54 protein-coding genes and 7 tRNA genes (2 of these 61 running past the window's edge) are annotated in these 57,671 nt (G+C 51.2%); 28 read left to right on the top strand and 33 right to left on the bottom strand.

Annotated features, from left to right (window positions below; all coding sequences use genetic code 11):
* A protein-coding gene (locus EYB30_RS06040) for a YfcC family protein (protein WP_166838013.1) crosses the window boundary here: on the top strand, positions 1-273 show its 3' end. The gene continues 1,134 nt to the left of window position 1, outside the view; 273 of the gene's 1,407 nt are visible here — the last part of the coding sequence; its start codon lies beyond the left edge, outside the window; its stop codon occupies positions 271-273.
* A gap of 30 nt (positions 274-303) precedes the next feature.
* Here the strand turns inward: EYB30_RS06040 and EYB30_RS06045 are convergent, their stop codons facing one another.
* Positions 304-714: a type 2 periplasmic-binding domain-containing protein gene (locus EYB30_RS06045; RefSeq protein WP_166838014.1), complete on the bottom strand. Its 411-nt coding sequence runs from the start codon at positions 712-714 to the stop codon at positions 304-306.
* Between the two features lie 8 nt (positions 715-722).
* Positions 723-1,811 carry a porin gene (locus EYB30_RS06050; protein ID WP_206674576.1) on the bottom strand — a complete coding sequence of 363 codons (1,089 nt, stop codon included), beginning with the start codon at positions 1,809-1,811 and terminating at the stop codon, positions 723-725.
* Positions 1,812-2,005: 194 nt separating this feature from the next.
* Here EYB30_RS06050 and aceK point away from each other — a divergent pair, with 194 nt between their 5' ends.
* Together aceK and EYB30_RS06060 are read left to right on the top strand one after the other, a co-directional pair.
* Entirely contained in the window at positions 2,006-3,751 is a 1,746-nt protein-coding gene (gene aceK, locus EYB30_RS06055) for a bifunctional isocitrate dehydrogenase kinase/phosphatase (protein WP_166838015.1), read from the top strand.
* Positions 3,748-4,200, top strand: coding sequence for a YaiI/YqxD family protein (locus EYB30_RS06060; RefSeq protein ID WP_166838016.1), 453 nt, complete (start codon positions 3,748-3,750; stop codon positions 4,198-4,200). The genes aceK and EYB30_RS06060 overlap by 4 nt, the downstream gene beginning before the upstream one ends.
* On the opposite strand, the gene EYB30_RS06065 is transcribed toward EYB30_RS06060, so the two are convergent.
* Positions 4,190-5,830, bottom strand: a complete 1,641-nt coding sequence (locus EYB30_RS06065) for a methyl-accepting chemotaxis protein (RefSeq protein WP_166838017.1) — start codon at positions 5,828-5,830, stop codon at positions 4,190-4,192. The two genes, EYB30_RS06060 and EYB30_RS06065, sit on opposite strands and share 11 nt — an antisense overlap.
* Before the next feature lie 223 nt (positions 5,831-6,053).
* Complete coding sequence (locus EYB30_RS06070; protein WP_241697975.1) at positions 6,054-6,905, bottom strand: pseudouridine synthase; 852 nt, start codon at positions 6,903-6,905, stop codon at positions 6,054-6,056.
* A 155-nt stretch (positions 6,906-7,060) separates the two neighbouring features.
* On the opposite strand from EYB30_RS06070, the gene EYB30_RS06075 reads away from it, so the two are divergent.
* Together EYB30_RS06075 and EYB30_RS06080 are read left to right on the top strand one after the other, a co-directional pair.
* On the top strand, positions 7,061-7,768 hold the full coding sequence (locus tag EYB30_RS06075) for a tRNA-uridine aminocarboxypropyltransferase (protein ID WP_166838019.1): 708 nt from the start codon (positions 7,061-7,063) through the stop codon (positions 7,766-7,768).
* Between the two features lie 8 nt (positions 7,769-7,776).
* Positions 7,777-7,989, top strand: a complete 213-nt coding sequence (locus EYB30_RS06080) for an RNA-binding S4 domain-containing protein (RefSeq protein ID WP_166838020.1) — start codon at positions 7,777-7,779, stop codon at positions 7,987-7,989.
* On the opposite strand, the gene EYB30_RS06085 is transcribed toward EYB30_RS06080, so the two are convergent.
* Together EYB30_RS06085 and EYB30_RS06090 are read right to left on the bottom strand one after the other, a co-directional pair.
* On the bottom strand, positions 7,986-8,756 hold the full coding sequence (locus EYB30_RS06085; protein WP_166838021.1) for an alpha/beta fold hydrolase: 771 nt from the start codon (positions 8,754-8,756) through the stop codon (positions 7,986-7,988). The genes EYB30_RS06080 and EYB30_RS06085 overlap by 4 nt on opposite strands.
* On the bottom strand, positions 8,747-9,754 hold the full coding sequence (locus EYB30_RS06090; protein ID WP_241697976.1) for a M14 family zinc carboxypeptidase: 1,008 nt from the start codon (positions 9,752-9,754) through the stop codon (positions 8,747-8,749). The genes EYB30_RS06085 and EYB30_RS06090 overlap by 10 nt, the downstream gene beginning before the upstream one ends.
* Positions 9,755-9,929: 175 nt before the next feature.
* On the opposite strand from EYB30_RS06090, the gene EYB30_RS06095 reads away from it, so the two are divergent.
* The 4 genes from EYB30_RS06095 to EYB30_RS06110 all read left to right on the top strand — a co-directional run bounded on the left by EYB30_RS06095 (position 9,930) and on the right by EYB30_RS06110 (position 13,270).
* Positions 9,930-10,979 carry a sensor histidine kinase gene (locus EYB30_RS06095; RefSeq protein WP_166838022.1) on the top strand — a complete coding sequence of 350 codons (1,050 nt, stop codon included), beginning with the start codon at positions 9,930-9,932 and terminating at the stop codon, positions 10,977-10,979.
* The gene (locus EYB30_RS06100; protein WP_166838023.1) at positions 10,976-12,058 is read left to right on the top strand and encodes a sensor histidine kinase; all 1,083 of its coding nucleotides are present in this window, start codon (positions 10,976-10,978) and stop codon (positions 12,056-12,058) included. The genes EYB30_RS06095 and EYB30_RS06100 overlap by 4 nt, the downstream gene beginning before the upstream one ends.
* Positions 12,042-12,785: a LytR/AlgR family response regulator transcription factor gene (locus tag EYB30_RS06105; RefSeq protein ID WP_166838024.1), complete on the top strand. Its 744-nt coding sequence runs from the start codon at positions 12,042-12,044 to the stop codon at positions 12,783-12,785. The genes EYB30_RS06100 and EYB30_RS06105 overlap by 17 nt, the downstream gene beginning before the upstream one ends.
* Before the next feature lie 146 nt (positions 12,786-12,931).
* Complete coding sequence (locus EYB30_RS06110; RefSeq protein WP_166838025.1) at positions 12,932-13,270, top strand: DUF3718 domain-containing protein; 339 nt, start codon at positions 12,932-12,934, stop codon at positions 13,268-13,270.
* Between the two features lie 60 nt (positions 13,271-13,330).
* On the opposite strand, the gene kdsA is transcribed toward EYB30_RS06110, so the two are convergent.
* The 6 genes from kdsA to hemA all read right to left on the bottom strand — a co-directional run bounded on the left by kdsA (position 13,331) and on the right by hemA (position 19,470).
* Complete coding sequence (gene kdsA / locus EYB30_RS06115) at positions 13,331-14,179, bottom strand: 3-deoxy-8-phosphooctulonate synthase (RefSeq protein ID WP_166838026.1); 849 nt, start codon at positions 14,177-14,179, stop codon at positions 13,331-13,333.
* Between the two features lie 28 nt (positions 14,180-14,207).
* Positions 14,208-14,585, bottom strand: coding sequence for a SirB2 family protein (locus EYB30_RS06120; RefSeq protein WP_166838027.1), 378 nt, complete (start codon positions 14,583-14,585; stop codon positions 14,208-14,210).
* A gap of 48 nt (positions 14,586-14,633) precedes the next feature.
* Positions 14,634-16,193 (bottom strand): response regulator, encoded by a 1,560-nt coding sequence (locus EYB30_RS06125; RefSeq protein WP_166838028.1) that lies wholly within the window; start codon positions 16,191-16,193, stop codon positions 14,634-14,636.
* 88 nt (positions 16,194-16,281) lie between these two features.
* The gene (gene prmC / locus EYB30_RS06130) at positions 16,282-17,112 is read right to left on the bottom strand and encodes a peptide chain release factor N(5)-glutamine methyltransferase (RefSeq protein ID WP_166838029.1); all 831 of its coding nucleotides are present in this window, start codon (positions 17,110-17,112) and stop codon (positions 16,282-16,284) included.
* Positions 17,113-18,204 carry a peptide chain release factor 1 gene (prfA, locus tag EYB30_RS06135; RefSeq protein WP_166838030.1) on the bottom strand — a complete coding sequence of 364 codons (1,092 nt, stop codon included), beginning with the start codon at positions 18,202-18,204 and terminating at the stop codon, positions 17,113-17,115.
* Between the two features lie 18 nt (positions 18,205-18,222).
* Entirely contained in the window at positions 18,223-19,470 is a 1,248-nt protein-coding gene (hemA, locus tag EYB30_RS06140; RefSeq protein WP_174978730.1) for a glutamyl-tRNA reductase, read from the bottom strand.
* Between the two features lie 74 nt (positions 19,471-19,544).
* On the opposite strand from hemA, the gene lolB reads away from it, so the two are divergent.
* The 10 genes from lolB to EYB30_RS06190 all read left to right on the top strand — a co-directional run bounded on the left by lolB (position 19,545) and on the right by EYB30_RS06190 (position 25,130).
* The gene (gene lolB, locus EYB30_RS06145; RefSeq protein ID WP_241697977.1) at positions 19,545-20,168 is read left to right on the top strand and encodes a lipoprotein insertase outer membrane protein LolB; all 624 of its coding nucleotides are present in this window, start codon (positions 19,545-19,547) and stop codon (positions 20,166-20,168) included.
* Positions 20,165-21,010, top strand: a complete 846-nt coding sequence (gene ispE / locus EYB30_RS06150) for a 4-(cytidine 5'-diphospho)-2-C-methyl-D-erythritol kinase (protein WP_166838032.1) — start codon at positions 20,165-20,167, stop codon at positions 21,008-21,010. The genes lolB and ispE overlap by 4 nt, the downstream gene beginning before the upstream one ends.
* Before the next feature lie 78 nt (positions 21,011-21,088).
* Positions 21,089-22,024: a ribose-phosphate pyrophosphokinase gene (locus EYB30_RS06155; protein WP_241697978.1), complete on the top strand. Its 936-nt coding sequence runs from the start codon at positions 21,089-21,091 to the stop codon at positions 22,022-22,024.
* 167 nt (positions 22,025-22,191) lie between these two features.
* Complete coding sequence (locus EYB30_RS06160; RefSeq protein ID WP_166838034.1) at positions 22,192-22,797, top strand: 50S ribosomal protein L25/general stress protein Ctc; 606 nt, start codon at positions 22,192-22,194, stop codon at positions 22,795-22,797.
* A complete protein-coding gene (pth, locus tag EYB30_RS06165; protein ID WP_166838035.1) occupies positions 22,797-23,399 on the top strand; it encodes an aminoacyl-tRNA hydrolase in 603 nt (200 codons plus the stop codon). Before EYB30_RS06160 ends, pth begins: the two co-directional genes overlap by 1 nt.
* A gap of 42 nt (positions 23,400-23,441) precedes the next feature.
* Entirely contained in the window at positions 23,442-24,533 is a 1,092-nt protein-coding gene (gene ychF / locus EYB30_RS06170; protein WP_166838036.1) for a redox-regulated ATPase YchF, read from the top strand.
* 185 nt (positions 24,534-24,718) lie between these two features.
* A tRNA-Met gene (locus EYB30_RS06175) sits at positions 24,719-24,795 on the top strand.
* A gap of 20 nt (positions 24,796-24,815) precedes the next feature.
* A tRNA-Leu gene (locus EYB30_RS06180) sits at positions 24,816-24,900 on the top strand.
* 30 nt (positions 24,901-24,930) lie between these two features.
* Positions 24,931-25,005: transfer RNA gene (locus tag EYB30_RS06185), tRNA-Gln, on the top strand.
* A gap of 50 nt (positions 25,006-25,055) precedes the next feature.
* Positions 25,056-25,130 (top strand) — tRNA-Gln (locus tag EYB30_RS06190).
* Positions 25,131-25,333: 203 nt separating this feature from the next.
* Here EYB30_RS06190 and EYB30_RS06195 read toward each other — a convergent pair.
* On the bottom strand, positions 25,334-26,518 hold the full coding sequence (locus EYB30_RS06195; RefSeq protein WP_166838037.1) for an FAD-dependent oxidoreductase: 1,185 nt from the start codon (positions 26,516-26,518) through the stop codon (positions 25,334-25,336).
* Positions 26,519-26,683: 165 nt separating this feature from the next.
* On the opposite strand from EYB30_RS06195, the gene EYB30_RS06200 reads away from it, so the two are divergent.
* From EYB30_RS06200 to ppiC, 4 genes are all read left to right on the top strand, one after another.
* Complete coding sequence (locus tag EYB30_RS06200) at positions 26,684-27,316, top strand: peroxiredoxin-like family protein (RefSeq protein WP_166838038.1); 633 nt, start codon at positions 26,684-26,686, stop codon at positions 27,314-27,316.
* Positions 27,317-27,500: 184 nt separating this feature from the next.
* Positions 27,501-28,397: an N-carbamoylputrescine amidase gene (gene aguB, locus EYB30_RS06205; protein WP_166838039.1), complete on the top strand. Its 897-nt coding sequence runs from the start codon at positions 27,501-27,503 to the stop codon at positions 28,395-28,397.
* Positions 28,398-29,510, top strand: a complete 1,113-nt coding sequence (gene aguA, locus EYB30_RS06210) for an agmatine deiminase (RefSeq protein ID WP_166838040.1) — start codon at positions 28,398-28,400, stop codon at positions 29,508-29,510.
* A gap of 296 nt (positions 29,511-29,806) precedes the next feature.
* Positions 29,807-30,085: a peptidylprolyl isomerase PpiC gene (gene ppiC / locus EYB30_RS06215; RefSeq protein ID WP_166838041.1), complete on the top strand. Its 279-nt coding sequence runs from the start codon at positions 29,807-29,809 to the stop codon at positions 30,083-30,085.
* 9 nt (positions 30,086-30,094) lie between these two features.
* Here ppiC and EYB30_RS06220 read toward each other — a convergent pair whose 3' ends face one another.
* The 3 genes from EYB30_RS06220 to EYB30_RS06230 all read right to left on the bottom strand — a co-directional run bounded on the left by EYB30_RS06220 (position 30,095) and on the right by EYB30_RS06230 (position 32,571).
* The gene (locus EYB30_RS06220) at positions 30,095-30,811 is read right to left on the bottom strand and encodes an RES family NAD+ phosphorylase (RefSeq protein WP_166838042.1); all 717 of its coding nucleotides are present in this window, start codon (positions 30,809-30,811) and stop codon (positions 30,095-30,097) included.
* The gene (locus EYB30_RS06225) at positions 30,805-31,203 is read right to left on the bottom strand and encodes an antitoxin Xre-like helix-turn-helix domain-containing protein (protein ID WP_166838043.1); all 399 of its coding nucleotides are present in this window, start codon (positions 31,201-31,203) and stop codon (positions 30,805-30,807) included. Before EYB30_RS06225 ends, EYB30_RS06220 begins: the two co-directional genes overlap by 7 nt.
* A 117-nt stretch (positions 31,204-31,320) precedes the next feature.
* Entirely contained in the window at positions 31,321-32,571 is a 1,251-nt protein-coding gene (locus EYB30_RS06230; RefSeq protein ID WP_166838044.1) for a DEAD/DEAH box helicase, read from the bottom strand.
* A gap of 76 nt (positions 32,572-32,647) precedes the next feature.
* On the opposite strand from EYB30_RS06230, the gene EYB30_RS06235 reads away from it, so the two are divergent.
* Together EYB30_RS06235 and EYB30_RS06240 are read left to right on the top strand one after the other, a co-directional pair.
* Positions 32,648-32,923, top strand: a complete 276-nt coding sequence (locus tag EYB30_RS06235) for a GIY-YIG nuclease family protein (RefSeq protein ID WP_166838045.1) — start codon at positions 32,648-32,650, stop codon at positions 32,921-32,923.
* Positions 32,916-33,818, top strand: a complete 903-nt coding sequence (locus tag EYB30_RS06240) for an AEC family transporter (RefSeq protein WP_166838046.1) — start codon at positions 32,916-32,918, stop codon at positions 33,816-33,818. Before EYB30_RS06235 ends, EYB30_RS06240 begins: the two co-directional genes overlap by 8 nt.
* A gap of 16 nt (positions 33,819-33,834) precedes the next feature.
* Here EYB30_RS06240 and EYB30_RS06245 read toward each other — a convergent pair whose 3' ends face one another.
* The 3 genes from EYB30_RS06245 to EYB30_RS06255 all read right to left on the bottom strand — a co-directional run bounded on the left by EYB30_RS06245 (position 33,835) and on the right by EYB30_RS06255 (position 36,367).
* Positions 33,835-35,181 (bottom strand): SPFH domain-containing protein, encoded by a 1,347-nt coding sequence (locus tag EYB30_RS06245; RefSeq protein ID WP_241697979.1) that lies wholly within the window; start codon positions 35,179-35,181, stop codon positions 33,835-33,837.
* 104 nt (positions 35,182-35,285) lie between these two features.
* Complete coding sequence (locus EYB30_RS06250) at positions 35,286-35,486, bottom strand: type II toxin-antitoxin system antitoxin (RefSeq protein ID WP_241697980.1); 201 nt, start codon at positions 35,484-35,486, stop codon at positions 35,286-35,288.
* A 23-nt stretch (positions 35,487-35,509) separates the two neighbouring features.
* The gene (locus EYB30_RS06255) at positions 35,510-36,367 is read right to left on the bottom strand and encodes an SPFH domain-containing protein (RefSeq protein ID WP_206674578.1); all 858 of its coding nucleotides are present in this window, start codon (positions 36,365-36,367) and stop codon (positions 35,510-35,512) included.
* Between the two features lie 157 nt (positions 36,368-36,524).
* On the opposite strand from EYB30_RS06255, the gene EYB30_RS06260 reads away from it, so the two are divergent.
* Complete coding sequence (locus tag EYB30_RS06260; RefSeq protein WP_166838048.1) at positions 36,525-37,817, top strand: mechanosensitive ion channel family protein; 1,293 nt, start codon at positions 36,525-36,527, stop codon at positions 37,815-37,817.
* Between the two features lie 40 nt (positions 37,818-37,857).
* Here EYB30_RS06260 and acnA read toward each other — a convergent pair whose 3' ends face one another.
* Both acnA and tyrS read right to left on the bottom strand, forming a co-directional pair.
* On the bottom strand, positions 37,858-40,569 hold the full coding sequence (gene acnA / locus EYB30_RS06265) for an aconitate hydratase AcnA (protein WP_166838049.1): 2,712 nt from the start codon (positions 40,567-40,569) through the stop codon (positions 37,858-37,860).
* A gap of 130 nt (positions 40,570-40,699) precedes the next feature.
* Positions 40,700-41,902 (bottom strand): tyrosine--tRNA ligase, encoded by a 1,203-nt coding sequence (gene tyrS / locus EYB30_RS06270; RefSeq protein WP_166838050.1) that lies wholly within the window; start codon positions 41,900-41,902, stop codon positions 40,700-40,702.
* Positions 41,903-42,050: 148 nt separating this feature from the next.
* On the opposite strand from tyrS, the gene EYB30_RS06275 reads away from it, so the two are divergent.
* The gene (locus EYB30_RS06275; protein WP_166838051.1) at positions 42,051-43,397 is read left to right on the top strand and encodes a peptidoglycan DD-metalloendopeptidase family protein; all 1,347 of its coding nucleotides are present in this window, start codon (positions 42,051-42,053) and stop codon (positions 43,395-43,397) included.
* A gap of 75 nt (positions 43,398-43,472) precedes the next feature.
* Here the strand turns inward: EYB30_RS06275 and EYB30_RS06280 are convergent, their stop codons facing one another.
* The 7 genes from EYB30_RS06280 to EYB30_RS06310 all read right to left on the bottom strand — a co-directional run bounded on the left by EYB30_RS06280 (position 43,473) and on the right by EYB30_RS06310 (position 51,817).
* Positions 43,473-44,603 (bottom strand): sodium ion-translocating decarboxylase subunit beta, encoded by a 1,131-nt coding sequence (locus EYB30_RS06280; RefSeq protein WP_166838052.1) that lies wholly within the window; start codon positions 44,601-44,603, stop codon positions 43,473-43,475.
* A gap of 19 nt (positions 44,604-44,622) precedes the next feature.
* Positions 44,623-46,404: a sodium-extruding oxaloacetate decarboxylase subunit alpha gene (gene oadA / locus EYB30_RS06285; RefSeq protein ID WP_166838053.1), complete on the bottom strand. Its 1,782-nt coding sequence runs from the start codon at positions 46,402-46,404 to the stop codon at positions 44,623-44,625.
* A 12-nt stretch (positions 46,405-46,416) separates the two neighbouring features.
* Positions 46,417-46,653 carry an OadG family protein gene (locus tag EYB30_RS06290; RefSeq protein ID WP_166838054.1) on the bottom strand — a complete coding sequence of 79 codons (237 nt, stop codon included), beginning with the start codon at positions 46,651-46,653 and terminating at the stop codon, positions 46,417-46,419.
* 283 nt (positions 46,654-46,936) lie between these two features.
* On the bottom strand, positions 46,937-47,485 hold the full coding sequence (locus EYB30_RS06295; protein WP_166838055.1) for a PqiC family protein: 549 nt from the start codon (positions 47,483-47,485) through the stop codon (positions 46,937-46,939).
* Entirely contained in the window at positions 47,482-49,149 is a 1,668-nt protein-coding gene (pqiB, locus tag EYB30_RS06300) for an intermembrane transport protein PqiB (protein ID WP_241697981.1), read from the bottom strand. The genes EYB30_RS06295 and pqiB overlap by 4 nt, the downstream gene beginning before the upstream one ends.
* Positions 49,127-50,431, bottom strand: coding sequence for a PqiA/YebS family transporter subunit (locus EYB30_RS06305; RefSeq protein WP_174978731.1), 1,305 nt, complete (start codon positions 50,429-50,431; stop codon positions 49,127-49,129). Before EYB30_RS06305 ends, pqiB begins: the two co-directional genes overlap by 23 nt.
* Positions 50,432-50,575: 144 nt before the next feature.
* A complete protein-coding gene (locus EYB30_RS06310; RefSeq protein ID WP_166838057.1) occupies positions 50,576-51,817 on the bottom strand; it encodes a glycerophosphodiester phosphodiesterase family protein in 1,242 nt (413 codons plus the stop codon).
* 209 nt (positions 51,818-52,026) lie between these two features.
* Between EYB30_RS06310 and EYB30_RS06315 the strand changes: the two genes are divergently transcribed.
* Positions 52,027-54,315 carry a TonB-dependent receptor domain-containing protein gene (locus EYB30_RS06315; RefSeq protein WP_166838058.1) on the top strand — a complete coding sequence of 763 codons (2,289 nt, stop codon included), beginning with the start codon at positions 52,027-52,029 and terminating at the stop codon, positions 54,313-54,315.
* Between the two features lie 237 nt (positions 54,316-54,552).
* Here EYB30_RS06315 and EYB30_RS06320 read toward each other — a convergent pair.
* The 5 genes from EYB30_RS06320 to alaS all read right to left on the bottom strand — a co-directional run.
* A tRNA-Arg gene (locus EYB30_RS06320) sits at positions 54,553-54,629 on the bottom strand.
* A gap of 62 nt (positions 54,630-54,691) precedes the next feature.
* Positions 54,692-54,768, bottom strand: a tRNA-Arg gene (locus tag EYB30_RS06325).
* Between the two features lie 14 nt (positions 54,769-54,782).
* Positions 54,783-54,872 (bottom strand) — tRNA-Ser (locus EYB30_RS06330).
* A 165-nt stretch (positions 54,873-55,037) separates the two neighbouring features.
* A complete protein-coding gene (gene csrA / locus EYB30_RS06335; RefSeq protein WP_166838059.1) occupies positions 55,038-55,238 on the bottom strand; it encodes a carbon storage regulator CsrA in 201 nt (66 codons plus the stop codon).
* Between the two features lie 297 nt (positions 55,239-55,535).
* Positions 55,536-57,671, bottom strand: the 3' portion of a protein-coding gene (gene alaS, locus EYB30_RS06340; protein WP_174978733.1) for an alanine--tRNA ligase. The gene runs 483 nt beyond the window's last position; only the last 2,136 of its 2,619 coding nucleotides appear in the window; the start codon falls outside the window, past its right edge; its stop codon occupies positions 55,536-55,538.

Genomic DNA, 57,671 nt, shown 5'->3' on the forward strand with positions numbered 1-57,671 from the left:
ACTATGCCGCTAATGGTGCCGCTGAGCGATTTACTGCAGATCCCGCGTCAGGTTGCGGTGCTGGCCTATCAGTTTGGTGATGGTTTCTCTAATATGATAGTACCAACCAATGCCGTACTGATGGGCATTATTGGTATCGCCGGTATTCCTTACGGCCACTGGTTCCGCTTTTGTCTGCCGCTGATGGTTAAACTGATGCTGGCCTCATCCTTAGTACTGGTACTGGCGGTAATGTTTGGCTACGGCCTGGACATACAGCCGGTGGTATCCTGATAACAGGCCGGCTTAGCCGGCCTGTTACTGTTACTCCAACGTCAGCAACACCTTGACGTTATCGGATACGGCATTGGCACTGACATATCCGATAATATTCGGATTATTAGCAACCAGCGCCAACACCTCATTATCAGATGCCACCTCTTTGGGTGGCGTGCCTTTACCGGTAAACACCAGCTTGGACCAAAACGCCTTAACCTGGCTCGATGAGCGACCAAGCGCCTTCTGATCGAACTCTGAGCGCAGTGGCACAGTGTTCTCCAGGTTTACCGGCACCGCAGAGGAGCCATCTGAGAAAGCGCTCAGTTTGCCGGTATACAACCGCGCCAGATCTTCCTGCGTCAAACTGGTTTGATTCGACGGATGTACAACAATGGCAATCGCCGCTTCAGCAGTAAAAGACAGCAATAAACTGCCCGCAATAAGTAAGGTTTTCATCCTGCCTCCTAAAACACCAGATCTACGCCAAAGGTGATGGATTTACTATCACCTGCTACCATCAAACCGTCGTAACCATTGTCTTCCACATCATCATACTGCAGTTTAAACGCTGCAGAGCTGTGAAAGTCGTAGCGAAAACCGATGCTGGTGGTGTTGTGTACCTCACCGTCACTATCAAAATCGGCATAGGAGATATAAGGCGTGACATTGTTTAGGCGGTAGCCCAGCGACACCATATAGGTATCAAACTTACTGCCGTCCAGATCTAGCTGGTTTAACTCTGACAGTAGTACCAGATTGTTGTAGTCAATATTGACAGAGATACCGGCAAACTTGCCACGTCGTTCAAACTCACCATCCCATTCTACCCGCTCGGTGATACCATTTACCGTTTGATAGCGCTCATTAACGTAGGTCATGTATGTCAGGCGGATATCCAGCCAGTCCCGGTTAAAACTGACTACCCCGCCGACAATATCTTTCCAGATTTCACGTACCGGATTAGTGCCAAAGAACTGCGACAACAGTTTGTTTTCCTTGTCATCTTCACGTCCGGTATACAAATTACCACTGACATCCCAACTGCCTAGCTGGGTATTAAACAGTGCATTAATGCCGGTGTAATTAAAGATCTGCCAGGTGTAGTTGTCGGCCGGCGGCCGCAACCACAGGTAGGCATAGCCAACATCAAAAAAGTCTGAATAGTAGTAAAGTGGCAAACGCTTCTTACCGGCTTGCAAGGTCCAGGTGTCGTTCAGCTGATATGACACATACGCCCATTCAAAACGGGCATCAAAATCATCTGCGCCGCGTGCCACGATCTGGCCGGTTACCGACAAGCCTTCCGATAAGTCGGCTGACACCTGCAAACCTATACGGCTATCCGGCTTAAATGACCATTCTTCTTCATATACCCCTACCTGCGGGTAATTGGCCAAAAACGTCGGCGGTAAGCCAAACGCTTCGACACCGTCGCCGCTCATGACCCGGCCACCGGCAACGGTGGCAAAGCCTGAGATATTGACGTCGGCACTGACTGTCAGCGGTAGTAACAACATCATGCCCGGTAAATTGCTTAATATTATTCTTTTCATACAAGCTCCTTGTTCTGATGCCAAAAGGTCGCGACACCTTTTGCTAAACATAGTTCAGTAAAGCCGGCCTTGCCGGAAAACAGCAAGAAATCATCAAACTCTGCGCCATTTCGCAGTAAAGTCGGTAAAAGTGGCTTTTGTCACCAGGGTGCAGCTGCTAGCATAGACTTACAGCAAACACAGCTATAGTTCTTATGCCGCAAGCCCAACAAATCGCTGAAATTATTTTAAAAGGTTTTCGCCGTCACTTTGGTTTATTTCAGGCAATTACCGCCAAAGCCAAGCAACGTTTTGAACTGGCCGACTGGCGTGCTTTTCAGCAAGATAGTTCAGACCGTATTTCTTTTTACGATCAACGGGTTACCGAGGCCATTGCCCATCTGGCCAGAGAGCTGCCAACCCAGTGTTTAAACGAAGCGCTGTGGCAGCAGGTGAAGCAGCATTATATGGCGTTTCTGGCTTTCCACCCGCAAGCAGAGCTGGCAGAAACCTTTTACAACTCGGTATTTTGCCAGTTGTTTGAGCGTAAATACTTTCATAACCAGAATATTTTTGTTGAATCTACCCTGAGCAAACAACATTTACCGGCCCCTATTGCCTCGGTGTACGACAGCTACTTTCCTGCGCAGGACGGCTTAAAACAAACTATCCGTAACATTGTCTCCGGCTTTGGTTTTATTACGCCTTTTATTAACCTGGACCGCGATATCCGCTTAATCGTAAAAAGTTTTATGGCGCAGTCCAGCCATGGCCGCCATCCGGTGTACCAAATTCGTTTTGATATTTTAAAGTCGGTATTTTACCGCAATAAGGCCGCCTATATTGTTGGTCGCGCCGTCACACCAGATGGTCAGCAGCCATTTATTATTCCGTTGTTACACCGCGAAGGCGCCGGTTTGTATATCGATACTCTGGTTACCGATGCTAAACAAATGACGATAATTTTTGGCTTTTCCCGCGCCTATTTTATGGTGGCGACCCAGGTGCCGTCCTCGTTGGTGCACTTTTTACGCGAACTGCTACCGCATAAAACCCTGGCAGAACTTTACGCCAGTATTGGCTTGCATAAACAAGGTAAAACCGAGTTTTACCGCGAATTGCTCAGCCATCTGGATAAAAGCAATGATCTCTTTGTCGCCGCGCCCGGCACCCGCGGCATGGTGATGATGGTATTTACCCTGCCTTCTTTTCCTTATGTGTTTAAAGTTATCCGCGATAAGTTCGCTCCCAGTAAAGAATTTGGCCGCGACACCGTTAAAGCCCGCTACTTATTGGTGAAAAAACATGACCGGGTTGGCCGGATGGCCGACACCCTGGAATACTCTTATGTGGCATTGCCGAAAAACCGTTTTTCGGCCGAGTTGCTCGAAGAGCTGCAGCAGGCCATCGGTGGTTCGCTTAGCTTCGAAGATGATTTAGTCGTAATTAAGCACCTGTATATAGAGCGACGCATGATTCCGCTGAATTTGTATCTGGAGCATGCCTCAAATGAAGAAAAAGCCCATATTATGGACGATTATGGCCAGGCCATTAAACAAATGCTGGCAGCGAATATTTTTCCCGGCGATATGCTGCTGAAAAATTTTGGTGTAACCCGGCACAAGCGGGTGGTGTTTTACGACTACGACGAAGTGCAGTATATGCTGGATGTCAATTTCAGAAGCTTTCCAAAAACCGACAATTATGAAGACGCCATGTTTGCCGAAGGCACGGTTTGTGCTGCGCCCGGCGATGTGTTCCCTGAGCAAATGGCTACCTTTGTCACCCCCCAGCCAGACATTCGCCAGTTATTGTTTAGTAAGCACCCTGAATTGCTCGATGCCGCTTACTGGCGGCAAAAGCAGCAGAATATCCGCGATGGCGTGGTAGAAGATATCTTTCCGTACCCGGATGAAATCCGTTTTTATCATCATTATCAGGATGAAACTGTTAAACCATGAAAATATACGTTGACGCCGATGCCTGCCCGGTAGTGATTAAAGAGATTATTTTCCGCGCGGCCGAGCGCAAACAGATCAGCACCCTACTGGTAGCTAATCAACTGATAAGGGTGCCACCATCAAAGTTTATCTCGGCCATTACGGTCTCCAGCGGCTTTGATGAAGCTGACAACGAGATAGTACGCCGCTGCCAGGCCGGTGATTTAGTCATTACTGCCGATATCCCGCTGGCTGCTGAGGTATTGGCCAAGGGTGGCTTTGCACTAAACCCGCGTGGAGAGCTGTACAGTAACGATACCATTAAACAGAAACTGACGATGCGTGATTTTATGGACACCCTGCGCGGCAGCGGTGTGCATACCGGTGGCCCACCACCGCTGAACCAGAGTGATCGCCAGGCCTTTGCCAATCAGTTAGACACGCTGTTGCAACGATATACTACACCCTGAAGCGTCCAACCTGGCTGTTAACCATTTGCACCAGGCTACGAACACGGCTGCCGTCGTTACCGGTTTCCCGGGCAATATCAGACAATTCAGTCGCATTCTGACTAATGCCATTTACCGTCTGATTAACATGTTCAGCGACCGTCGACTGTTGCTCTGTCGCTGCTGCAATCTGCATCGCCATATCATTAATGTTGGCTATGCCTGCCACTATGTTATCCAGATAAGTGCTGGCTGACTCCGCATGTTGCTCGGTTTGCGCCACCTGACTCTTGGCATTGTTCATCGCAGAAACGGCCTGACTAACACCATTTTGCAATCTGCTAATCATGTCATGAATATCTTTGGTGGATTGCTGAGTCCTGGATGCCAGCGTACGCACCTCATCAGCAACAACGGCAAAGCCACGACCGGCATCACCTGCCCGTGCGGCTTCAATGGCCGCATTAAGCGCCAGCAGGTTAGTTTGTTCGGCAATACCACCGATAACTTCAAGCACTGAGACAATATTACGGCTTTCTACCTCTAAATTGCTGATAGCCTCTACAACCCGCTCGATATCCCGTGCTAACACACTGATTTGCTGCATAGATTGCCGGATAACCTTACCCGAGCTGTCCGCGGCGCTGTTGGCTTCTTCGGTTGCACCGCTGGTTAAAGACGCATTACCGGCTATTTCCTGTACCGCATGTTGCATTTGGTGTATCGCCGTCAGCACCTGCTCAATGTGGGTTGTTTGTTCGCCCGCTTTGTTGCTGGTCAGTTCGGTTTTTGCCGCAATATTGGCCGAAGCCTGTTCCAGCTCGGTCAGTTGCTGTTGGATCTCCCGTATCATCACTTGTAATGTGGAAATAAAGTCATTGGTTTTCTGTGCAACATCGCCAATTTCATTGCTGCCACTCACTGGTAACCGGCGGGTAAGATCGCCACCAACACTGGCCAGCTCACTGACCATGCTTTTTAATTGTGTGAGCGGTTTTACAATCAGATTTGGGCTAAACACTATAGTGACAATAGCAATGGCTACCGCAATTACCATTAATAAAATGGTCAGTGTTTTTTGCTGACTAACATAAGCGGATAATTCCTCGCCCAGCGCAATAGCACGCGCATCAATGCGCTCACCTAAGCCGTTATATTCATCACGCAAGGTTGAAAAAGCGGCGCTTTCGCTGCCCTCAATCAATACACGCGCTTGTTGGGTGTTGCCCTGCTGCGCATATTGCATGGCTTGTTTTGCCAAGTTCTGCCAATTATTAAACACTTTAGTAAATTCACTATCAGCCATGGTGCGGACATCATGTTGGCGCACCAGGGTGGCAGCTGTTTGCATCCGCTGCAGTGCCTGCTGCACATTGTCATCAAAGTCTTTTTTCATCTCAGCAACCGGCCGGCCTTCTGCGCTTAACAATACATATTCACGCATCGCCAATTCAGCCTGATACAAATCTCTATCTGCGTTTAATACTGCCGTAGTAGCGGGCGTCAGGCTGGTAATAGCAATATCAGTTTGTGCTATCACGCCATTGACGGTGATCAGGCTTTTTATTCCAACAATGGCAATCAAAACTGACAACAAAACAATGGGCAATGCGATTTGTAATTTAACAGACAAATTTTTCAGGCTGCTCATAACTGCTCTCGTCCATAGATAGGAATAATGTTGGTTGTACTTACATACTCAGTAGTTAGCATAGTTGAGATTTTTGCAGTTGCCGCCACAGTTTTCATTTTACGGTGTTGAATGAAAAGCACATTCGGTGCTAAACCTTAGCTAAACTTTAACGAAGGCAGAATTAGCAAAGCCTACACCGAGGCGGGCTTTTTTCATCCTGAGGTGGCCAACTGGACTTTGCTTAATCCTTTGTCAGAGCAGACCAGGCACTAAGCTGAAAACGGCTGGTAAAACGATGTACTTCGCCACTGACAGGATCGGTAAAGGCCAGGGTTTTGGCCAGTAATTGCAATGGCTTACTAAACTCTATTGCCTGTTTTGGCAGTAGCTGCGGATAATACTTGTCATGCAGAATTGGCATGCCCAATGACAGCATATGTAAGCGCAACTGATGGGTTTTGCCCGTATGTGGCGTCAGCTGAAATAAGCCAACACCATCACGCCGCTGTGATAATACGATATCAGAGACGGCATTTACCGCCCCTGGTACTATGGCATTAATAAAACGCGGCTGGCTCTTCTCTATGCGGTTAGCAATATGCCAGCTTAGCGGCAAACTGCCCGCCTGTGCCTCTGTTGTTAAACGGGCTACGGCCTGATACTGCTTTTGCACAGCGCCAGAGCTAAATAACTGATAATAATCTGCCCGGCTTTGTGCATTAAGCGAAAACAACACCAGCCCGGCCGTTTCGCGATCCAGCCGGTGCACCGCCACTATATCGTCAATACCGGTGTCGCGTTTTAGCCGCGCCAGTAAGCACTCATTAACGTATTCACCGCCTGGCGTCACCGGCAAAAAATGCGGTTTATCGGCCACGATAATATGCTGGTCCTGATACAGGATATGGTGTGCAAAAGGAATCACCGGCTCAGCAGCGACTTCACGGTAATAACACAGCCTCTTGCTGGGTAAAAAGGGCGTATGTTCGGTAATCGCCTCGCCATTAAACCAGTGCACTTTGCCTGTTGCAATGCGCGTCCGCCAGGTGTCTTCATCAATAAACGGAAAGTGGTTACAAAGAAACTGTAACACTGTATGCCAGCCGTTATTAACGGCAGGCAGAGTAATTTCAGAGGCTTGGCGGGCTATCGACACGGTACTTCCCGGCAGAAAAATCTGCGCGCAGTGTAGCATAAAAGCGGCTACAATAGCGGCCCAAAACTACAAAGTGGCTTTTACACAGCGACATGTCAGATACAAATTCGGTGCTGAATTTACGCATACAAGAACTGGCCAAAGCCACCCGGGTGTTTAACGCCCGTGGCAGTAAAGTTAAACGCTGTGAGCAGTGCTTATTGCCCGCCACTGACTGCATCTGCGCCAGCAAACCCCGTGTCAGCAGTCACAGCGCTTTTTGTTTTATTATGTACACCGGCGAGTGCTATAAGCCGAGTAACACCGGCCGCATTATTGCTGATGTAATTGCGGATAATCATGCCTTTGTCTGGGACAGAACCCGACCTGATGCCACCCTGTTGGCGTTGCTGGCCAACCCAGACTACGCGCCGATACTAGTGTTTCCGCAGCAATACGCCGAAGCTGAGCGCTGTATTAACAGCCCGCTTGAGCTGGTTGCTGTGCAAAATGGCAAAATGCCGCTGTTTATTATGCTGGACGGCACCTGGCGTGAGGCAAAAAAAATGTTTAAAAGCCCCTATCTGGCAACACTGCCGGTGCTGGGCATTCAACCCGAGCAAAGCTCACGTTATCAGCTACGCGAAGCCGCGCATTTACATCAGCTGTGCACCGCTGAAGTGGCGATTGAAGTACTGAAACTCGCTAACGACAATGCCGCGGCAGACGCCCTGGCCGAGTACTTTGCAGTATTTCGCCGCGCTTATATCGTTGGAAAACCCCACCTTAACTTTACTGAATCAGCAGAGTCATCTGCCTAGGATCTGATATGCGTAACGTAATACTAAGTAAACCGGCGGTTGAACTGTATAAAATTTTAAAGTTTGAGGGCTTATTCGGCAGTGGTGGCGAAGCTAAAGCAGCGATAGATGCCGGTTTGATAAAAGTAAATGGCGAAGTAGAAACCCGTAAACGCCGGCAAATTAACGCTGGTGATGTTATTGACTGTCATGGCGAGCAACTGCAGATACAATTGGCTTAATCCACGCCCGGCTGCTGGCTGAGAAACGCCGCCAGCTGCTGACACAACCATAGTGGATCATCCAGCGCCAAATCGTGCCCAGCCCAGGGGTGCTGAATATGCGGTACCTGCCAATGGTTGGCTAGATCGGTTGCACACTGCGGGCTAACCAGTTTGTCGCCCAAACTGCTTAAGATCAACACCGGACAGCGCGGTGCCGGCGTTACCCTAAACCGGCTGGCGGCCCATAGCTGGCGCAGCGCATTGCCTGTGCTGACCGGACATTGTTGTTGCCATAACTGCCACTTAGCCAGCATATCAGCGTGTGACGACGCTGCCGCACTGGTTAACCGCAAAATAAGCTGCTCACGCTGGGCAGCAGTTAGCAGCATACTGCCAAGTAACGGCAGATAATTCTGCCAGCGTAAACGGCGGTAAAACGGCGATAGCGGCCGGGCACTGCTGTTAATTAAAGTGAGTGATGCTACTTCGCGAGGATATTGGGTTGCCCAATCTGCCGCCAGCATAGCCCCCAGTGATAATGCCACTAAATGTACCTTGCCGTAAAACAGCGGGCTTTGCTGTAATTGTGCCCGTATCGATTGACGCAAAGCGCTGATACTGCACGGCGAGCGCTGCTGCCACAGCTGGCCTGTACCGGCAAAGTCAAAACTCAGTACCGGGTTAGCGAGCTGTTGCGCCAGCATTGGCCGCAATTGCCCCCAGTGCCGTTGCTCACGGGTCAGGCCGCGGATCAACAATACCGGTACTGCGCTGGCTAATACCATAGCTGCTCTGCCTCGGCATGTAATTCTGCTTTATCCGCCAGCGGCAACCACCGCTGGTATGACATCGTAGAATTAATTAAAAAGTTAATTAAAATCAAATGGCTGCGCAGCACCCGCTTGACACGGTGCGGCTTTACCGGATGAAACATACCGAGGCTGGATAACAGCTGAAACGGATTTTTGCGCACCCAGTTCCAGGATCCCATCTCTAGTGTTAACGGCAGCATAGTGGTGTGATGCTCAAGCGATAAATCGTACAGATAATCCCAAAGATCGCCATGACACAGATAGTGTTGTGATTGCGGTTCAAAAATATAATTCTGATGCGGGTAAGCCTGAAACAACAACTGCCGCAACCGGGCCATTTCAGCCAGATGTGCAATTGGCTGACGCCGGCTTTTGGCATAGGGAAACCAGATCCGATCAGTGCGGCCAAAACCGGAATGACAATCCAGTACCTGGGAAAATGGCCGGTTAAACAGCTCACGCGTCACAAAGTTAACCAACGCCTGGCTTTCAATTTCCAGCTTATCCGTGCGGCCACGATGCCAGGGCAGCACCCGGCTAATACGCTGGCCGCCTACCAGCCAGGCCGCCCCCTCAAGACACTCGACCGGTGCATTGCGCATCAGATCCACGCTGTTGCCATTGGCCCGCCAGCCATTGGCCATACCAGCGGGGTTTAGCAGCGGAATAAAATAAATACAGCACTGCTCAAGCGTATGCTGCAGGCACAAGTCCCAGGGCAAACGCTGCAATAGGGTTTGTAAATAGGCCAGCACCACCTGAGTACCAATGCGCTCCAGCCCATGCACGCCGCCCACCAGCAAAACGGCAGGTTTATCTGCTGCGGTATTGCCCAGCGTTAACGCATACAGCGGCAGCCGCTGCGCCATATGCGGTACTTGCGCCAGTACCTCCACCTTTAGCTCAGCCGGGGCTGTCATCAGCAGCTGCTCCAGCTGTGCCAGCTCCGGCAATGTATCCTGCAACTGCACACCCTCTCCTGGCCAGGCTCAATGACACTGGTATGACAGCTTAGCCTATCCGGCTTGACGGAAAATGGCAGTTTTATGAAGATTTACCCCGGATTTTCATCCGGTTATCCTGCCATGGCAGCAAAAACGCTGCTGTCACTTATACTCAGATGCAGTTAAGCCGTTGGGGTCAGATATGCCGTTTGTTAGCTTGCAATCGTTATTACGCTTTAATCTGTATTACTGGCTGGCCATTTTTTCGCTGGGCCTGCTTAGCTCCTGGCATGGTGCTGTTTTGCATGACAAACCTTATGAGTGGCGTTATCTGCCGATGATGCTGGCCAGTGATCTGGTTGCGATGCTAATGACAGCCATACTGGTGATCTGGACGTATCAGCGGTTGTTACAACATACCTTTAGTAACTGGCAACTATTGCCCGGCGTGGCCCTGTTGGCAGCACTTTACATACCGGCAGAAAACGCTTTCTGGCTGCTGCTGTGGGACAAAGAGATTGTCGATATTCGTATGCTGATAGGTAATCTGGATACGTCAGTACTGGCGTTTTTTGTCTGGACCGCCTGCTATCTCACGGTATTACTGCACCAAAAACAACTGCAGCGGCTGGCACAAACCAGTGAACTGAGTCAAAAAATCCAGCAGTTGGAGCTACAGGCGCTAAGCCATCAGCTTAATCCACATTTTACCTTTAATGCGTTAAATTCTGTCTGTGCCCTGCTAGAGGCACAACGCTATGATGACGCTGAAACCATGTCAGAACAACTGGCGACCTTTTTGCGCTATTCCCTGAGCAAGTCACCCGACAGCCTGGTACAACTGGCCGATGAACTGGCTGCCATTAACGCCTACCTGCAACTGCAAAAAACCCGTTTTGGTGACAAATTAAAAGTAGACTGGCAAATTGATGACAGCTTAAAACACCAGCGTATTCCTGCTTTACTGTTGCAGCCACTGGTTGAAAACGCCATCAAATATGCCGTAGCCACCAACAAACAAGGCGCCACTATTACCATCGGCGGTGTACGCGAACACAACAGCCTGCATTTGTGTGTCAGTGACGATGGGCCTGGCTCACAGTTACAGACAAACTGCGGCGGCGCCGGCGTCGGGCTGGATAATATCCGTAACCGGCTGCGTCAGCACTTTGGTGAGCAGGCCAGTTTAGCCATCGGCGCCAGCCCGCATGGTTTTAAAGTTGATATCTGTTTACCATGGCAAACCGCATGAGCAACATAGCTCAGCAGCAAGGGTTAGCCCGTTTCTGGTATTGGCATCTGCTGTACTGGCTAAGTTATTTGCTGGTGAAGTACACGCATCTGGTCATTTTGGTGCCGCTGCAGGATGAAGCCGCCTGGCCGTATTTAGCCATCTACAGTCTGGTCACAATGATTAATCTGACGGTAACCGGCCTGCTCGGACAACATGAATTACTGCAGCCACGTCCGCTACTGCAGCAACTTAAACGGCTGCTGTTGGTGCTGCTGCCGCTGTGGCTGGCGATGGTGGTGCTGCGGCAATACCTGGTGCTAACCTATGCCTCTGATACATTGCAGAATGTCAGCTCAGTGCTGAAGTACTTTCTGGCGTTTTCCTTGGTGCTGTTGCCGCTGGCAGGCTGGTTGGCTGTATTTATGCTGATTAAAACCAATCAGTTACACTATGCCAGTGTGCTACAACAACAACAGCTGGCAAAGCAGGCCCGTCAGGCCAGATTAAAAGTACTGCGCTATCAGTTAAATCCGCACTTTATGTTTAACACCCTCAATGCGCTTAATTCGCTGATTGTGCAGCGCAGTGGCGCGGCAGCAGAGCAACTGATTGAGCATTTATCTACTTACCTGCGCCATTCGTTAAAAAACCAACAGGACGAATTTATTCCGTTGCAGCACGAGCTAGATGCATTGGCCGCCTATCTGGCGATACAGCAAGTGCGCTTTGGTTCGCGGTTACAGCTGAACTGGCAATTGCCTGCGCAGTTGCCCGCATTACAATTTCCGCCCTTACTGCTACAGCCGCTGGCAGAAAATGCCATTCAACACAGCGTAGCAGAACACGCTGGTGATATTTGTTTGCAGATCAGTGTTGCGCTGGTCTCCGACAATCTGATCATTACGCTGGCACAGCAAGGTGCCGATGCGCACGCTGGCTGGCCCGATCCCCGGCAACCGGCTAATCTGATTAATCTGGCCGAACGGCTGCAACTGCTGTTTGGCGCTGCCGCCGGCTTAACGCTCAGCCACAGCGCCAGCGGCTTTTACAGCCAGTTACGTATAGCAATGGAGGTATTGCATGACAGCCGCACTTAAGGTGGTTATTGCTGACGATGAGCCATTGGCAATTAGCAATCTGAAAGCCAAACTGGCGGTCTATCCAAATCTGCAAATAGTGGATTGTTTTGACAATGGCGATGACACCCTGCAGTTTTTACAAACGGCCGCCGACATTGACATCGTGTTTCTCGATATTCAGATGCCCGGCATTAAAGGTATCGATATTCTGCAGCAAGCAGGTAAAAGCTCTGCGATGAGCAAACCGTTGTTTATTCTGGTGACGGCCTATGAGCAGTTTGCCTTCCCGGCGTTTGAACACTTTGCGTTTGACTATTTACTCAAACCGGTATCGCGCCAACGTCTGGCGCAAACGCTGCTGGACGCCCGCACCGCACTGGATAAGCAACCCGATCAGCCACTTGCCCCGCCAGTAAATAAACTCACCTTTAAAACCGGTGGTTCAACCTTATTGCTCGATGACATTGAGATTATGCTGATTGAAGCTGCTGGCAACTATATGTGTATTCATACTTTGCATGAAACCCTGATCATCCGTGAAACAATGAAAGAGTTGTTACAGCGCCTGCCAAAACAATTTGTCCAGGTACACCGCTCCACTTTACTTAACCTGCATCATGTCCATAAGTTACAACCGCATAATAACGATTATGAATTTACCCTGACTGACGGTAAAAAGGTCAATGCTTCACGCCGCTATAAGCTGAACTGGGCCGACCAACTGAGCGCTTTGCCGCAAAATTAAGCCACCGTTAGTCACTATCTGGCGCCGCCTTATCACTTAGTAACAACGGCGCCACCTCTTAACCCAATGCGACTGCAACAGCAGGCCATGACTGCCAGAATACTGTTATGGCAAACGCCATAGTTCCAGTAACAGAGGACAGCATCATGAAAACCGCACTTTTATTCGCAGTATCTCTGGCCAGTGCCAGTATGGCAGTACCGGCTTTTGCCGGCGATTATCAAAAAAACAGCTACCTGTACAACGCCTTGGTACAAGTTTGTACTGAAACGGCGGCAGATGACCGCTTAGGCTTGCATAAAACGTTAAAGTCGTACCATATCCGTAAGCAGGATGCGGTAGAGAAAATTGTTTGTAATGGTCAGCAACTGATGGACTTTGCCCGCGCTAACCAGGCGGTTAAAGTCACCCGCATGCTGCAACCTTATGAAGACCGCATCAAAGGCCGGGTCAGTATTCAGGATATCGCTGCGGCGGCAAATTAACCGCCAGCACCTTAGGACAGGTTACGGGACAGCAGGACACTGCTTGTCCCGTAATATTTTTCAGTTGGCTGCGGTATCCAATACGGCAAAATGCTTGACTAAGTCATCTACCGCTTTCATTTGTTGCAAATAGGGCTCCAGTTTGGCCAGCGGCAACGCACAAGGACCATCGCATTTGGCCTGATTCGGGTCCGGGTGCGCTTCAATAAACAACCCCGCCAGCCCCAGCGCCATACCAGAACGGGCTAATTGCGCTGCCTGAGCGCGGCGACCATCGGCAGAGCTTTCTCGCCCGCCAGGTTTTTGCAGCGCGTGGGTGGCGTCGAAGATCACCGGACCGTACTGCTTCATTTCATCCATGCCCAGCATGTCAACCACCAGGTTGTTGTAACCAAAGCAGCTGCCGCGTTCGCACAATAATACCTGCTCATTACCGGCTTCTTTAAACTTGGTAATTATATGGCGCATTTCATGCGGCGCTAAAAACTGTGGTTTTTTTACATTAATAACAGCACCAGTTTTGGCCATAGCGACAACTAAGTCAGTCTGGCGGGCCAGGAAAGCCGGCAGCTGGATCACGTCAACCACTTCGGCCACCGGCGCAGCCTGATAAGGCTCATGAACATCAGTGATTAGCGGCACATTGAAGGTGCGCTTAATTTCTTCGAAGATTTTTAAGCCCTCGTCCAGCCCCGGGCCACGGTAAGAGTGTACTGACGAGCGGTTAGCTTTATCAAAGGACGCTTTAAACACATAAGGAATACCCAGCTTTGTAGTTACCTCAACATAGTGTTCAGCAATGCGCATGGCCAGATCACGCGATTCCAGCACATTCATGCCACCAAACAGCACGAAGGGTAAATGATTGGCGACCGGTATACCGGCAACATTAATGGTGTCAGTGCTCATGTTCAATCCAGAAAAACAGCAGTTAATATTAAACCGGTAAAAATACCGGCTGTTTGGTCATCGCAACCCGCAGTGCCAGCCCCAGCCAACCCAAGGCGCCAAGAAAACACAACCAGCGGATCATAGCCGTGCGGCCACGAAATGCCATCACCGCCAGGGCGATATAAGCCAGCACAGCGAGAAACTTCTCGGTAAGCCAGGCATTTACAAACGGATATTGCTGTAAGGTGAGCATCAGCATCAGGGCGCTGAGCAGCAGCAAGGTATCAATAACATGCGGCGCAATTTTAAAGAACTTATGCTGCAGCAAAGCAGCAGGCTTTAAACTCATCGCAAAACGAATTAACAGAAAACTGACACTGAGCACCACCATCAACAGGTGAATATGCTTATAGGCCATATACATAAATTTATCCTTTTTCGTAATAAAACAGCCAGCGTAAGCTGGCTGCGGTTAGTCTTCGCTGTCCGGGTATTTTTGCAGTATTGCCTCCAGTTTGTCGACCCGCTGCTTAAATATTTCTACCAGCTTAGGGTCAAACTGCTTGCCAGACTCATTGTCGATATGGGCCATAACCTGTTCTAAACTCCAGGCTGATTTATAACAGCGCCGGTGGCGTAAGGCGTCATAAACATCCGCCAGTGCAGCAATACGACCATAAATATGAATGTCTTCGCCTTTTTTACCGGCAGGGTAGCCCGTGCCATCCCATTTTTCATGGTGGTCCTGTGCAATAACGGCACCGGCCTGAATAATACTGCGTTTGGAGTTTTTTAAAATTTCATAGCCGATACTGGCGTGGGTTTTCATCACTTCCCACTCCTGGCCCTGTAACTTGGCAGGCTTATTTAAAATACCATCAGGTATGCCGACCTTGCCAACATCGTGCAAAGGCGCAGCAAACATCAGCCGTTCAGCTTCTTCTTCTTCCAGGCCATAGGCTTTGGCCAGCTCATAACAAATAAAAGCCACACGCTTTACATGGTTACCGGTTTCGATAGAGCGATGCTCGACGGCTTCACTTAAGCGGTAAACAATTTCACGCTGGGTGTCTTCAATTTCATGCTGCAATTGCACGTTTTCGTAGGCAATCTGTACATTTTGCGAGAACAGCTCAATCAGTTTTTTCTGGCTGTCAGTCATAACGCCTGGTAAGCCAGAAATATACAGCAAGGAGCCATGGGTAAATTTACTGGTGCAATACGCCACCAAATAATTATCCCGGTACACTATACCGCGTGATTTTAGTGCAACCTCAAAGGCTTCAAGTAACTCTGGCGCCAGTACTTCCTGCACCGGTTTACCTTCCTGGCGTTCAAACTCGCCCTGGCCGGCAAATACCACCAGCTTATGCGGATCAGACACCTCGCCGCTGATATTACCCGCGACCATCGACGAGCTGACCAGCAACGCATTTTCATCACAGCCCAAAATTGACGTCAGTTGCTGCAACACGCCATCAATAAACTGCTCCATCGAGTGCGATGAAAACAAATCGGCCGAGGCATTAATAATTTTCTCTAAGCCCTGCCGACTTTGCTCCAGGGACAAAATATCGCGGTATGAACGCAGACTGGACATAATCACGGTAAATAACTTTTGCGCGGTAAGTTCGGTTTTAGATTTGTAGTCATTAATATCGTAATTAATAATGACCTGCCGCTCCGGCGCTTGCCCCGGCTGGCCGGTGCGCAAAATAATACGCACGTGGTCATTGTGCAACTGCTCACGGATATAACGGGCCACCAATAAACCGGCATCGTCGGTTTCCATTACCACGTCCAGCAGCATAATGGCGGCGTCAGGATGTTGCTCGATAAGCTGTTTCGCTTCAGCACCGGAATAGGCACTAAAAAAACTCAGGTTTTTGCCCTGAAAGGTAAAATCGCTCAGTGCCAGCTTGGTAACGGCATGGACTTCCGGTTCATCATCAACAATCAGAATCTTCCAGCTGCCATGCAGTGTTTGCTCAACCTGTTCCGGCTCTTCAGCAAATAAAAAATCATCAGTCATTCACTTCTTCCTTGGCTGTCATAGCAAATTGCAAACGCTGAATTAGTTATATGCCGGATCGATAACGCGGTCAAAGAAAAAGCCATAATTACGCTGATAAACACCCACCGCTGATACGCCAGTTGTTGCCATAATCACGTTTTGAACTAACTTCAGTAAAACCAGCATCTTGCAATAACCGGCACACCGCATCCGCCTGATCATAGCCATGTTCCAGGTATAGCCAACCATTGGGGTTCAGGTGCTGTGTGGCTTGTTGCACGATATGGCGGATATCGGCCAGGCCGTGTTGCGCTGCCGTCAGCGCGCTGATGGGTTCATAACGCAGCGCGCTAAGATGGCTGTCATCCGGGTCGATATAAGGCGGGTTGGAGACAATAAGATCAAAACGCTGGCCGGCCAGGGCACTGAACCAGTTACTGTGCAGCACGCGGCAATTACTGATATTAAGCTGCTCCCGGTTGTGCTCGGCCAGCTGCACCGCATCAGCAATATAATCCACCGCTGTTAATTGCCACTGCGGTTTATTGTGTGCCAACGCCAACGCAATGGCGCCGGTGCCGGTGCCTAAATCCAGTACTTTGGCCTGTGCCGGTAAACGCAGGCTAAGCGCCTGCTCTACCAGCAGCTCGGTATCTGGTCTGGGGATCAGTGTGCTGGGGGCCACGTTAAGCTGTAAATCAAAGAAGTGCCAATAACCAAACAGATAGGCCAGTGGCTGGCCCTGTAAACGCTTCTCAAGCAAGTCGCCGAGCGCATCAAGTTCAGCCGCGCTGAGCTCGCGCTCAGGGTAACTGTATAAATAACTATTGCTGGCCTTTAGCACATGGCACAGGCACAGGCGGGCTTCAATATCGGCGGTTTGGCTGACCGCCATCAGCTGCAACTGTGCCCGCTTTTGCCACTGCGCCAGCTGCACTTAGCGGTTCTCGTCGGCCAGTGCGGCTAACAAATCGGCCTGATGCTCATGTTTAAGGGGTTCAAGCACCTGATCCAGATCGCCTTCCATCACCTCATTCAAGCGGTAAATAGTCAGGTTTATCCGGTGGTCGGTTAGACGGCCCTGCGGGAAGTTATAAGTACGAATGCGCTCTGAGCGATCGCCACTGCCCACCAGTGAGCGGCGGGTTGACTCTTCCGCTAAGCGGCGTTTCTCATCTTCGGCCGCCTGAATGCGCGATTGCAGCACACTCATGGCACGGGCGCGGTTTTTATGTTGTGAGCGTTCGTCCTGACATTCGACGACAATACCCGTAGGTAAGTGAGTAATACGAATCGCCGAATCTGTACGGTTAACGTGCTGACCACCTGCGCCCGAGGCGCGGTAGGTGTCTACTTTTAAATCAGCCGGGTTAATTTCTATTGCTTCGCTTTCCGGAATTTCCGGCATTATCGCCACCGTACAGGCGGAAGTATGCACCCGGCCCTGCGATTCGGTCGCCGGCACCCGCTGCACGCGGTGGCCACCGGATTCAAACTTCAGCGTACCGTAAGCGCCTTCGCCCTGCACACTGGCAATAATTTCTTTATAACCACCATGCTCGCCATCGCTGGCGCTGATCACTTCCAGCTTCCAGCGGCGTTTTTCGGCAAAGCGGCTGTACATACGAAAGACGTCACCGGCAAAAATAGCCGCTTCATCACCACCGGCGCCGGCTCGAATTTCAATAAAGCAGCTGTTATTGTCATTCGGATCTTTGGGCAGCAATAAGATCTGCAGTTCTTTGTCCAGTTGCTCGATGCGTTCTTTGGCCGTTTTATACTCTTCCTGCGCCATTTCGCGCATCTCAGGATCGCTGTCTTTTTGCATCTCTTCAGCCGAGGCTAAATCCTGCTGCGCCTGCTGGTAATCGGCAAAGGCTTTGCTGATATCTTCCAGTTGGCTGTACTCTTTTGACAGTTCGCGAAATTTAGTTTGATCGCTTATCACGGAGGCATCGCTTAACAGCGCCTGCACTTCTTCGTAGCGCTCAGCGAGGCCCTCCAGCTTACGGTATACCGATTCTTTCATGGTGTTTTATATGCCTGATTACAGATCTAACAAGGTGTTGATCATATTTTGTTTATTCAGTTGTTCGTCCTGCACTAACTGACGAATGGCCTTGGTTGGGCTGTGCATCAGCCGGTTACTCAGTTTCGTTGAGAATTCTGCCAGCACTTTTTCCGCATCCTGTCCCGCCGCCAGCTGATTAACCGCTTTTGCCAGTAATTCGGTGCGGATAAGTTCACAGCGCTGGCGATAATCGCGCACCCAGTCTACGCTGCCCTGTAACGTCAGCCACTGGGAAAACTCTGCCGCGCCAACACTGATCATTTGCTTTGCCTGTTCGGCAGCTTGTTGGCGGCTGCTAAGATTTTGCGCCACTATCGACTGCAAATCATCGACGGTATATAAATAGGCATCTTCCAGTTCGGCCACTTGCTGCTCGATATCACGTGGTACCGCTAAATCTACCAGAAACATGGGCTTATGCTTTCTCAGCTTCAGGGCTTGCTCAACCATGCCTTTGCCGACAATAGGTAAAGTACTGGCGGTGGAGCTTATCACTATGTCAGCATCAACCAACTGCTGCGGCACCTGCGATAAGGTAATCGCCGACGCCGAAAACTGACCGGCCAGCTGCACAGCACGCTCATAAGTACGGTTAGCCACCGTTAACTGCGCGGCGCCTTGTTCCTGTATATGCTTAGCCACCAGCTCGATGGTTTCGCCGGCACCTATCAACAGCACCCGCACCTTCGCCAGGTTGCCAAATATTTGTCTGGCCAGGCTGACAGCAGCAAAAGCGACCGACACCGCATTAGCACCAATGTCGGTTTCTGTGCGTACTTGCTTGGCCACAGCAAAGGTTTTTTGAAACAAGCGCTCAAACTGCGGGTTTACTGTACCGGCATTGCGTGCCTGGTTATACGCCTGCTTTACCTGCCCCAAAATTTGTGGCTCGCCCAGCACTAATGAATCCAAACCAGCGGCCACCTGCATCAGGTGCTCAGCGGCAGCATTGTCCTGGTGCAAATACAAATGCGGTTGCAGTTCGGCGGCATTTAACGCATGAAATTGCGCCAGCCAGCTAATTACCTGTTCCGCTTGGCTGGTACTGCCGTTAAAATACAATTCAGTGCGGTTACAGGTAGATAAAATCACCGCATCTGAAATACTGGTTTGTGTGGTCAGCTCGCGCAAGGCTTCAGGCAACTGCTCAGGCGCGAAAGCAACTTGTTCACGCAGGGCCACCGGTGCCGTTTTATGATTAATGCCGAGTGCAAAAATGGCCATCACCTGTATCATCAGAGTTGTCAGGGGGCGAATTGTACAAAAAGCCCCAACTTAATAAAAGCTAAGAAAGCTCAGTGAAGGACTTTAGTGTGGTGTATGCCTTTTTCCGCCCCCTGGTGACCAGCCTTATCATAGCGGTATTAAGCGGTTGTAGCCTGATGCAGCGCCCCGAGCCTGCCCAGACGCCGCTAAACCATAGCCAACGTGAACAACAACTTCTGTTAATGCAGCAGTTTGCACTGCAGGCCAGTGTCGGTATTAAAACCCCTGACGAGTCGATCAGTGGTAATTTACGCTGGCAACAACAGGATGCGGCGCATTACAGCGCCCGTTTAAGTAATTTTCTTGGCATTAGTCTGTTTGAATTAACCGACAGTGCAGATGGCAGCGCCATTACCATTAAAGGTGAGACTTACCGAGCCGTTGATACCAGCACCTTACTGTTGCAGTTATCTGGCTGGTCGATGCCACTGCAGGACATGCCGCTGTATCTGCGCGGTTTACCCGGTAGTAAAGGCCGTAATATCCGCCGCGATGAATTTGACCGGGTGACGGCATTTACCCTAACCGATAGCACCGGCATTAGCTGGCAGTTAGAATACCAAAGCTTTTTTCCTGATGCCTTGTCATTGCCAAAGCGTGTAACGCTAAAAAGCAGTGATACCCAGATTAAAATAGTGATCCGGAGCTGGCAATGAAGCCTCTGACCCTGCCCGCCGTGGCGAAACTGAATTTATTCTTGCATATTACCAGCCGCCGCGCTGATGGCTACCATAACCTGCAAACGTTGTTTCAATTGCTGGATGTAGGTGATGAGCTTACTTTTCAGCTGCGAGCTGACAGCGATATCAGGCTCGATTGCAATGATCCACAGCTGATAACAGAGCAAAATCTGGTGCTACGGGCGGCCCGTCTGTTACAGCAATACAGCGACTGTCGCTTAGGTTGTGATATTTATCTCGATAAGCGCCTGCCAATGGGCGGTGGTTTAGGCGGCGGCTCTTCTGATGCAGCTACCACCTTACTGGGATTAAATAAGCTGTGGCAGCTTAATTTATCCATCGACACGCTAGCCAAACTGGGCTTGCAGCTGGGTGCCGATGTCCCCTTGTTTGTCCGCGGTTTTACCGCCTTTGCCGAAGGTATCGGTGAAAAATTGCAACCGGTCAAATTGGACGAAAAACTGTACTTAGTGGTAACACCAAACTGCCATGTCAGCACTGCGGAAGTGTTTCAGCATCCTGATTTAATTCGCAATTCCGCGCCGATACCATACAAAGAGGTACTCACCGCCGATTGGCACAATGACTGCCAACCGCTGGTCGAGCGGCTCTACCCGAATGTTGCAATAACCTTACAGTGGTTGGTAGAATACGCGCCGTGTCAAATGACGGGTACTGGCGCCAGTGTGTTCGCCGCATTCCCGGACCAGACCAGTGCTCAGCATGCCCTTATGCAATTACCGGCTAACTGCCAGGGTTTTATTGCCAGAGGGGTCAACCAGTCGCCTGTATGGGCTGCGTTGGCAGATACCGAATAAGTAACGGCAGCGGTGTGTTACCGCTGCATATTGATAAACCGGACTCACCACTGCCCTGAGGATCCTACCGTGCCTGACATGAAGGTTTTCGCTGGTAACGCCATACCAGAACTCGCAAGTAAAATCGCCAGCCGCCTGTACATCAAACTTGGAGATGCCGAAGTCGGCCGTTTCAGTGATGGCGAAGTCAGCGTTCAAATCAATGAGAACGTGCGTGGTTCTGATGTGTTTATTATTCAGTCTACCTGCGCACCAACCAATGATAACCTGATGGAACTGATTGTAATGGTAGACGCGCTGCGTCGCGCCTCAGCCGGCCGTATTACTGCAGTAATGCCGTACTTCGGTTATGCCCGTCAGGACCGTCGCGTACGTTCTGCCCGGGTGCCTATTACCGCCAAAGTCGTTGCCGACTTTTTATCCAGCGTCGGGGTAGACCGGGTATTAACGGTAGACTTGCACGCCGAGCAAATTCAGGGCTTCTTCGATGTGCCGGTAGATAACGTCTTTGCCAGCCCGGTGCTGCTCGAAGACATGCGCAAAAAAGATTTGCAATCACCGGTAGTGGTATCACCTGATATCGGTGGTGTAGTACGCGCCCGCGCTATTGCCAAGCTGCTAAACGATGCCGACCTGGCCATTATCGACAAACGCCGGCCGAAAGCCAACGTGTCACAGGTAATGCACATTATCGGTGATGTAAAAGATCGCGATTGTATTATCGTCGACGACATGATCGACACCGGCGGCACCCTGTGCAAAGCGGCCGAAGCGTTAAAAGAGCAAGGCGCCAAGCGGGTATTTGCTTACGCCACACACCCGGTATTTTCGGGTAGCGCACCACAAAATATCGCCAACTCGGTGATTGATGAGCTGATTGTTACCGACACCATACCGCTTACTGCTGAAATGAAAGCGGTAAGCAAAGTGCGGCAGTTAACCTTAAGCGAAATGCTGGCCGAGTGTATTCGCCGCATCAGCAACGAAGAGTCTATCTCGTCAATGTTTGACTAAGCGACAGCTGTTGTTGAAAAGGCGCCTGATGGCGCCTTTTTTCATTTCTAAAAGCTTAATGTTTGCAGCTTACAAAGGCTGGTGGTAATATGTCGCGCCCCTGAAACGGGGCATCCAGCCTGAGACTGGTCGCGAGTCTTGGGAAACCTTAATTTTTGGAGTACATCATGTCTGATGCCATTTTTACATTAAATGCAGAAGTCCGTACTGATGCGGGGAAAGGTGCGAGCCGCCGCCTGCGTCACGAAGACAAAGTACCAGCTATCATTTACGGTGGTAGCAAAGCACCGGTTGCTATCACGTTAGAGCACTCTAAGCTGTTAAAAGCTCAGAGCTTTGAAGCGTTTTACTCGCACATTCTGACCATCAAAGTGGGCAAAGAAGACGTTAAAGCCATTGTTAAAGCGATGCAGCGTCACCCGTTCAAGCCAAAAATCATGCACGTTGACTTCCAACGCGTTGAAGCTGGCCACGAACTGACTACTGTTGTTCCTGTACACTTCGTAAACGAAGAAGCTGCAGTGAAAAAAGGTGGTGTAGTAGTACACGCAGCAAACGAAATCGAAATCTCTTGTCTGCCAAAAGACTTACCAGAGTTTATCGAAGTTGACATGAGCGACGTTGAAGTGGGTGCTCACCTGCACTTATCTGACATCAAAGCCCCTAAAGGCGTTACTTTCGTGCAGTTAGCGAAAGGTCAGGACTTAGCTGTTGTTTCTGTGAACAAACCAGCTGGTAAAGCAGCTGACGCTGAAGAAACTGCCGCTGAGTAATGTCTGACACTACTCAATCAGCCATTCAGTTGATTGTGGGCCTGGGTAACCCAGGCCCGGAATACAGCCAGACCCGGCATAATGCCGGCGTCTGGTTTGTTAAGCAGCTGGCTCACGCCTTTAATGCCAGCTTGAAAAATGAACCGAAATTTTTCGGTCATACCGGCAAATTTATCTGTGCCGGCCAAGAATTCAAATTACTTATCCCCTCTACTTACATGAATTTAAGCGGTAAAGCCGTGCTGGCAATGGCACAGTTTTACAAGCTGGCCCCCGAGCAAATTTTGGTGGCGCATGATGAAATGGCGCTGGAACCCGGTGTGGCCAAATTTAAGCTTGGCGGCGGCCATGCTGGCCATAACGGCCTGCGCGATATTATCTCCCGTCTGGGTAATAACCAGAACTTTTATCGCCTACGCCTTGGCATTGGCCATCCCGGCCATAAAGATCAGGTAACCGGTTATGTGCTGGGCAAAGCGCCAGCCAGTGAACAACACCTGATAGAACAAAGTATTGATGAAGCAACGCGCTGCTTTGACATCCTGGCCCGTGATGGCCTGGTAAAAGCACAAAGCCGTCTGCACAGTTTTAAAGCCAGCTGACAAGCCGGTACAACTTTTTACAGCACGTAAAGGATACTAATTATGGGTTTCAAATGTGGCATCGTTGGCTTACCAAACGTAGGCAAATCCACCCTGTTTAATGCGTTAACCAAAGCAGGCATTGAAGCGGCCAACTTTCCGTTCTGTACCATTGAGCCTAATACCGGCGTCGTACCGGTGCCGGATCTGCGCTTAGACAAACTGGCGGCTATTGTTAAGCCGCAGCGCGTACTGCCCACCACCATGGAATTCGTTGATATTGCCGGTCTGGTTAAAGGCGCCTCAAAGGGCGAAGGCCTGGGCAATAAATTTTTGGCTAATATCCGCGAAACCGATGCTATCGGCCACGTAGTGCGCTGCTTTGACGATGAAAACATCATTCACGTCGCCGGTAAAATCGACCCGGCTGATGATATAGACACCATCAATATGGAGCTTGTCTTGTCTGACATGGACAGCGCCGAACGCGCTATTTTACGCGTCAGCAAAAAAGCCAAGGGCGGTGATAAAGACGCCAAAGCCGAAATAGCGGTGCTGGAAAAAGTAAAAGCCCACTTAGAGCAAGGCTTAACCCTGCGTCAGCTGGAACTGGATAAAGAAGAGAAAGCCTTAATTGCTTACATGAACTTCTTAACCATCAAGCCAACAATGTATATTGCCAACGTGACCGAAGACGGCTTTGAAAATAATCCTTATTTAGATATCGTGCAGGCGATTGCTGACAAAGAAGGGGCCATAGTGGTGCCGGTATGCGCAGCGATTGAATCAGAAATTGCTGAGCTGGACGATGATGAGAAAGCCGAGTTTATGGCGGATATGGGTTTAGAAGAGCCGGGCTTAAACCGGGTGATCCGCGGTGGTTATTCACTGCTGAACCTGCACACCTATTTTACTGCCGGCGTAAAAGAAGTACGCGCTTGGACTGTCGCTATTGGTGCCACTGCGCCACAGGCGGCCGGTGTTATTCACACCGACTTTGAAAAAGGCTTTATCCGCGCTGAAGTGGTTGGCTATGATGACTTTGTGCAGTACAACGGTGAAGCCGGTGCCAAAGAAGCCGGCAAATGGCGTTTAGAAGGCAAAGACTACATCGTAAAAGATGGCGATGTGATGCATTTCCGCTTTAACGTCTAACATCCAATTTTAGCGAAATAAAGCCGTTGTTTACCGACAACGGCTTTTTTATTGCTTGTGAAACCAGCGTTTTGCATATTTAATCAGCAAACAAACCAACATTGATTTTTAAACGCAAAAAAACGGTTGACGCTATAGGGGCAGTTCTGGATAATACGCGCCACTTGCTTAGGTCAAGTTAGCGTGGCTACATAGCTCAGCTGGTTAGAGCACAGCACTCATAATGCTGGGGTCGCAGGTTCGATTCCCGCTGTAGCCACCACTTTAACTTTACCTGTGCATGCGGGGATGGCGGAATTGGTAGACGCACTGGATTTAGGTTCCAGCGCCGCAAGGTGTGAGAGTTCGAGTCTCTCTCTCCGCACCACTTTTAAAGTGGATGCACACAAGTTTTTGCAGGGGCGTAGCCAAGCGGTAAGGCAGCGGGTTTTGATCCCGCCATGCGTTGGTTCGAATCCAGCCGCCCCTGCCATTAATTATAGGTTGTGTGGTTTTGAAAACGACATGACACGCCCGTTTTGCAGGGGCGTAGCCAAGCGGTAAGGCAGCGGGTTTTGATCCCGCCATGCGTTGGTTCGAATCCAGCCGCCCCTGCCATTAAACAGTAAAACCCAGCTTAGGCTGGGTTTTTGCTTTTCTGCGGCTGCGCCAAAAGAGTTCTAACCTGCCAAGCTAAGAGGTTGGAACCCTGCAGCGCACAGCCATAGAGTGTCTGAGTCCTGCCGTAGGCATAAGGACGAGTTGCTATGGCGAGCACTGTAGGCGTTGCAACCGTATTGCTGAGCTAAGAGAATCCCTGTTTATTCGGAACCCACCGCATAACGCGCTACCAGCGTTTTAAGCAGCATGCTTCGGGCAGCAACGTTCAGTGCCAACTGACGCACAGTGCGAAGTGGCGCAATATCATTACCAAACACCTGATAAAAACCATCCATCGCGCTCATCATCAGCAAATTAGCCGGCTTACGCTTGCGCTGATAGCGTTGCAACAGTTTTTCACTGCCTATATCGCCATTGTGCCGCCAGGCATCAATAATCAGCTCTGTCAGCAATTTCGCATCAGCAAAGCCCAGGTTAACGCCCTGCCCGGCTAACGGATTTATCGTATGGGCGGCATCGCCTGCTAATACCACCCGGCCAGCGTAGTAACGGTTGGCATCCATCCGCGCCAATGGAAACCAGCTACTGGCGACCACCTCCACCTCGCCGATTTGCACCGGGAAAGCGTTAATCAGTTGCTGAGTTAGTTGTGCCGGACTAAGCGCCGCCAGCTGTTTTACTTTAGTGGCCTCTTCGTACCACACCACTGAACCTTGCTCGCCGCACAGCGGCAAAAACGCCTTAGGGCCGCTTGGTGTAAACTGCTGCCAGGTCACATCCTGCTGCGGGTAAGGCGTATTCACCAACGCCACCAGGCAGGCCTGCTGGTACTGCCAGCCATTAGTGCCAATACCGGCTAACTGCCGCAGTTGCGAGTTGCCACCATCAGCGGCCACGACCAGCTTACTGCTAAGCTGCTCACCAGTATCCAACGTGACTACAGTGCTATCAGCACTTTGCTCAAGCGCAGTAACGGATGACGGGCAAAACAGCGTCAGATTAGCGCCAAATTGCTGCCATAGCGCCAGCTGCAGCACGTTGTTCTCGACAATATGGCCCAGATGGCTGCGCTTGATATCAGCTGCATTAAACGTAACGATACTGTGTGGCTGCTCAAACGCCTGTAAGCGTTGGTAAGGGCAAAGCCGCATTTGCGCAAGGACTTGCCAGGTGCCTAACTGGGTTAACCAGGCCTCGCTGGCCAGGTTAATGGACGAGACACGAAGATCGGGCGCACTTTCTGGCGTAAATTCTGGTGGCGCTTGTTTTTCAATTAACGCTACCTGCAGGCCGACCTGGCTTAATGCCAACGCAATAGCCGCGCCGACCATACCGCCACCGACAATACTGATATCAAACTGTTTGATTGAAGTGTTGCTGCTCATAACGCTTTGTCTTATTCACTGTTAAATGCATTGTACGACACGCCGGTTAAAAAGCGAAAAACCTTGTCTTGCCGCTACTATTTTGCCGCTGTGGTGAAAGTAAAACCGGCTTTCCCCTGTCTTACTGGGTCACATGATTAAATTGAGACCTAACAAGGAACCGCTATGAAAACTTACCTTATTGCACTTGGGGCTATGTTGTTCAGTGTCAAACTTTTCGCTGCTACCGCTATAGCGCCATCACCCGAGCAGGTAACGCCACTGCTAAACGGTTTAACCATACCGGCAGTCAGCTTGACCGCAGCAGACAATAAGGCGGTAGCCCTGACCAAATTGGTGCAGCAAAAGCCGTCGATACTGGTATTTTACCGCGGCGGCTGGTGTCCGTATTGTAACGCCCAGCTGGCGACATTACGTGACATTGAACCTCAGTTAAACAAACTCGGTTATCAGCTAATTGCGATAACGCCGGATAGCGTGGCGTCAATTAATAAAAGCCTGCAGGATACCGACGGCGGCAAGCTGAACTATACCCTATTGTCTGATAGCAACTTTGCTGCCAGCTCAGCCTTTGGTCTGGCGTATTATCTGGATGATAAAACCGCTGCGGCGTATAAAGGCAAATTGGGCAGCCTGATCACTACTGAAGCCGGTACAGAGAAAGTGGTACTGCCGGTACCGGCGGTGTATATCGTCAACACGGCTGGCGAAGCGGTATTTAGTTATGTACACATTAACTATAAAACCCGGCTGCACAGTGAATTACTGCTAAAAGCGGCCGAGCTGGCGTTGCCATAAACCTCTCTCTTTTCAGGTCCTCTCTCAGCTATTTACAGCAGCGGACACGGTTATGTTTTCCGCTGCTGTTTTTTTATCAAAAAGCGTTGACGGCCGGGCAAAAATACGGCATTTTTCGCGCCCTGTTTGGCAAGTGTCGGTAACGATGCTAGCCTGTTGGTTTTACCTCTGCCGGAGATAACTGATGCGTAATGTAACTGTTGCTGCCACCCAAATGATTGGCGGCTGGAATGTCGATGAAAACATTGCCCGTGGCGAGCGTTTAGTACGCGACGCTGCCGCTAAAGGCGCACAGATCATCCTGTTGCAGGAGCTGTTCGAGCGCAATTATTTCTGCCAGAAACAAAAACCAGACTATTTAGCCTTTGCCACCACAGTAGCCGAGAACAAAGCCGTGGCGCACTTTACTAAAATTGCCAAAGAGCTAAATGTCGTGCTGCCAATCAGCATTTACGAAAAGGCCGGTAACTGCCTGTACAACAGCGTGGTGATTATCGACGCCGACGGTGAAAATCTGGGTACCTACCGTAAAAGCCATATTCCGGACGGCCCGGGTTATAGCGAAAAGTACTACTTCACCCCGGGTGATACCGGCTTTAAAGTATTCGCTACTAAGTACGCCAAAATCGGTGTCGGTATTTGCTGGGATCAGTGGTTCCCCGAGTGCGCCCGCAGCATGGCACTAATGGGCGCAGAGCTACTGTTCTACCCAACGGCCATTGGTAGTGAGCCACACGACCCGACGATTAGCTCGCGCGATCACTGGCAGCGCACGCAGCAAGGCCACGCCGCTGCTAACCTGATGCCGCTGATTGCGTCTAACCGTATTGGTACTGAGACCGAAGGTGATTACCATATTACCTTCTACGGCAGCTCATTTATCGCTGACGAGACTGGTGCCAAAGTACAGGAAGCGGGCGAGACGGAAGAAGCCGTGTTAGTGCATACCTTTGATTTAGACGCTGTTGCCGCGACGCGACGCGCCTGGGGTATTTTCCGTGACCGCCGTATCGATTTATACGGTGCAGTGCTTACCAAAGATGGCGAAACCAAGCAGCCTACAACACAGGGTGGTAACTAAGTGGCCTTTACAACCCTTAACAGCACCCCACGCGCTGATGGCTTTAGCATGCCGGCCGAATGGGCAGCGCACAAGCAAACCTGGATGGTATGGCCGGAGCGTACTGACAGCTGGCGTTTAGGTGCCAAACCGGCGCAGCAGGCTTTTGTTGCCGTTATCAAAGCCATTGCCGGTTTTGAACCGGTAACGGTAGGCGCCTCGGCGGCGCAGTACGCGAATGCGTTGTCGCAGCTGACCGATGTCGGTACTAAGTTTCCGATCCGTGTAGTGGAGATTTCCAATAACGACGCCTGGTGTCGTGATACCGGCCCAACCTTCGTCACTAACGCTCAAGGCGACGTGCGCGGTATTGACTGGACGTTCAACGCCTGGGGCGGCTTAAACGGTGGTTTATATTTCCCCTGGGATAAAGACGACCAGGTAGCCAGCAAAGTGCTGGGCATAGAGCAGCTGCCACGCTACCGTACTGAAGGCTTTGTGCTGGAAGGCGGTGCTATTCATGTTGACGGTGAAGGTACCCTGCTAACCACGGAAGAGTGCTTGCTAAACAGCAACCGCAACCCGCATCTAACCCGTGAGCAAATCGAGCAGCAGATGCGCGATTATCTCGGCATTGATAAAGTGCTGTGGCTAAAAGACGGTATTTTTAACGACGAAACCGACGGCCACATCGATAATATGGCCTGCTTCGTTAAACCAGGCGAAGTCGTGCTGGCCTGGACAGATGACGAGACAGACCCGCAATATGCTCGCAGCAAAGCGGCGCTGGACTATCTGGAGGCCGCTACCGACGCCAAAGGCCGCAAAATAAAGGTGCATAAGCTGCCGGTACCGGCACCGATTATTGCCAAGGCCGAAGAGTATGCCACGGTAGATGCAACCATGAGCGCCATTCCACGCGAGGCTAATGCCCGCCTGGCTGGCTCTTATATCAACTTCTATTTGTGCAATGGCGGTTTAATACTGCCAACCTTTGACGATCCGAATGACAAGGTTGCGGCAGAGATACTGCAAAGCCTGTATCCACAGCACAAAGTGGTTACCGTGCCAGGGCGGGAAATTCTGTTAGGTGGTGGTAATATTCACTGTATTACCCAGCAACAGCCTCGTTAATCAAATTAATCTGCTAACGTGAAGAGCAGATGCGAAGTAGTCTTTTCTTCGACCGTTGAACGCCCGGATGGCGTGAGACGAGCCCCCAGGGATGGGTTTACGGCGTGTCGAAGAAAAGATCTGCGTAGTAGCTGCGTTACCACTAAGCTTGTTAATTGAGCAAACAAGCTCCGATTGCAACACCCGCCCCGGCTCGCCACAGCAACTCGCGAGTGTTTACACACTCACTCAGACACTCTGTGACGACCGAAACGGGCTTCCAATCTACGCATAGCCTTTCGATAGAGGATTCAAAAATGTCCAAAGCCTGCGCCTTACATATACTGGTTAAAACCCGCGAAGAAGCCGAAAAGCTGAAACAGCAACTGGCCAAAGGCGCCGACTTTGGCAAGCTGGCCAAACAACATTCACTGTGTCCGTCAGGTAAAAAAGGCGGCGATTTAGGCGAGTTTCGCAAGGGGCAGATGGTCAAGCCGTTTGATGATGTGGTGTTTAAAGGCCCTCTGCTGGAAGTGCAGGGGCCGGTGAAAACCCAGTTTGGCTTCCACCTGATTAAAACCCTGTATCGCAGCTAGTTAGCAGCTTTAGTCACTGCAGCTGACAAGCTGGTTTATTGCGCTGATAGCACCGTTTTGCCAGATCATTTCATAGTGGGCACTTTGCAGCATCTGCGTCACCGGCTTTGGGCTGAACAGCCCCCAACACAGCGCCCCCTCGTTACGCACTGAATGATACTGCAACCCGGCACCACCCAGTTTACGTAAGCTTATGCCCAGCGCGCGCGCCGTGCTGTAATCTTGCGGGTGATAAACCGCATGTTGTAACGGCAAGCTGGTTAAGTCGGCCAGGCTAACATCGCTAAACTGACAACTTAACGCCTTAAACACAAAGCGCTCATAGGCCAAGCCCGGCACCTTAGCCCAATATTTCCCCTGATGATAAGCCACTTCGCGTAGCGCAGTTTGCACAGTATCGGCCAGATACAGCACACCAAAGCGACCATCAGAAAAACGGCTGCCCGCCGGGTTAATATGGGTAAAAGGCGCGACCGCATAAGAGCAACCGGCAATACCAAACGGAATGTCACTGCGTGGCAATAAGGTTAAATTACCCGCCTGCGCCTGCAACCTGGGGTTAGTAAGCGCTTGCAGCGCAAATAAGGCGTCGAACTCATCAGCGCTGGCCACATCATCAAATACCGATACCGGCGGATACTTGGAATTAATCAGCCGGTAACTGCGCTGCTGTGGCAGTTTAACCTGGGGTAAAGCCTGTGGCGTTAAACTGGCCCCAGTTACCACATGCCACCACGTAGTGCATCAATATGTTTAAAGGTTTCATACAGCGCAGCAAACTGGCCGCTGCTGATAACCTGCAGCGGGCTTTTGCCATTAAAGTAAGGGTTGTGGTTGGGCAGCGCCATAAAGCCGTACAGGTTTTGTGGATTATCAAACAACAGCCGCAGGCTACTGTGAATATTCAGCAGATAGCTGATACGCTCCAGCTGATCCTGGCTTAAGCTGGCGCAGTAAGGGTCGTTACGGTACTTGTAATAGGCCGCTTTGGAAATTTGCAAAATACGCTGAATTTGCTCGGGCGAGCATTGCCATTTATCTAAAATAGCCAACACCGTTTTTAGCCCGGTTGCCGCCACATTGCGCTGGCTTTGTCTATCAAGCTGTACTGCCTGCATAACCACCTCACGGCCAATCAAACTGACTATCAGTGTAGACTAAAGCATAATTATTGTCCACATAAAGACAAAATGAGCAACAAAAAAGCAGACGTTAATGTCTGCTTTGATATCTGATCAGGCTTTACCTAAAGCCTTAGCGCGCAGCTTGGCTTTTAAATTGCCTTTTTTCATTGGCTTTTTCGGCCCGTCGCCATGTCTGGCCTGCGCCTGCTCTGGCGTAACGTAAGTCGGGTCGTGCTCATAGCCTGGTAACACCTGAGCGGTAATCACCTGCTGGATCAGCCGCTCAATCTCCTGCAGCGCTTTAATTTCGTCCGGCGTGATCAGCGTTAACGCCACGCCGCTGTTGCCTGCGCGGCCGGTTCGGCCGATACGGTGTACATAGTCTTCCGGCACTTGCGGTAAATCGTAGTTCACCACATACGGCAGTTCGTTAATGTCCAGGCCGCGGGCGGCAATGTCGGTCGCGACTAAGATGCGTACACTGCCGGCCTTAAAGTCGGCCAGTGCTTTGGTGCGGGCGCCCTGGCTTTTATCGCCATGAATGGCCGCACTTTTTAAGCCATCTTTCGCCAGCTGCTTTGCCAGCCTGTCAGCGCCGTGCTTGGTACGGACAAACACCAGCACCTGTGGCCAGTTGTTACGGCCTATCACATGCGATAGCAGCTCGCGCTTACGGTGGCGGTCTACCAGATAGGCCTGCTGCTCTACCCGCTCGGCGGTGGCATTGGTCGCGGCCACTTCAATCAGCTGCGGGCTGTTCAGCAGCTCATCGGCCAGCTGTTTAATCTCATTAGAATAGGTCGCCGAAAACAGCAGCGTTTGCCGCTTGGCCGGCAACTTAGCCATAATGCGTTTAATATCAACAATAAAACCCATATCCAGCATGCGGTCGGCTTCATCCAGCACCAGTACTTCCAGCGCAGATAAATCGACGGTTTTCTGGTGCAGGTGGTCAATCAGCCGGCCCGGTGTGGCTACCAGTATGTCCAGCCCCTGCTCGGCGTCATCGTATTGCGGCCGTATCGATACGCCGCCGTAAAACACCGCTGAACGACAGTCAAGGTACTGGCTATACTTGCGCACATTGTCATACACTTGCTGCGCCAGCTCGCGGGTGGGCGTTAGCACCAGTACCCGCACCTGATTAGCTGCTGTGACCTTAGGCGCATTGAGCATCTGCTGCAGCAGCGGTAAAGTAAAGGCTGCGGTTTTACCGGTGCCGGTTTGCGCGCCGGCTAACACATCTTTACCGGCCAAAATAACCGGTATACTTTGCCGCTGCACCGGGGTCGGTGCGTTATAACCTTGCTCTTGCAGCACACGTAATATAGGCGCCGCCAGCGCGAGAGATTGAAATGACATTAAAATTCCTGTTTTGCCAAAGCCTGCCAAATAACCGGCGCAGTATAGCAGATCAGCCAGCAGCGGAGTTAGCGCGGTGAGCAACTGGTATTTGTATATGGTGCAAACTGCGGCGGGTGTGCTGTATACCGGTATCAGCACTGAGCCACAGCGGCGTTTACGCCAGCACAGTGGCGAGCTGGCCGGTGGCGCCAAGGCGCTGCGCGGTAAAGGGCCGCTACAACTGGTATACCAGCAACCCCTGGCTGATAAAAGTGCCGCCGCCAAAGCTGAGTATCAGCTGAAACAGCTGCCCAGGGCCGCCAAATTGGCATTAATTGCCGCCTATAAACAAAGTGAGAGCAATGGATAACTTTTTACTGGTATTAGCCTATTTATTGATAGGTGTGCTGCTACGCCGTTTACCGACGATGCCTGAGAATAGTGGCATAGCGCTGAATATGTACGTTTTGTATGTCGCACTGCCGGCCCTGATCTTAAAAAACGTGCCGCAGCTGCAGTTCTCGGCAGAGCTGCTGATACCGGCCATTACACCGTGGTTTTTACTGCTGGCAGTCGTGGCTACCGTGCTGCTGCTCAGTAAGTTACTGCACTGGTCACGCGAGGTCACCGGCGCGTTATTAATAGTGCTGCCACTGGGGAACACCTCATTTTTAGGCTTTCCGATGACCGAAGCCTTATTTGGCAGCGCCGCTATGCCCTATGCGGTGGTGTACGATCAGGTTGGCTCTTTTATTGCGCTGGCTACTTATGTCACCATTATTGCAGCGCTATACAGCCCCACTGCAGCTAAACCGACGGTTAAAGGTATAGTGATTAAAATAATCACTTTTCCATCTTTTATTGCACTGGCACTGGGTTTGTTACTGCGCGGCGCTGAGTACCCGCCATTGGCAAACCAGTTAATTGATAATCTGGCCGCAACCTTAGTGCCGGTAGTGATGGTAGCAGTGGGTTTTGCCTTAACGGTAAAATTCAGCAAAGCCGAAATATCACCGCTGTTAAGTGCACTGGGCATTAAGCTGGTAATGATGCCGGCTTTAGCAGCCGCACTGTGGTTTAGTCTGGGCTACAGCGGTGTGGCGGTTGATATCAGTATTTTTCAGGCGGCGATGCCACCGATGATCTCAGCCGGTGCTATTGCGATAATGGCGGGGTTGGCCCCCCGCCTGGTCAGCGGCATTATCGGCTTGGGTATCCTCACCGGTTTGTTAACACTGCCGCTGGTGTCCTGGTTATTGCATTAGCAATATAGAGATAGGGCTATTTCTTCAGGTCGCGGTCGTAGCTTAAGCGCTTGGCCGCATCCATGGTCAGCATCTGCATAAACATCCGCGCTTCGCTGTCACTGCCGGTTGGCGTATTACCATTAGCGCCAAACACATACTGCGGCACGGCGCGCTTAGCAAAGGATTCCGCCCAGATGCGCTGAATTTGAATTTCGGCATCCAGCTTTTGTGCCAGTGCGTTATCGGCCTGCAGGATCACTTTCTTCTGGTAAGCTTCGGCTTCAGCTAACGTACGTAAGGTTTGTGCTTCTATTTCGGCTTTTTCCAGGTTGATTTTTGCCGTTTCACGCTGAATATTGGCTTGTGCCTGCAGTTTTTCGGCTTCGGTTATCGCCAGCTGCTTTTGCGTATCGGCCTCCGTAGTGGCCTGAATTTGCTCTACCTTGGCTTTAGCCTGACGCTCAGCAACTTCACGTTCACCGCGTGAAATCGCCAGCAAGCGCTGCTCTTCTTCCTGAATACGCTGTTCCCGGGCTATGGCTCTGTCGGCAGAGGCTTTCTGCTTTAACTGCATGCGCTCGACAAAGCGCTGGTTCGGGTTCATTTGCGTGATGCGGGCATCGACGACGGTAATGCCGTAATCAACAAATTTTTGCCGTTTGCGCAGCGGCTGGCCTTCGCTGTCACGCACTTTGTTGACCACAAAGCTAACACGGGTTTCATCGCCAAAATCTTCCTGCTCAGTGCCCAGTGCCACATTCGCGGTACCTTTTTGTCTGCGCAATTGCGCCAGATTTTCTTCTTCCCGGCGTACCACATAGATGCCGTTGGTCATCTGATTTTCAAATTCATTGTTAAACTCGGTGCGCCCGCCAGAGTAATACTCTTCGGCACTCATCAGCGACGCATTGGCCTGTAGTGTTTCTTTAAACGCCGGAATAAGCGCAGTACGCAATAAGTTCTCCGGCGTGCGGTACTCGTGCGCTAAGCGGGTAAAGGCCACTTCGTCGGTCGGAATTAAAAAGCGCACCGTCGCCTGGGCGTTGGCATCAACCTGATCTAAAAACATAATGTTTTGCGGCGGTAAGGCCGCGCTGTCTTCTGAATTTTCGACTTCGGCGTAATCCATAACATCTGAACCACCGGTTACTGCCTGCACGGTAAGCGAGCGCTTCCAGGCATTCCAGCGGCCAAAAAAGAAAAACTGATAACCGACATCACTAACCACATGCTCAGCGCCTAAGATGGTGCGCACATGATAAACATAACCCGGCTCGGCATAAAACACCGATCGGCTTAACACAAAAATAACGGCCAGCACGGCGGCCAGGCCACCAAGCAGGCTTTTACTGAGTAAGGTTATCGCGGGGGGCAACTGCATTGATATCATCTCCATACTGATAGTCATCCATAAGCGGCGCGATTATAGCGCCAGCCAAATCAGCAGGAAATCATTATTTTACATAAAAAATACAACACTACAGCTTAACCATCCTGGTCTTTAACATCCTCAGCCGCAGATACCGCCTTAGCGGCTTTAGCCGGCAAACGGCCGTTTTTCTGCAGCGCCTGATGCAGCAGGTATTCTATCTGGCCGTTGACACTGCGAAACTCATCATCTGCCCAGCGCTGCAAGGCGCTGAGCATGGCTTCATCCAAACGTAAGGCAAAGGCTTTTTTCGCCACTATAACTCCAATTACCGCAGAGGCTACTGGTACAAACTGCCGGTGTTCAGTACCGGCTGCACATGGTGATCACCGCACAATACCACCAGCAAATTACTGACCATCGCTGCTTTACGTTCATCATCCAGCTCGATCACATTACGCTCAGACAACCGTTGCAGTGCAGTTTCTACCATGCCGACTGCACCTTCGACAATTTGCTGGCGGGCGGCAACAATGGCAGCGGCTTGCTGACGCTGCAGCATAGCGCTGGCAATTTCCGGCGCATACGCCAGATGACTAATGCGCGCTTCCAACACCTGCACACCCGCCTTGTTTAGCCGCGCCTGAATTTCCTGTTTTAACAGCTCGGTGACTTCATCCGTGCTGCTGCGCAGGCTGATCGCTTCATCGTTACCGGCATCATAAGCATAGCTGGAGGCTAAATGCCGTATAGCAGATTCGCTTTGAATATTAACGAAGTTCTCGTAGTTATCGACTTCGAATACCGCTTCAGCACTGTCGACGACCTTCCATACTACCACGGCAGCAATTTCTACCGGGTTACCGGCATTGTCGTTAACTTTCATTTTACTGCTTTCAAAGTTACGTACCCTAAGCGACACTTTTTGCTTGCTGTAAAGTGGGTTAGACCAGCGCAAGCCGTTGTTTAAATCAGTACCGACATAACGGCCAAACAGCTGTAATACCGCTGACTGATTCGGATGCACCATATAAAAACCAAACCAGCAAATAAACACCACGACCGCCAGCAACAGCGCCAGCGCTTTCATCACCCCGGGCAACACCACCACACCGACAATGCCAGCCAACTGCAGCATCAGCAGGATGCCAATCATGCCAAAACCACCTTTGCTGTTAATCATGCGTTCCTGCAACATAAAGACCCTCTTGAAATGATATTATTTTGATATCACTTTAGATTAACCTGACAAAAAAGCAAGCTTTGCCGTATTGGTTAACCCAAGCAAGGCTGGGATAGGCGAATCTGTGCTTTTCTGCTAAGGTAAAACAATAACTTAGTTTACGAAAAAACCTATGGCTGAAAATTTCCTTGCGCTGTGGCAGCACCTGCTGTTGCAGTTACAACAAACATCACTGTGGTATCAATTAGCTGCTATTGCACTGAGTATCGCGCTGGCGGTACTGATTAATCGTGTGCTGGGCCAGCGCCTAAGTGATAGCGGCGGTCAGGGCCTGCGTCATGTTGCGCTACGCAGCTCGCATCGTATTCTGCTGCCACTGAGCCTGGCAGCATTGTTAGCATTAAGTCAGGCCATCTTTAGCGCTAATCAGCTCAGCCACAATCTGTTACAGCTGCTGGTGCCCATTGCCCTGGCGCTGGGCGCTATCCGCTTGCTGGTTTATATTTTGCGCAAGGCATTTTTATCCAGCCCGTTGTTAAAATCGGCTGAGCCGGTTATCGCTATCAGCATCTGGCTGCTGGTGGTATTGCATCTGGCCGGCTGGTTGCAGCCGCTGCTGCAATTGATGGATGCGCTGGCCTTTAACCTGGGCGACAGCCGCTTATCGTTACTGGGCGCAGTGAAGTTGACGCTGGTGATTATTCTGGCCTTTACCCTGGCGCTGTGGTTGGCGGAGCTGTTAAACCAGCAACTGAAAAAAGCGAAACACGTCAGCCCCAGCATGCAGGTCGGCTTTAGCAAATTCAGTAAGTTTTTGCTGATTACTATCGCGTTTTTAATTGCTCTTAATGCCGTGGGCATTAACCTTAGCTCGCTGGCGGTATTTGGCGGCGCTCTTGGCGTTGGCCTGGGTTTTGGTTTACAACGCATTGCGTCAAACTTTATCAGCGGTTTTATTCTGGTACTCGATCGCAGTGTGAAACCCGGTGACGTGATCTCCGTCGGTGATAATTTTGGCTGGGTACACGAGCTAAAAGCCCGTTATGTGGTGGTGCGCAACCGCGAAGGGGTCGATACGTTAATACCGAATGAGAACCTAATCACCTCAGAGGTAATTAACTGGAGCTATGAAGACCGCAATGTACGGGTAAAAATTCTGGTACAGGTAAGCTATGAAGACGACCCTGAGCAGGCGATGGCACTGATGCTGCAGTGCGCTAACAAATCGAAACGGGTACTGAATGAACCCGCACCTACCGTGATGCTAAAAAGCTTTGCCGACAGTGGTATTGAGCTGGAATTACGGGTATGGATAGCCGATCCGGAATACGGCGCCGACACGGTAAAATCGGATATCAATGTCGCTATCTGGCGTGCCTTTAAACAAGCCGGCATTACCATACCTTACCCACAGCGCGATCTGCATATAAAATCGGGCTTACTACCGCCGGCAGAACCGCAATAGCTGACATCAGGCGCCTGCCTGCTTAGCAGGCGCCATCGGTTTATACTTCACCAATCATCCGGCGCAATACATAGTGCAAAATGCCACCATGCTGGTAATACGCCAGCTCATTGGCGGTATCGATGCGGCAATGTACATCCACTTCCTGTTTGCCACCATCGGCATAGCTGATAATCAGTGCTAACTTTTGCCGCGGTTTCAACGCCGCTAAACCTCGCAGGCTAAGGCTCTCCTCACCGGTCAGTTGCAAGGTTTTTCTATCAGTACCCGGTAAAAACTGCAGCGGTAGCACCCCCATACCAATTAAATTGGAACGATGAATGCGTTCAAATGATTCTGCCAGCACGGCACGCACGCCTAACATCAGCGTGCCCTTGGCCGCCCAGTCACGTGACGAGCCGGTGCCATATTCTTTGCCGGCGACCACAATCAGTGGCAGCTCTTGCTGCTGATAACGCATAGCAGCATCAAAGATGGACAAGGTGTCACCCGACGGATAATGCCGGGTAACGCCACCTTCGCTGCCCGGCAGCATTTCATTACGAATACGCACATTGGCGAAGGTGCCACGCACCATCACTTCATGATTGCCCCTGCGCGAGCCGTAAGAGTTAAAATCAGCCGGCGCTACGCCATGCTGCTGCAGATATTCTCCGGCCGGGCTGCTTTGTTTAATACTGCCCGCCGGTGAAATATGATCAGTGGTCACCGAGTCGCCCAGCATGGCCAAAATTCGGGCGTTGATAATATCGCTGACCGGTTTTGGCTTGCGTGACAGACCACGGAAAAAATCCGGCTGGCGGATATACGTAGAATCGGGCCAGGCATAGGTTTTCGCCTGGGGTACCGCGATGCTCTGCCAGTTGGCGTCGCCGTCAAACACCTGGGCATACTCGGTTGCAAACATCTTGCTTTGTACCTTAGCAACTTCGGCTGCAACTGCGCTGTTATCCGGCCAGATATCTTTTAAATACACATCGTTACCCTGCGCATCCTGGCCCAGAGCTTCACGGGTTAAATCTATATTTGTCGTACCCGCCAGCGCAAAGGCCACCACTAAGGGTGGTGACGCCAGCCAGTTCGATTTCACCAGCGGATGAATACGGCCTTCAAAGTTGCGGTTACCCGATAACACCGCTGAGACATTTAAGTCGGCCTTGCTAATGGCGTTTTCGATAGGTTGCGCCAGCGGGCCCGAATTACCGATACAAGTGGTACAACCATAACCCACCAGATAAAACCCCAGTTGCTCCAACGGCTGCATCAAGCCGGCGTGTTGCAAATAACGGGTTACCACTTTGGAGCCCGGCGCCAGAGAACTTTTCACCCAAGGCTGACGCTTAAGGCCTTTGGCCAGCGCATTCTTTGCCAGCAGGCCTGCGGCCATTAATACACTGGGGTTAGAGGTATTAGTACAGGACGTTATAGCAGCAATCACCACTGCGTGCTCAGGCAGCTTTATCCGCGCCCCGTTTAGCTCAAAACTGTTATCTGCCGCCGGCCTGCTCTGCCCCCCGCCCTCACTTAACAACTCAGTTTGCCGAGCCTGCATTTTCAAGTCCAGCGCTTTGTCATCAGCACAATGCTGTTTCAGATCGGCCAAACTCACCCGGTCTTGCGGCCGTTTTGGCCCCGCCAGTGAAGGCACTATAGTACTAAGATCCAGATGTAACTTGTCGGTAAATACGGTCTCAGCGGCCTTATCCCGCCACAGGCCCTGCGCCTGGCAATAGGCTTTCACCCGGGCAATAACATTATCAGAGCGCCCGGTAAGTTTAAGATAGTCCAGCGTTATCTGATCGACCGGGAAAAAGCCACAGGTAGCACCGTACTCCGGTGCCATATTGGCGATGGTGGCACGATCAGCCAGTGTCAGCTGCTCCAGGCCATCGCCAAAGAACTCAACAAACTTACCCACCACACCATGCTTGCGCAGCATTTGTGTCACCGTCAGCACTAAATCGGTTGCCGTGATCCCCGCTTGCAGCACGCCGGTAAACTCAACCCCCACGACTTGCGGAATGATCATAGATACCGGCTGGCCCAGCATCGCCGCTTCGGCCTCAATGCCGCCAACACCCCAGCCGAGAATACCCAGAGCGTTGATCATCGTAGTATGTGAATCTGTGCCCACCAGCGTGTCCGGATAGGCTATCAGGCCGTCATCAGTTTGCTCGGCCCAGACAGTTTGCCCCAGATATTCCAGATTAACCTGATGGCAAATACCGGTGCCGGGCGGCACCACACGGAAATTAGCAAAGGCCTTGGCGCCCCAACGTAAAAAGGCATAACGCTCATGATTGCGCTGCATTTCAATATCAACGTTGTCGCTAAAGGCATCCGCGCTGGCATAACGGTCTACCATCACCGAATGATCAATCACTAAATCTACCGGCGATAACGGGTTAACCTTATCCGGATCTTCGCCCAGCGCCGCTACTGCCGCCCGCATTGCGGCCAAATCCACTACCGCTGGCACGCCGGTAAAGTCTTGCATCAGTACCCGCGCCGGGCGAAAGGCAATTTCACGCTCTGAGCTGCCGGTTTTTTGCCAGTCGACCAGCGCCTGAATATCCGCTTCTGACACCGTGTCGCCGTCAAGATTGCGTAACAGGTTTTCCAGCAACACTTTTAACGAAAATGGCAAGCGGCTGATATCGCCAAATTGCTTTGCAGCGTTACTCAGGCTGAAAATACGGTACTGCTGCTGCGCCACATTAAGCGTGTCGGCGTAAGGATTGGGCGTGGTCATAAGATACCTCGTATTAATGGCTGTGATTAACTACAGTGTAGTCCATCCGCCTGACAGTACGAGGCTTAAACGCTGAGTGGGGTTGCAGAAGAGATGCACAACACCGGCAGAGGTGTTGTGCTAAGTACAATTAAATTAAGCTAATTTTGGCAAACTTACGCTTACCCACCTGGTAAATATCAGTACTGCCTTTCGCCACGGCCAGCTTAGTGTCATCAATTTTCGTTTCGCCATTAAGCTTAACCGCACCTTGCTTAATCATACGAATAGCTTCTGAGGTACTGTCGACCAGGCCAGCTTCTTTTAGCAGATTAGCAATTGGCATGTCATCACCTTCACAGCTTAATGTCAGTTCAGGAATATCATCCGGCAAGGCATTTTTACTAAAACGCTGGATAAAATCCTGATGTGCCGCCTCTGCCGCAGCCTCGTCATGAAAGCGGGCAATAATTTCTTTTGCCAGCAAAATCTTAATATCGCGCGGGTTAGCACCTGCTGCAACCTGTTGTTTAAGCTCATTAATCTGCTCAATCGGTTTAAAGCTCAGCAAATCATAATAACGCCACATCAGCTCATCAGAAATTGACATAATTTTGCCGAACATATCGCTCGGGGCATCGGTTATACCGACATAATTGCCCAAGGATTTCGACATTTTCTGCACGCCGTCCAGGCCTTCCAGCAGCGGCACCATCATTACCGTTTGTGGCCGCTGACCTTCGTCTTTTTGCAGCTCACGTCCCATCAACAGGTTAAAACGCTGATCGGTACCGCCCATTTCAACGTCAGCTTCCAGCGCAACAGAATCCCAGCCCTGCACCAGTGGGTACAAGAACTCATGAATGGCAATAGACTGGTTATTGGCATAGCGCTTTTTAAAATCATCGCGCTCCAGCATACGCGCCACCGTCTGCCGCGCCGCCAGTTTAATCATACCGGCTGCGCCTAGCTGTTCCATCCACTGTGAGTTAAACGCCACCCGGGTTTTTGCCGGATCGAGTATTTTAAACACCTGCTCTTTATAGGTTTCAGCATTGGCCAGCACATCTTCACGGCTAAGTGGTTTACGGGTCACGTTTTTACCGGTCGGATCGCCAATTAAACCGGTAAAATCACCGATCAGAAAAATGACTTCGTGGCCCAACTGCTGAAAAGTGCGTAATTTATTGATCAACACTGTGTGACCAAGATGCAGATCTGGTGCTGTTGGGTCAAAGCCAGCCTTGATTTTTAGCGGCTTGCCCTCTTTGAGTTTGGCAATTAACTCTTCTTCCAGCAGAATTTCTTCGCAGCCGCGTTTTAATTCAGCTAAAGCCAGCTCCCAATCCGCCATTTTCCTCTCCCGATTTTTAACCTGATTGTGCAAACAAACCGCATTCTATAGCATGTTCAGCCCAGGGGAAACGCACAAAAGTCTGGTGTCAGGCAAAAAAACCGTATATGCTCGGTTTTTGTGCGTTTGTTGAGCCCAGACTAATATTATGCGTCAATTAGTGACTAAAATTCCGAAACAACATCGTGTGCTTATTGCTGCCACCTCGGTGTTTTTGACTACCATTTTACTGCTACCGTCGGAGCAGGCTGCTGCTTCCAAAAGCAGTAAAACGGACAGTCTGGAAATCGGTAAACGCTATAGTCTGGCGCTGCCAGATACCTCTGCTGAAGCCGAACAAGAACAAGAGGTGGCTGCGTTAGCAGTGTTACCAGAAGAAGATCTGTCGTTAAACTGGTCAGTGCTGCAGGTGCAAAAAGGCGATGCCTTATCGGCATTATTCAAAAAAGCCAATGTCAGCCAGCAAGTTATGCTGGACATACTGGCGCTTGGCAAAGACGTAAAAACCCTGACCCGTTTATTCCCCGGCGAGCAGCTCGAGTTTGGCCTTGACGCCGAAGGTGATCTGCAGGAGCTACGCTATGCACTTAACCATCTTTCTACCTTGCGTATTAGCCGCAACGCTGAAGGCCACTTCATTGCCGAAGAACTGAAAAAAGAAGTTGAGCTGCGCAGCCAGTTTGCCAGTGCTGAAATTCGCAGTAATTTCTGGAGTGCCGGCATTGCCGCAGGCCTAAGTGAAGCACAAATTATGAGCCTGGCCGGTATTTTTGGCTGGGATATCGATTTTGGCTTAGACATTCGTGCTGGTGACAGTTTTAGTGTGCTCTACGAAACCCAGTATGTTGACGGCGAATTTATCAGTAACGGTAATATTGTCGCTGCGCAGTTTTCTAATCAGGGCCATTTGTATCAGGCAGTACGCCATACTGATGGCAACTATTACAAACCTGACGGTGCCAGTATGCGCCAGGCCTTTTTACGCGCGCCGGTCAGCTTTCAGTATGTTAGCTCTAACTTTAACCCCCGTCGTTTGCACCCGGTGCTAAAAACCGTACGACCACATAATGGTGTCGACTACGCCGCGCCGGTTGGCACGCCTATTATGGCTGCCGGTGATGGCCGGGTTATTGCGTCTGCGTATAACAACTTAAATGGCCACTATGTGTTTATTCAACATGCCAATAATATTGTAACCAAGTACCTGCACTTGTCTAAACGTCTGGTAAGTAAGGGCGAAAAAGTACGCCAGGGTGAAGCTATTGGCCGTCTTGGTGGCACCGGCCGCGTTACCGGCCCACATTTACATTATGAATTTGTTGTCGATGGTGTGCACCGTAATCCAAGGACGGTAAAATTGCCGCAGGCCACACCACTACAAGGTAACGAAAAACAGCTGTTCACTGCTCAGGCCGAACAAATACTGGCGCAACTACTGACCAAAGAACGGGTGTTGCTGGCGAAAACCAGCGGCGACGCTACAGCAGCGCCGTAAGGATTCGACCTAATAAAAAGCCCGGCAACTTGCCGGGCTTTTTGCTTTTGCTCAGTGCTGCGGTATACCAGAAGATTAGCCAACCAAGGCTAATAAGATACCAGCGGCCACCGCCGAGCCGATGACACCGGCCACATTCGGGCCCATCGCATGCATTAGCAGGAAGTTATGCGGGTTAGCTTCCAGCCCCACTTTATTCACTACCCGTGCGGCCATAGGCACAGCAGACACGCCGGCTGCGCCAATCAGCGGGTTGATCGGTTGCTTGGAGAACTTCGCCATAATTTTGGCCATAATAACCCCCGACGCCGTGCCGATAGCAAAGGCCACTGCGCCAAGCAGCAAAATGCCCAGCGTTTGCAGCGTTAGAAACTTATCGGCGCTGAGTTTAGAACCGACCGCCAGGCCAAGGAAGATAGTAACGATATTTATCAGCTCGTTCTGCGCCGTTTTATTTAACCGCTCTACCACACCGGACTCGCGCATCAGGTTACCCAGACAAAACATGCCTATTAGCGGCGCAGCGCTGGGTAACAGCAGGATTGTCAGTAACAACACCGCCAGCGGGAAAATAATTTTCTCTTTCTTGCTGACATTACGCAGCTGCACCATTTGAACATTGCGTTCCGCCTTCGTGGTTAAGGCGCGCATAATAGGTGGCTGAATGATTGGCACCAATGCCATATATGAATAAGCCGCCACCGCTATGGCACCTAATAAATCTGGCGCCAGCTTCGATGCCAGAAAAATCGCGGTGGGGCCATCTGCACCACCAATAATCGCAATGGCCGAGGCTTCTTTCATCGTAAAGCTTAGCCCGGGTACTGCGTTTAGCGCGATCGCACCAAGCAGAGTGGCAAAAATACCAAACTGCGCCGCAGCGCCCAGTAGCAGCATTCTGGGGTTAGCGATCAGAGCACCAAAATCGGTCATGGCGCCCACCCCCATAAAAATCAGCAGCGGAAAAATACCGGTACCTATGCCCACTTCGTAAATCATATACAGCAAACCGCCCGGCTCGCCCATGCCAGCTAACGGAATATTGGTCAGCACAGCACCAAAGCCTATCGGCAACAGCAGCAAGGGCTCAAAACCGCGGGCAATCGCCAGATACAGTAAGGTAAAGCCCACCAACATCATTACCAGCTGACCAGCAGTAAAATTAACTAAACCGGTAGAAGCAATTAAAGTTGCAACAGCGTCCATGAAAACTCCTCAGCGCCGCTTAATCAAAGCTGATCAGCACATCACCGGTGCTGACAGCATCACCGGCGGCGACATGAATACTGGCCACGGTGCCGTCAGATACGGCGCGCACTTCAGTTTCCATTTTCATCGCTTCCATAATGATCACCACATCACCGCGTTTCACCGTGGCACCCACTTTAGTGACAATTTTCCAGATATTACCCGCCAGCGGTGCATTTAAGGTGGCACTGCCGGTAACAGAAGCGCTGCCGGGGATATTTTCCGACACCACAGGCTTAACAGAGCTCAGCTCACCTGTCGGCGCCACTTCCACCTCATACACTTTGCCATCTACCCGTACACTGTAACTGGCCGGACCGCTGACAGCAGGTTTGCTGCTGGCGGCGGCTGGCTTGGTTTCAGGCTCTGCGCTTTGTGGTGCCGGTTCAAAGGCGGCCGGGTTGTCACGGTTTTTCAAAAACTTCAGCCCCACCTGTGGGAACAGCGCATAAGTCAGCACATCGTCTACCGGCTGCGCCGTTAAACGAATATCTTCGGTTTTCGCCAGGCTATTCAACTCTTGCTGTAACTTGTCCAATTCAGGCTCGAGTAAATCCGCCGGACGACAGGTTATCGCCTGAGCACCTGCTAACACCCGCTGCTGCAACTCTGCATTCATTGGTGCTGGGGTCGCGCCGTATTCACCTTTTAATACACCGGCGGTTTCTTTCGTGATGCTTTTGTAACGCTCGCCGGTCAGCACGTTTAATACCGCCTGGGTGCCGACAATTTGCGACGTGGGCGTAACCAGTGGTAAAAAGCCGAGGTCTTCACGCACATGCGGGATTTCTTTGAGCACAGCATCCAACTTATCCAGCGCGCCCTGCTCTTTGAGCTGGCTTTCCATATTGGTCAGCATGCCACCGGGCACCTGCGCCAGTAAAATACGGGCATCAACGCCTTTTAATGAGCCTTCAAACTGAGCATATTTTTTCCGGACATCACGAAAGTAAGCCGCAATATCGGCCAATAATTCTAAATTCAGGCCGGTGTCACGTGCAGTGCCTTCCGTTATGGCAACCAGGGTTTCGGTAGCGCTGTGGCCATAAGTCATGCTCATTGATGAGATGGCGCTGTCGAGCATATCAATGCCGGCATCAATGGCTTTTTGGTAAGTGGCCACACTCAAGCCTGTGGTGGCATGACAATGCAATGCTAACGGAATTTTGGTGGCTTCTTTGATGCGGGTCACCAGCTCTTCGCATTCATACGGCTTTAGCAAACCCGCCATATCTTTAATACATATAGAGTGACAGCCCATATCTTCGAGCTGGCGCGCCATATCCACCCACATATCAATGGTATGCACCGGACTAACAGTGTAAGAAATGGTGCCCTGCGCATGAGCGCCAACCCTGATGGCGGCCTGCACGGCGGTTTGCAGGTTACGGATGTCATTCATGGCATCGAAAATACGAAATACATCAACACCGTTGTCGTGCGCGCGTTCAACAAATTTTTCGACCACATCGTCGGCGTAATGGCGGTAGCCAAGCAAATTCTGGCCCCGTAGCAACATTTGCTGTTTGGTATTTGGCATCGCCTTTTTTAATTCACGAATGCGATGCCAGGGGTCTTCACCAAGATAACGGATACAGGCATCAAAGGTCGCACCACCCCATGACTCCATTGACCAGTAGCCCACTTTGTCGAGCTTAGCTGCAATTGGCAGCATGTCCTCCAGCCGCAACCGGGTCGCCAGTAAAGACTGATGCGCATCACGCAGCACCAGTTCAGTCAATAATAACGGTTTGCTCATGCCTGAGTCCTCTTAGTGTTGTTGCCGATACTGATGTATCGCGGTTGAAATCGCGGCGATCACTGCCGGGCTGGGGCCACTGCTGCTATCCACTATGGCCGCCTTTTCTGCTGCCTTCACCGGGAAATAACGCAGTACCACCGCACTTATCAGCTGCACTACTAACACCAACAGCAATAAGAAGGCGAACACTGCCACCATGCCAATTAACATCAGGCTGGCAGCTTCCAGTAATAATTCTGCGACCATCGTTCTGCTCTCCCTCAGTTGTTACACCCGGCTGACACAGCGCAGGTATAGTCAGAATAGTTGAACCCTGTCGGCGCAGCCTGCTTTTATGCAGCCGACCTGGCATTATGCGCAGTTAACGCTGGCCTGCTAAATAAAACTCAGTGATAGCTGCTATTTATGCTAACAATTTGCATAACGCTTAGAGATTACACGTAAAGACACTCAAATGTCTAGCCATCTAAATAAACTTACTAACCAGACCTTGATAGCCAGATAAAGAACCGGCCTGAGAAGGTGAAACTCAGGCCGGATTATTCAGCCGCTGTGCTATGTGCTGGCTTAGCTGCTGCAGGCCCTCGGCCAGCGCGGCAACCAGCGCCGGATAACCATCCCCGGTTAGTGGCACCCGGATAGAAAAAGCTTCAGTGCCTTTTCGCTGGCTAATGGCAAAGCGGCCGCTGACAATGGCATGCCCATCGGCCAGGGCATGAAAACCGTCCAGTTGCAGCGTAACACGCACTGTGCTGCTGCTTGGCTGCAATACCGCCACGTAATGTGTTAGCTGTGGCGCTAACCGGTCTGTTAACTGACGCGGCAGTTGCTGCGTTAACGGCTCAGCCCACAGATGCTGGCGCGCCACAACCAGCTCAACATCCGATTGCTGTAGCACCAGACCACGGCCATTAAGAAAACTGGCAACCTGCACCGGCTCAACATAAAGCTCTTGGGCTATAGTCACATCTTGTTTGCTGTACAGCGGCACTGCCGGTAGCTGATAGTAACTTAGCGGCTGCTGGCTGCTACTGCAGCCGGCCAACAGCATTAACATCGCACCCAGCACGTATTTCATTGTTTTGCCCTCTTTGGTTGCGGATCTGCCGCTGTCTCAGCTTCGAATACCAACGCATTGCTTTGTTGATTCAAGGTGTGTAATACCGGTTGCAACTCGCGCAGCACCTGATCCAGAGTTTGCAAATTGCCATTCAGGTTGTCATAAGCCGGCGCCCCCGGGCTGAACCCCGACAGCATATGCTGCAAGTCCTGCAAGCTTTGCTGCAGCTGGGCGGGTAATTGTTGTAAGTGCGGGTTAGCGATCAACGCATCGAGCTGGGCCACCATTTTAGAGGCATTCTGCGTCAGCGTTTCGGTGCTTTGCATCGTTTGCTCGCTTTGCAGCAGCAATTGCTCCAGCGGCAGATTATTAATTTTATCCAGTGCCATCAGCACTTTCTGTTCAATATTACTCAGGCCGCTACGGGCGGTAGGCAGCATAGGGTAACCGGCACTGTCGCTCAGCGCCATGCGCTGGGCCTGCAACGCTTGTTGCTCAATATCAATGACGTTGTCTTGGCTAATATCCAGATCGATATATAAGGCGCCGGTCAGCAGGTTGCCGGTTTTCAGCGCCGCGTGCATACCACGCTGTACCGCTTTGTCCAGCTCCTGGCGCAATTGCGCCAGGCTGAGATTTTCATACAGACGGCCGGCCTCGATACGAATAAGCACCGGAATACCTTGCTGCAGCGATACTTCAAACGGCTTATCAATAGAAAAGAAAAACGGCACGCTGGCAACAGTGCCCACCCGCACCCCGCGGTACTCTACCGGCGCGCCCGCTTTTAATCCACGTACCGACTCGTCAAAAAACAACAGGTACTCAACAAATTCACTGTACAAACCTTCCTGCACGCTTTGTTTATTCGGAAATAGCTGAAACTCAGTACCATCTTTTACCGCGCCGCCCGCCGGCCAGCCTTGCATCAGGTCAAAACTGACGCCACCGCTTAGCAAGGTGGTAGCAGAGCCCACATCAACCTGCAGTCCTTCGGCAGACAAGTCCAGCGAAAAGCCGCTACTGAGCCAAAAACGCACGTTCTCTGAAACCAGCACATCAAAAGGTTCACGGATATACAGCTGGTAATGCGTGCGGCGGCTGGCTAAATCAAATTCACTGTACTCAACAGTGCCTACCTCATAACCGCGGTACAACACCGGATCGCCAACGGCCAGGCCGCCACTGTCCGCAGTGCTGAGCATAACGCGGATCCCGGGCGCATCAGCCGGTGCCACCGGTGGGGCATCAAGTAACGGATGCTGTAATTGCTGCTGCGTTGACTCGCCTGGCTGCAGCTCAATATAAACACCAGATAACAACGTATTTAAGCCGGTGATGCCGCCACGGCCCACCTGGGGTTTAACCACCCAAAATTGCGAATCGGCATTTAACAGCGGCGTAATGGCAGGTTTCATTCGCGCCTTGATGATCACCTGTTTCAAATCTGTGCTTAGTTCAACCGAAACTACCTGGCCAACATCAACACTGCGACTTTTAATCTGGGTTTTACCGGCAATAATGCCCTCAGCATCGGCCGTTAGCAGCGTTAATAATGCGCCCTGCTGCTGATAGTGGTTGTAAAGCATCCAGATGCCAATCAATACTGCAGCGATTGGCACCACCCAAATCGGTGACCATTGCTTTATCCGGCTTACCTTAGCGCTCAGTTGCTGCGTCAAAACCGACTCCCTCATGCTGTTCTGTTAACGGATCCCAGAGTAATCTGGGGTCAAAGCTCAGCGCGGCCAGCATTGTTAAAATAACAACGGCGGCAAACACTAAGGCACCTACTCCGGGGTAAACACTCATTAATAAATCGAACCGTACTAAGGCGGCCATAATCGCCACCACCAGCACATCTACCATAGACCAGCGCCCTACCCAATCAACCAGCCGGTATATTTGCGTAGAATGACGCTGACGCTGGCTAACAGGCAGACGGGTTAAATAACATAACCAGAACATGATCAGAATTTTTGCCACCGGCACGATCACACTGGCAATCAGAATAATAATCGCCACCGGATAAGCGCCGTCCTGCCACATCAGTACCAGACCACTGATAATGGTCGAATCAATGGTTTCGCCAAACGACACCGTGCGCATAATAGGCAGTAAATTGGCCGGAATATACAGCAAGGTTGCGGCAATTAACAACGCTATGGTGTTTTGCAGACTGGCGCGCTGGCGTAACCTGACTTTAGTATGGCAACGGCTGCACTGGGTTTGGGTGATCGGCACCAGCGCCGTACACACCTGACACAATTTTAAATTTTGCGCCAGACCACTCTTACCAGGCTGTGCGGCCACCTGAGGTATTGGACAAGGCGCAATTTTTGACCACAGCTCACGCCGGTCTATCACCTGAAACGCGCGCAGGTGCAGCAGACAAAATAAACAAAACGCCCAGAAGCTGGGCCCCAGCGAAATATCAGCATCAGCGACCAGCTTAACAAAGCTGATGATCAGGCCCATCAAAAAAATATCCACCATGCTCCAGGGCTTTAACATATACAGCACCCGGGCCACCCAGGTGCGTGCTGGCAACGCATACACCATGCCTAACTTCAGGTACAAAATGGCAAACATGCAGGCGGCCGGCACCGCCTGAATAAACAGCCAGATTAAAATGGCCAGCCATTGATGATGCTCGGTAAACAGTACCGAGGAGGTATCAAAAAAGTTCATTTCATTGCTGTTGCCGGCGGCAAACATACTGACAAAGGGAAACAAATTCGCCAGCAGTAACATAAACAACGCCGAGCCGGCGTAAAGTACCGGCCGCACTACCGGTTCCGGGTGCCGCGCATCCAAATGGTGACCACAGCGACTACAGCGGGCTTCTTCACCCGACTGCAAATCTGGCAAGCGTTGGACCAAATCGCAATGCGGGCACAGCGCCAGCAGCGACACTGCAGGCGCTTTGGTATCAAGCTGGGCTTGGGCGATAGTGGCTGTCACGATTCAGGCATACCCGTGGTTGCGCGCTTAGCGGGTTTTACCAGAACCAAGCTGAACTCAGCCTGAGTAAAATCGCCGCAGTGGAGTGTCAATTTATAGCATAATCACAACCACTTAGCGATGGCGATAGCCGTTTTGCAGCGCTTAGTCCGTCGCCATTGGCAGCAAACAATTAGCATAAAACGTGGTGGTAGCCGGCCAGTCGGAGAACACGCCTTTCACACCAACCTGTTGCGCCAGCACATGCAGCAGCTGTAACACGGCACTGTCATCCCGTGCCAGCGTAGGTAAAGACTGATAATACCAATCAGCACCTTGTGACAGCGGGGCTGAACGCTCCAGACTCCAGGCAATTATCTCAAGCCCAGCGGCTTTGGCGGCCCTGGCATAAGCCGATGGTACTATAGCCCCATCTTGCTCGGTCACTAACACCCACAGCGGCGGAGCGATAATATTCAGCCCGGCCGCCTTGAGTTGCGCCATTGATGGTTGCCAGCTATCTGGCTGCATAGGATCAAAACGACGCTGTGCATAGCGGCCATCCAGATACACCGCCTGACGGGCAAATTCCGGTTCATGTTCCAGCCAATAGATAATGTCCTGCCAGTTAAACGATTGCAAAAATACCTGCGAGGGTGCCACACCGGCTGCTTTATACTCATCAACTAACTGCTGCGCATACTGCTGCTGACTATAACGGCCCTGAAAGGGCATTTTCACCTCGGGCTGTTTTAACTCGGGTGTCATTTTAACACCGGCGCTGGAGAACAACTGAATGGACTGACGATGTGTCATTGGTGCCTGGCACTGATTATACAAGGTAGTTCGCCAGCCTGGTGTACCTTGCAGATACTGCTCTACTGTGCTGGCATTGCTGTCTACGCCATCCATACGTACACAAAGCTCACTGAACTCAGCCAGCGTAATATCGCTGGTGCAACACTCAGCACGGGCATTACGCTCTGCATTGGCTGCGCGAAATGGCTGGCGGCATTTAGCAGCGAGCTCGGGCCGCAGCAAAATGTCAGTGGTCTGGTGCAGATCGCACTGCGCATGGCGGCATACCAGCTGTTTGTCGGCAGTAAAGGTGACATCGCACTCCGCAATACCGGCACCCATGCTAATAGCCGCCTGGTAAGAGGCGGCACTGTGCTCCGGAAACATCAGCGGCGCACCGCGATGCGCTATGGAAAAATCGGTACGATAAAAAGGCCCGTCAGCACAGCTTTGCAGTTGCTGTTTTAACGCGCCTTCAGGCAGTGACTGCAGCAGATAAAATGGCCGTGGCCCCAGCTGTACGCTGGCGGCTGGCTGTCGGGCGCTGGCTGTTGCCGCCAGCAGCAGCGTAATAACCGTGCCAGATAGCACTTTGTTTAACCCCTTCATCAGCCATGCTCCCCGTCAAACTATGTCCGTTGCAGCATGCCGTCAGAGTATGACAAGGCTGTGAATGTCATAAAAACATCAAGGTAAAAACACAAAAGCTAAATATGAATTACACATAAATTAAACATTTAGTGCGCAAAATTGGCCGCCGTCGGAACTGCTCCGACCATAAAAAAACAACGACATAAATCACATATATTGTCAGGAGAATGATAGTGCGCACACCTAAACTCAAAGCCATCAGCCTGGCTGTGGCTGCCACACTCAGCACAGCAACCCAGGCAGACACCTTGCCATCCACTCAGCTACAGGACGTAGAAGTGCTGTCGGTAGTGGGTAAGCGCGTCAGCTACGCCAACAACAGTACCGATGCCAACATGCAGCACTTGCAAGCGCCTATTGCCAATGTGTTGGATTTGGTCAACAACCTGCCCGGCGTCAACATTGGCCAGGGAGATGCATTTGGCAGTGATGATTACACCACCACCATTAGTATGCGTGGCTTTGTTATTGACCGCGCCGATCAGCAGCTGGGTATTACGATAGACGGCGTACCCAATGGTGGCTCAGCCTATGCCGGTGGCAGCAAAGCCAACCGCTATCTGGACAGCGAAAATACCCGCTACGTTGAAGTAGGCCAGGGCGCAGCAGATATTGCTTCAGCGTCGTTAGATGCACTGGGCGGTACGCTAAACTTTGTTTCCGCCAACCCCGATATGCAACGCGGCGCCAAGGTAGGAATATCTAACGGCAGCCACAACGCCCGGCGCTATTATGCCCGTTATGACACCGGTGAAGTGCTTGGCAACACTACAGCCTATTTCAGCTTGTCTGACAGCTACAACAAGCGCTGGATTGGCAGTGGCAGCAACGGCTACAGTGACCGCCTTCACTTTGAAGCGAAAAGCATTAGCGAACTGCAGCGCGCCCGCATCTCAGCACGGCTGTCGTATAACGATGCGCATGAAGATAACTACGACTACCGCTCACTGGAACAGTTTAAGCAAAACCCGCGCTGGGATGGCTTAACCAGTACCTGGACCGGCAACCCGGATATCGATCAGAATTTTGCGGAAGCCTGGTCAACGTTGCGCGAAAACAGCCTGCTGTATGTTAAAGCAGAATTTGCCGTTACTGACACGGTTGAGATGGATGTTACACCTTATCTGCATCTGCAAAATGGTCGCGGTGACTGGTTACCGCCGTACCAGGTTTATGCCACTGACGCCGCAGGCAACCTGATCAGCAAAGGCAATGGGACAACCCGTACGACATTCAATTACGTCGATGCCAACGGCCAGCCAATCCTGGACAGCGACGCCGACACTTCAGCGGTCACCCGCGTTGCATCTTATCGCCATACCCACTATGAAAAACAACGTTTTGGTATAACGGCCAACCTGAACTGGACGTTGGATAATCAGGTCATTCGTGCTGGCGTCTGGCTGGAGCAGCAAGATCGCAGCCAGATCCGTGATTGGCATGCCGTACTTGATCCTAAGGTATATCACTATTTTGATGAAACCCCGTACTGGGTGCAGTTTGACGACGACTATCAACATGACGTTATCAAATTCTACCTGCAGGACACCTTAACCCTGGGCGATTTGCAGCTGGTTTTAGGCGCTCAACAGTACCTGATTAATATAGAACGTACCGACAACTTCAATCCGGCGAACAACGGTAAACTGGACAGCGATTCAGACCTGCTGCCAAGCATTGGCCTGGTATACCGCCTGAACGACAGGTTAGAGCTGTTTGCCGGCTATGCCGAAAACTTTAAAGCCATCCCGGATACCATTTTAAACACGGCTGGTCAGGAGTTTGCTGAGCTGGAGGCGGAAACCGCAGACAATTTCGACCTGGGCTTACGTTACTTTGGTGACAGCCTTAATCTGTCGGCCACCTACTATAACGTTAAGTTTAACAACCGCATTACACTGCTGGCTTATGAAGAAATTGGCGATTTACCCGATTACCTTACAGAGCTCGATGGTACCTTTGTCAACGTTGGTGGTGTGAAATCTGACGGTATCGAAGCCAGTCTGGAATGGCGCTTTGCGCCAAACTTTAGCCTGACGTCGTCACTTACCCTCAACAACGCTGAGTACAGCGAAACCATTAATGGCTATCGTGCCGGCGATAAAGTCGCCGCCATACCGGAACAGATGCTGGTTGCCGCGCTAAATTACAATGACGGCAGCTACCGCGCCGGTATTAGCGGTAAATTCACAGCAGATTACTATGGTGCAGCGAAACGCGCAGAGATCAATGGTGCTAACGTTTGGAACCGTGACAGCATTCCGTCCTCGACTATCTGGAATGCCTATTTCGGTTACCGCCATCAGGTGGCAACTAGTGATATGTTCCGCTTTGTTGACTTGGCGCTGACGTTAAACAACGTTACCGACCAAAGCTACATTACCGGTGGTCAGGAAGGCGCGTACTTGCTGGGCGCTGAGCGCACAGCCAGCTTTACCGTTAGCCTGGGGTTCTAAGGCAATAAAAAACCCGCTTTGGGGTTAACCTTAGCGGGTTCTTCGAAGATGGCGGACGCAGGAGGATGGATGGCGGCTTTCCTGCCGCCCTGCCCTGCGGGCCAGCTGACGCTGCGCCAATTTGCTCCCGGCAAATTGGTCGAACCTACGGAGCTTCTCACCCGCCTGCGTCTAAGCTGCGTATAGCACGCAATAAAAAACCCGCTTTGGTGTTAACCTTAGCGGGTTCTTCGAAGATGGCGGACGCAGGAGGATTCGAACCTCCGACCGCTCGGTTCGTAGCCGAGTACTCTATCCAGCTGAGCTATGCGTCCGGGGTGTAACATTTTGTGGCATATATTTTTTAATGCACCTTGCCAGGTGCGCCCTTATCAGATGGCGGACGCAGGAGGATTCGAACCTCCGACCGCTCGGTTCGTAGCCGAGTACTCTATCCAGCTGAGCTATGCGTCCGGTCTAATAAAAAATGGCGGAGAAAGAGGGATTCGAACCCTCGATAGAGTTTCCCCTATACACCCTTAGCAGGGGTGCGCCTTCAGCCACTCGGCCATTTCTCCGCGCTGTGTTGCGGCGTGTATATTAATGTCTCAGGAAAATAAGTCAAACAATTTTTAGAACTGAAAAGTGCGTTTGCCGACCTTTTAAGCAATTCGTCGAAATAACGTCATAAAACGTATAAAAACGACACAATTGGCCAGCAAGCCATAGGAAAAGCGCGAGAATTAGTCGTCTTCACCATAAGTTGTATCGGCTGAGCCTTTCTCAGCCTGGATCCGCATATAAATTTCTTCGCGGTGCACTGACACTTCTTTTGGCGCATTTACACCAATACGTACCTGGTTACCTTTAACACCCAGCACCGTTACCGTCACTTCATCACCGATCATCAGTGTCTCACCAACACGACGAGTAAGAATTAGCATTCGTTTGCTCCTTGTTCCTTTAATCCAGCGCCACTCACACCGGTATACACTAAAGCGCCGTATCATAACTCAGCTACTTAGCTGATTAAAAGTCAGGCGTTTAAATAAATAACGTTAATTGTCAGCAATTTTGCTGCGAAACGCCAATATTGTATCAATCTGCCAGCCGGCTGTGGCAAATACGCGATATTTACCCGCGGCGATACGGCAAGCCGCCCATGCCATCCTTACGCAATGCCAGGGCAACACGATCAGCAAAGAAGGGCATAATGCCCTTCTAAGTTTGATTTAAGCAGTTTAGCTTAATTTCGCGCTGATATAGCGTTGAGCCTCAATTAACAGCTCTGGCAAAGCGGCAACATCAGAGCCTCCTGCCTGCGCCATATCAGGGCGGCCACCGCCTTTACCCCCCAGTTTTTCGGCGGCCCAACCTACTAGCTGGCCCGCATGTACCTTAGCGGTTAAATCCGCGGTGACACCGGCAATCAGACTAATTTTGTCGTCATTAACGGTGGCCAGCAAAATCACCCCTGAACTGAGTTTGTTTTTCAACTCGTCCAACATAGTGCGCAGTGCCTTAGGCTCGGTGGCTGGCAACTGCGTCACCAACACCGTTGCACCGGCTACCTGCTGTGCCTGCTCCAGCAAAGAGGCCCCGGCCTGACTGGCCAGTTTGGCCTTTAACTGTTCAATGTCTTTTTCCAGCTGCTTACTGCGCTCCAGCGTCTGCTGCACCCGCTCGGCTATCGACAACACATCGCCTTTTACTGCGCTGGCTACGCTTTGAGCCTGTTGTTCCAACTGCTGGATATAACTGACAGCACCTGCACCACTAACGGCTTCAATACGACGTACCCCTGAGGCTATGCCGCCTTCAGAGACGATTTTAAACAGACCAATATCGCCGGTGCGGCTAACGTGGGTTCCGCCACACAGCTCGATAGAAAAGTCCCCCATCGACAGCACCCGCACTTCGTCGTCATATTTCTCGCCAAACAGCGCCATGGCGCCGGCGGCTTTGGCTTGTTCAATCGGCATCAATCGGGTTTGCAGCGCCGTGTTTAGCTGGATTTGCTCGTTCACCAGCCGTTCAATCTGGCGCAGCTCTTCGGGTTTTACCGCTTCAAAGTGGCTAAAGTCAAAGCGTAACCGCTCCGGGCCAACCAAAGAGCCTTTTTGCGTAACATGCTCACCAAGCAGCTTCCGTAAAGCCGCGTGCAGCAAGTGGGTAGCAGAGTGATTTTGTTTGATAGCACTGCGACGGGCGCTGTCAATACGGGCGTCCACTTTGTCACCCAGCTTTAGCTGGCCGGTTAAGCGGCCTTTGTGCGCAAAGGCTTTAGCCAGCTTTACCGTATCGTCGACGCTAAACACAGCACCACTACTTAATGTCAGTGTGCCGCTATCGCCTATCTGGCCACCAGACTCAGCATAAAACGGCGTCTGATCCAGAATAATCAGTGCCTCAGCCCCGTCGTCTAATGTCGTCACAGCCTGGCCCTGCTGCAGTATTTCAACCACAGTAGCGTTACCAAACTCCTGCTCGTAGCCGGTAAAAGTGGTGTGCTGGCTTGACGTTAACTGGGCATTGTAGTCAGTGCCAAAGTTTGATGCCTGCTGCGCGCGTTTGCGCTGCTCTGCCATAGCAGCATCAAAACCGGCCTGATCGATACTAAAGCCTCTTTCACGGGCCACGTCATTGGTTAAATCGACCGGGAAGCCATAAGTGTCGTACAGCTTAAACACCAGCTCACCAGGCAGTTCACTACCGGTTAACGCCGCCAGCGCCTCTTCCAGGATCACCAGACCCCGCTCTAACGTTTTGCCAAACTGTTCTTCTTCCAGTTTCAGTATTTTTTCGACCACGGCTTGTTTTTCTGCCAGCTCCGGATAAGCCTCGCCCATCTGCGCTACTAAGGCGGCAACCAGCTTATAGAAGAAAGCGCCTTTGGCACCTAACTTATTACCGTGGCGCACGGCACGGCGCACGATGCGACGCAGCACATAACCACGGCCTTCGTTTGACGGTTGCACGCCATCAACAATTAAGAAGGCGCAGCTACGAATATGGTCGGCCACCACTCTAAGGGATTTATCGGTTAAATCGGTTGCGCCGGTAGCGTCAGCGGCGGCTTTGATTAGCGCCACAAAGGTATCAATTTCATAGTTACTGTGCACATGCTGCAAAATAGCCGCAATACGCTCCAGCCCCATGCCGGTATCAACGCTGGGCTTGGGCAGAGCTTCCATCCGGCCGTCGCTGTGGCGGTTAAACTGCATAAACACAATGTTCCAGATCTCGATATAGCGGTCGCCATCTTCTTCCGGCGAGCCCGGCGGGCCACCCCAGATGTGTTCGCCGTGATCATAGAAAATCTCGGTACAAGGACCGCAAGGGCCGGTATCGCCCATAGCCCAGAAGTTATCGGACGC

Source organism: Rheinheimera pleomorphica, from assembly GCF_011634895.1.
Taxonomy (GTDB): Bacteria; Pseudomonadota; Gammaproteobacteria; order Enterobacterales; family Alteromonadaceae; genus Alishewanella; species Alishewanella pleomorphica.

Coding starts and splice junctions, on each gene's coding strand:
- EYB30_RS06315 (WP_166838058.1), top strand. CDS start 52,027: ATGATAGTGCGCACACCTAAACTCAAAGCCATCAGCCTGGCTGTGGCT.
- prfA (WP_166838030.1), bottom strand. CDS start 18,204: ATGAAAGAATCGGTATACCGTAAGCTGGAGGGCCTCGCTGAGCGCTAC.
- EYB30_RS06225 (WP_166838043.1), bottom strand. CDS start 31,203: ATGCAGGCAGTACAGCTTGATAGACAAAGCCAGCGCAATGTGGCGGCA.
- csrA (WP_166838059.1), bottom strand. CDS start 55,238: ATGCTAATTCTTACTCGTCGTGTTGGTGAGACACTGATGATCGGTGAT.
- EYB30_RS06255 (WP_206674578.1), bottom strand. CDS start 36,367: ATGTTGCAGGAACGCATGATTAACAGCAAAGGTGGTTTTGGCATGATT.
- EYB30_RS06065 (WP_166838017.1), bottom strand. CDS start 5,830: ATGAGCAGCCTGAAAAATTTGTCTGTTAAATTACAAATCGCATTGCCC.
- EYB30_RS06085 (WP_166838021.1), bottom strand. CDS start 8,756: ATGGTATTAGCCAGCGCAGTACCGGTATTGTTGATCCGCGGCCTGACC.
- EYB30_RS06310 (WP_166838057.1), bottom strand. CDS start 51,817: ATGAAGGGGTTAAACAAAGTGCTATCTGGCACGGTTATTACGCTGCTG.
- EYB30_RS06075 (WP_166838019.1), top strand. CDS start 7,061: ATGTCAGATACAAATTCGGTGCTGAATTTACGCATACAAGAACTGGCC.
- EYB30_RS06195 (WP_166838037.1), bottom strand. CDS start 26,518: ATGAGCAGCAACACTTCAATCAAACAGTTTGATATCAGTATTGTCGGT.
- hemA (WP_174978730.1), bottom strand. CDS start 19,470: ATGGCCATTTTTGCACTCGGCATTAATCATAAAACGGCACCGGTGGCC.
- EYB30_RS06110 (WP_166838025.1), top strand. CDS start 12,932: ATGAAAACCGCACTTTTATTCGCAGTATCTCTGGCCAGTGCCAGTATG.
- tyrS (WP_166838050.1), bottom strand. CDS start 41,902: ATGGCGGATTGGGAGCTGGCTTTAGCTGAATTAAAACGCGGCTGCGAA.
- EYB30_RS06125 (WP_166838028.1), bottom strand. CDS start 16,193: ATGACTGATGATTTTTTATTTGCTGAAGAGCCGGAACAGGTTGAGCAA.
- EYB30_RS06200 (WP_166838038.1), top strand. CDS start 26,684: ATGAAAACTTACCTTATTGCACTTGGGGCTATGTTGTTCAGTGTCAAA.
- ppiC (WP_166838041.1), top strand. CDS start 29,807: ATGTCCAAAGCCTGCGCCTTACATATACTGGTTAAAACCCGCGAAGAA.
- pth (WP_166838035.1), top strand. CDS start 22,797: ATGTCTGACACTACTCAATCAGCCATTCAGTTGATTGTGGGCCTGGGT.
- aguB (WP_166838039.1), top strand. CDS start 27,501: ATGCGTAATGTAACTGTTGCTGCCACCCAAATGATTGGCGGCTGGAAT.
- EYB30_RS06240 (WP_166838046.1), top strand. CDS start 32,916: ATGGATAACTTTTTACTGGTATTAGCCTATTTATTGATAGGTGTGCTG.
- oadA (WP_166838053.1), bottom strand. CDS start 46,404: ATGAGCAAACCGTTATTATTGACTGAACTGGTGCTGCGTGATGCGCAT.
- EYB30_RS06100 (WP_166838023.1), top strand. CDS start 10,976: ATGAGCAACATAGCTCAGCAGCAAGGGTTAGCCCGTTTCTGGTATTGG.
- EYB30_RS06290 (WP_166838054.1), bottom strand. CDS start 46,653: ATGGTCGCAGAATTATTACTGGAAGCTGCCAGCCTGATGTTAATTGGC.
- EYB30_RS06080 (WP_166838020.1), top strand. CDS start 7,777: ATGCGTAACGTAATACTAAGTAAACCGGCGGTTGAACTGTATAAAATT.
- ychF (WP_166838036.1), top strand. CDS start 23,442: ATGGGTTTCAAATGTGGCATCGTTGGCTTACCAAACGTAGGCAAATCC.
- EYB30_RS06260 (WP_166838048.1), top strand. CDS start 36,525: ATGGCTGAAAATTTCCTTGCGCTGTGGCAGCACCTGCTGTTGCAGTTA.
- EYB30_RS06120 (WP_166838027.1), bottom strand. CDS start 14,585: ATGTATATGGCCTATAAGCATATTCACCTGTTGATGGTGGTGCTCAGT.
- EYB30_RS06295 (WP_166838055.1), bottom strand. CDS start 47,485: ATGAAATACGTGCTGGGTGCGATGTTAATGCTGTTGGCCGGCTGCAGT.
- EYB30_RS06105 (WP_166838024.1), top strand. CDS start 12,042: ATGACAGCCGCACTTAAGGTGGTTATTGCTGACGATGAGCCATTGGCA.
- ispE (WP_166838032.1), top strand. CDS start 20,165: ATGAAGCCTCTGACCCTGCCCGCCGTGGCGAAACTGAATTTATTCTTG.
- EYB30_RS06280 (WP_166838052.1), bottom strand. CDS start 44,603: ATGGACGCTGTTGCAACTTTAATTGCTTCTACCGGTTTAGTTAATTTT.
- EYB30_RS06245 (WP_241697979.1), bottom strand. CDS start 35,181: ATGCAGTTGCCCCCCGCGATAACCTTACTCAGTAAAAGCCTGCTTGGT.
- EYB30_RS06160 (WP_166838034.1), top strand. CDS start 22,192: ATGTCTGATGCCATTTTTACATTAAATGCAGAAGTCCGTACTGATGCG.
- acnA (WP_166838049.1), bottom strand. CDS start 40,569: ATGACCACGCCCAATCCTTACGCCGACACGCTTAATGTGGCGCAGCAG.
- EYB30_RS06060 (WP_166838016.1), top strand. CDS start 3,748: ATGAAAATATACGTTGACGCCGATGCCTGCCCGGTAGTGATTAAAGAG.
- EYB30_RS06050 (WP_206674576.1), bottom strand. CDS start 1,811: ATGAAAAGAATAATATTAAGCAATTTACCGGGCATGATGTTGTTACTA.
- EYB30_RS06230 (WP_166838044.1), bottom strand. CDS start 32,571: ATGTCATTTCAATCTCTCGCGCTGGCGGCGCCTATATTACGTGTGCTG.
- EYB30_RS06095 (WP_166838022.1), top strand. CDS start 9,930: ATGCCGTTTGTTAGCTTGCAATCGTTATTACGCTTTAATCTGTATTAC.
- aceK (WP_166838015.1), top strand. CDS start 2,006: ATGCCGCAAGCCCAACAAATCGCTGAAATTATTTTAAAAGGTTTTCGC.
- EYB30_RS06045 (WP_166838014.1), bottom strand. CDS start 714: ATGAAAACCTTACTTATTGCGGGCAGTTTATTGCTGTCTTTTACTGCT.
- EYB30_RS06155 (WP_241697978.1), top strand. CDS start 21,089: ATGAAGGTTTTCGCTGGTAACGCCATACCAGAACTCGCAAGTAAAATC.
- EYB30_RS06275 (WP_166838051.1), top strand. CDS start 42,051: ATGCGTCAATTAGTGACTAAAATTCCGAAACAACATCGTGTGCTTATT.
- kdsA (WP_166838026.1), bottom strand. CDS start 14,179: ATGAGCACTGACACCATTAATGTTGCCGGTATACCGGTCGCCAATCAT.